Origin of the sequence: Leisingera sp. ANG-Vp, assembly GCF_000813725.1 — a bacterium.
Taxonomy (GTDB): domain Bacteria; phylum Pseudomonadota; class Alphaproteobacteria; order Rhodobacterales; family Rhodobacteraceae; genus Leisingera.
This window is the reverse complement of record NZ_JWLD01000052.1, coordinates 1-53,535: the sequence shown is the minus strand read 5'-3', so window position 1 is coordinate 53,535 and position 53,535 is coordinate 1. Positions and strand designations below refer to the sequence as shown.

The window sequence follows — 53,535 nt, the reverse complement described above, 5'->3', positions numbered from 1 at the left end:
CCAGACCGCAGAGAACGTGGCCAACCAGTGGCAGATCTCCCGCGACATGCAGGACGAATTCGCCGTGGCATCGCAAAACAAGGCGGAAGCGGCGCAGAAAGCGGGCAAATTCGCTGATGAGATCACCCCGTTTGTGGTCAAGCACCGCAAGGGCGACATCACCGTGGACGCGGACGAATACATCCGTCACGGCGCCACCATGGAAGCGATGCAGAAGCTGCGCCCGGCCTTCACCAAGGACGGTTCGGTCACTGCGGCAAACGCCTCCGGCCTGAACGACGGCGCCGCCGCCACCCTGCTGATGAGCGCCGATGAAGCCGAGCGCCGCGGCATCGAGCCGCTGGCCCGCATCGCGTCTTACGCCACTGCCGGCCTCGACCCGTCGATCATGGGCGTGGGCCCGGTCTATGCGTCGCGCAAGGCGCTGGAGAAAGCCGGCTGGTCCGTGGGCGACCTGGATCTGGTCGAAGCCAACGAAGCCTTTGCCGCCCAGGCCTGCGCGGTGAACAAGGACATGGGCTGGGATCCGTCGATTGTGAACGTGAACGGCGGCGCCATTGCCATCGGCCACCCGATCGGCGCCTCCGGCTGCCGGGTTCTGAACACCCTGCTGTTTGAAATGAAGCGCAGCGGCGCCAAGAAAGGCCTCGCCACCCTGTGCATCGGCGGCGGCATGGGCGTCGCCATGTGTGTCGAGCGCCCATAAAACCAGCAACACACCGTTAAATGAGAAGGACGCCCCCCGGGCGTCCTTTTTCTTTTACATGGGCAGCCTATACTGCAGGTGCGACAATTTTTTCGCGGCAACGCAGAAATTTGCTGCGCAATATTGTTGCGCTCACTAATTGGAATCTGTAGCAAGATTACCAAGAGACTATGACTGGAGGATTCTTGAATGGCACGTACTGCACTCGTCACCGGCGGCTCCCGCGGCATCGGCGCAGCAATTTCCCAGGCGCTGCAGGCGCAAGGCTGCACTGTGGCAGCGACCTATGCCGGCAATGACGAAGCCGCGGCAAAGTTTACCGAGGAAACCGGTATCAAGACCTATAAGTGGAATGTGGGCAGCTACGAGGAAAGCGCTGCAGGCATCGCCAAGGTCGAAGAGGAACTGGGCCCGATCGACATCGTGGTGGCCAATGCCGGCATCACCCGCGACGCGCCGTTCCACAAGATGACGCCCGAGCAGTGGCAGCAGGTGATCGACACCAACCTGACCGGCGTGTTCAACACCGTGCACCCGATCTGGCCCGGCATGCGCGAGCGCAAGTTCGGCCGCGTCATCGTGATCTCCTCGATCAACGGCCAGAAAGGCCAGTTCGCCCAGGTGAACTATGCCGCCACCAAAGCCGGCGATCTGGGCATCGTGAAATCTCTGGCCCAGGAAGGCGCCCGCGCAGGCATCACCGCCAACGCCGTCTGCCCCGGCTATATCGCCACCGAGATGGTGATGGCGGTTCCGGAAAAGGTGCGCGAATCGATCATCGGCCAGATCCCGGCCGGCCGTCTGGGCGAGCCGGAAGAGATCGCCCGCTGCGTGGCCTTCCTGGCCTCCGACGACTCGGGCTTCATCAACGGCTCGACCATCTCCGCCAACGGCGCGCAGTTCTTCGTCTGATTTTTCGTATCAGCAGAAACGGCAAGGGCCGGTCCAGATGGACCGGCCCTTTTCCTATCCCGTAAGGACGTTTGCGCGCTCAGGCCCAGCGGGAAACCTTGGGGCGGAGGGCGGGCACATGCCGCTTGCCGAACAGCCAGGTCCACGCCTGTTTCAGCACCTGCCCGCGTTCGGCATGGGCGCGGGCCATGGCAGTCTTGGTGGCGGCGTCAGCAGTGTATTCCAGCATTTCAGGCCTCCTTCCCGGATCAGTATCCTTTATCTGCACCCAATATGAGGACGTTCCGTCAAACGGACAAACGAGTCTTTTCCAGACTTCAGTTAAGGTATACTTATGTGAAGATGACTGACCGCCTGCCACCCCTCACCGCTTTGCGCGCCTTTGACGCTGCCGCCCGCCACATGTCCTTTGCCAAAGCGGCGGAGGAGCTGAACGTGACCCCGGCCGCGCTGTCCTTTCAGATCAAATCGCTGGAGGAGCATTTGGGCCAGCCGCTGTTCCGCCGCCTGAACCGGGCGGTGGAGCTGACCGAGGCGGGCAAGACGCTGGCCCCGGGCGCAGCGGAAGGGTTCGAGACATTGACGGCAGCCTGGCGTGCCACCCGGCGGCTGCAGGACAACACCACGCTGACGGTGACGGCCGGACCGGGGCTGACAGCAAAATGGCTGGCGCCGCGGCTGTATGAGTTTGCCCGCGCGCATCCGGAGATCGACCTGCGGTTTTCGGCCACGCTGCGGATCATGGATTTTGTGCGGGACGAGGTCGACGTGGCGATCCGCTTTGGCTACGGACCGGATCCAGGGCTGTACGTGCTGCCGGTACCGCCGGAATGGGTGACCCCGGTGATGTCACCAGAGCTGGCGGAGCGCTACACCACGCCCGAAAGCCTGATGAAGGCGCCGCTGATCTTTGACGAGTCGATTGATTTCCTGGACCCGCCTGTCGACTGGCCAGCCTGGTTCCGCACCCAAGGCATTGATTTCACCCCGACGCATGGCTCGCATTTCTCACAAGCGGATCACGCGATTGACGCCGCCGTCGCAGGCGCCGGGGTGGCGCTGGGGCGGCGCGGCATGGCGATCACCGATCTGCACGCAGGCCGCCTGGTGGCGCCTTTCAAGACCGCGATCGAGACCAAGGCGCATTTCCGGTTCCTCTGTGCACCCGGGACCGAAACCCGGCCGCAGATCGCTGCGTTCCGCGACTGGTTCATTGCCGAGATCGACAAAACCGCCTACGTCTCGGATGAATTTGAGATCATACCCGTCGAGGACATCCCCCCGCCATGACCAAGACCCGCGCGACCGCTATTGGCTTTATCGCTGTCCTGCTGTGGTCGCTCCTGGCCTTGCTGACCGTTGGATCCGAACCAGCGCCGCCGCTGCTGCTGAACGCGCTGTGTTTCAGCATTGGCGGCACGCTGGGGATCATCTGGACCGCAGCCTCGGGCAAGCTGGGGCAGCTGAAGAACGTGCCTTTCAAGGTCTACGCCTTTGGCACCCTCGGCCTGTTTGGCTATCACGCGCTGTACTTCTCGGCGCTGCGGCTGGCGCCGGCGGCAGAGGCCGGGCTGATCGCCTATCTGTGGCCGCTGCTGATCGTGCTGTTCTCCGGCCTGCTGCCCGGCGAGAAGCTGAAGGCGGGGCATCTGATTGGCGCCGGCCTGGGCTTTGCCGGGGCGGCGACGATCATTTCGGGCGGCGGCGGCGGGTTTGAAGCGCAGTACTTGCCGGGGTACGGGCTGGCGCTCCTGTGCGCGCTCACATGGTCGGGTTATTCGGTTCTGTCCCGGCTGGTGGGCAAGGCGCCGACCAGTTCGGTTGCTGTCTTCTGCCTGGCCACAGCTGCAGCGTCCTGGGGTCTGCATTTTGCACTGGAGGAAACGGTCTGGCCTGCAGGCTCTCTGGGCTGGATCTCAACCCTGCTGCTGGGCCTCGGCCCCGTCGGACTGGCCTTCTATGTCTGGGACATCGGTGTCAAACAGGGCGACATTCAGATGCTCGGCACCAGCTCCTATGCCGCGCCCCTGCTGTCGACGCTGATCCTTGTGCTGGCGGGGATCGCCGCGGCCTCATGGGGGCTGGCTCTGGCGGCGGCCTTGATCACCGGCGGCGCGCTGATTGCGGCACGGGCCAGCGCCGCGAAGTGATCCGGAAATGAAAAGAGGGCCGCCGTACCGGGCAGGCCCTCCAAAACTTGTGCCGGGCTCGCCCGGCGGAACTCTTCAGACTGCGTCTGCTGTCAGCCGCGAAATCTCTTCCTTCAGCTTCAGCTTCTGCTTTTTCATTGCCGCAATTTGCAGATCATCGGTACCGGGTGATCGTTGGGCCTGTTCCACTTCCATGCTCAGATGCTCGTGCTTCTTCTTAAGTTCGGTCAGATGCGAGCTGAGGCTCATGGCAACCCTCCTTCTTTGAGCTAGATGTGTTTGACAGAAAGAGTGGACCACAAGTTTCCGCGTCTGTCACGCTGCAGCCGCACTATTTTTGTCATGAAATTTTCATATCGGCTATGCGCCGCGCAATTTGCCGCAGGCAAGCGCTCCTTATGGCAGAGTTTTGCTGCTGAAATTTCTCTATGGTTGAAACTTTTGGAAACCGGCCTTACGGTTGCGCCGGAACGCGTCAGGCAGGTTTCGGCCAAGGCAAGGCTGCCCCGTCCCGCAGAACAGCGCGGATTTCCGGCCGGTAGCTGTCCCCGTCCTGCTCGTGCCGGTTGCCTTCATGCAGAATCAGCGGTGCATGCAGACGAAAGTCCGCCCTGCCCCCCTTGCGTGCGCGCAGGATGACCAATTCCGCCGCGCGCCCTTCCCGCGGCGCAAGCGGCAGCACCTCGATGGAACCCAGCGCGCCGCAGGCCGCCAGCATGTCCGGCAGCCGGTCGGCCCGCTGGATCATGTGCAGATACCCTTTGGGCGCCAAGCGGCGGGCTGCGGTACTGATCCAATCTGCGAGCGGTGTCTCCTCCCCCAAAGCCACCCGGCGGCCTGCGTCCTGCGACGGACTATGGGCACCCGCCTTGTAATAAGGCGGATTGGCGATGACGTGGTGGAACTGCCGCTGTTTCAGCGCATCGGGCAGCGCCGAGAGGTCGGCTTCGAAAACTTCGATCTGCCGGCCGTTTTCAGCCCCGTTGCGCCGCGCCAGAGCGGCATAAGGCGGCTGCAGTTCGACGCCCGCGAGCACCAGCCCCGGCACCCGCGCCGCGGCGCAGAGCAGCGCCTGGCCGGCCCCGCAGCCGAGTTCCAGCAGCGTCTCGCCCGGTTTGGCCGGCACCGCGGCTGCCAGCAGCACCGGGTCCACCCCCGCCCGGTAGCCGCGGACGGGCTGCCGCAGCTGCACCCTACCGCCCAGAAAGCCGTTGCAGGTCAGGTCGCTGTCCTGAAAGCCGCTCATCTTCCCAATGGGATTTCATTGTCGCGCATCACGATCAGCGCCTCATCGTAATCATCCTCATGCACCATCAGGCGGCGCGGGAAAATTCCGATCCCGCCTTCCAGGATGCTCATATTTACGTCCATTTGAAAGCAGTCTATATCCTCTCCCTCAAGGAGGGCGGAGGCAAAGGCCATGATCGTCGGATCGGTGCTGCGCAAAAGCTCTTTCATGAGAACGGATCTAAGGGCAAGGCGCGGGTCTTGTCGAGCCTCGCAGGCAGGAATGTGATGGACCAAGTGATGACCAGGAAGCCGCACGAAATGCTGGCCGCAACGCTGCAGGAAGAGCTGGAGGCGGTAAACACGCTGATCCGCACGCGGATGGCGTCCGAGCACGCACCGCGCATTCCGGAAGTGACCGCGCATCTGGTTGAGGCCGGCGGCAAGCGGCTGCGGCCGATGCTGACGCTGGCGGCGGCGCGGATGTGCGGCTACGAGGGCGACCATCACCTGAAACTGGCGGCGACGGTGGAGTTCATCCACACCGCCACCCTGCTGCATGACGATGTGGTGGATGAGAGCGCCCAGCGGCGCGGCCGGCCGACGGCGAACCTTCTGTGGGACAACAAAAGCTCGGTTCTGGTGGGCGATTACCTCTTTGCCCGCAGCTTCCAGCTGATGGTGGAGACCGGCTCGCTGCGGGTGCTGGACATTCTCGCCAATGCCTCGGCCACCATTGCCGAAGGCGAAGTGCTGCAGATGACCGCGGCGTCGAACCTGAAGACCGATGAGGACATCTATCTGCAGGTGGTGCGCGGCAAGACCGCGGCGCTGTTCTCGGCGGCGACTGAAGTGGGAGGGGTGATTGCCGGCGCTCCGGAAGAGCAGGTGAAGGCGCTGTTTGCCTATGGCGATGCGCTGGGGATTGCCTTCCAGATTGCCGATGACCTGCTGGACTATCAGGGCGACAGCAAAGCCACTGGCAAGAACGTCGGCGATGATTTCCGCGAGCGCAAGCTGACCCTGCCGGTGATCAAGGCAGTGGCGCAGGCGACGGACGAAGAACGCGCCTTCTGGATGCGCACCATCGAGAAGGGCAAGCAGGAAGAGGGCGACCTGGATCAGGCGCTGGCGCTGATGGCGAAGTACAAGACGCTGGAGGCCACCCGCGAGGACGCCTATGGCTGGGCTGCCAAGGCACGGGACGCGCTGGAGGTGCTGCCTGATCATGAGATCCGCACAATGCTGAGTGACCTGGCCGACTATGTGGTGTCGCGGCTGAACTGAGCCGGTTCGTTAAGCAGAGGAAGGGGGCGCTGCCCCCTCGGGGTATTTCTGACCAGAAAGAAGCAGCAGGGCGGCGGCGCGCCGTGCGCCAGCGCGGCGCTATGCCCAACGGCGGGCAAGCATCTTTGATGCGCGGTGCCGCGGGCGGGAGTGTTCCGTTCCAGGCGCGGCGCTTCAGGACAGGGTGACGGCGCGGCACCACCAGTCCGGATGCGCAGCTTCGATCTCATAGGCCGCAAAATGCGCCGCCTTCAATGTCGGGTAAAGCGCAAAGCAAGTGGATCCCGAGCCCGACATCCGGGCCAGCAAAGCACGTGATGTCACTCTCAGCTCATCGAGGACAAATTCAATTTCCCGCGCAACCCCCATAGCGGGAATTTCCAGATCATTGCGCTGCGCCGCCAGCCAGGCCGCACAGTCCGCCGGGCCATCGAATTCAGGAAACTCTTCCGGCATGGCAGGGTTGTTGCGCATCGCCAGCGCGCTGAACACCGCACCTGTCGGCACCGGCACACCGGGGTTGACCAGCAGCGCGGGCAGTTGCGGCAATGCAACTGGCGTGATGCATTCGCCGATTCCCGACATGCGTGCGGCTCTTGCCGTCAGGCAAACCGGCACGTCGGCCCCCAAGGACAGCGGCAGAGCTTCCGGCGTCCTGATGCCCTGTCCTGATAGAGCCCGGAGCGCAGCCGCCGCATCGGAGGATCCGCCGCCGATACCGGCGCCATGAGGCAATTGCTTGTCGAGGCGGATCCTGCCGCGCCAGCCGGCCCCCTCTGCGGCCTTCCAGACCAGATTGCGCTGATCCGCAGGCACGCCTTCGGCAAAAGGACCGGTGACATCCAGGATCATCTCCGGTCCCGGCTCCAGCTGCAGCCGGTCTCCGGCATCCGCAAAGACCACCAGCGAATCCAGCAGGTGGTAGCCGTCCTCGCGGCGGCCGGTCACATGCAGGGTCAGGTTGATCTTGGCGGGCGCAAAAGCCTCAACCGCCATTGGCGACTTCCAGCGGCTCGGCGCCTTCCTCGGCCAGCACCGCATCCAGGCCAATGTCCAGCTTGCGGCGGATGCGTTCGGGGTCGGCCTCGCCATCGGTGTCTTCCGGATCGATGAAGGAGAGCGCCCGCTTCCACTGGAACTCAGCCTCGCGCGCCCGGCCCACGGCCCAGTAAACGTCACCGAGGTGGTCGTTGACCACCGGGTCCACCGGCATCAGCTCCACCGCGCGCTCCATATGCGCGACCGCCTCGTCAAAGCGGCCCAGGCGGTAGAGCACCCAGCCAAGAGAGTCGACGATATAGCCGGAGTCGGGGCGCGCAGCGACGGCGCGCTCGATCATGTCCAGCGCCTCATCCAGCTTGCTGCGCTTTTCCACCAGCGAATAACCCAGGTAGTTCAGCACCTGCGGCCGGTTCGGATCCAGTTCGAGCGACGCGCGGAAGTCAGCCTCAGCCTGCACCCACTCGCCCAAGCGCTCATGGCAGATGCCGCGGGCGTAGAGCAGGAACCAGCGGCTGCCGCTGTCTTCCGGCGTTCTCTCCAGCGCCTTGTCATAGGCGCCTGCGGCACCGGCATAGTCCTCCTGCTGGCGCAGCAGATCACCCAGGCTCACATAGACGCTGGGCTGCTCCGGGAAATCGCGCGCCAGCTTTTCCAGCACCTCGATTGCCGCATCCGGCTTGGCGGCGCGGCGCAGGGCCTCTGCGCGGCCCATTTCCGCCGCGTGGTAGTCAGGGTGGCTGGCCGGCACCTGCTTGTAGGTGGCGACCGACAGCTCGTAGCGGCCAAGCTGGTCCAGAAGGCCGGCGCTCAGCAGGATTGCGTCCACATGATCCGGACGCAAGGAGGCCGCCATGCGAACATACATCAGAACATAGTCATTGGCGGTGTCGCCATTCAGGGCCGCGCCAAGCGTATAGAAAACCTCGGCGATCCCTTCCCGCGGGCTGGGCGCGATAGTGAAAACCAGGGTTTCACCAGCGGCAAGCTGCGCATCCAGCGCTTCCAGGCCCGGGTCCAGGCGGCTGCCAAAGGCCGCCTTCAGAGCCTTACGGGCGTCGTCATTGCGGCCCAGCTGCGACAGGATCTGCACCCGCGCGATTGCGGCGCGGCGGCTGAGGCTGGCGAGGCGCCCGTCTTCGGCGGCAAACAGCTCTTCAGCACCGCCGTAGTCCCCGGCAGAGGCCAGCGCCAGCGCCCGGTGATAGAGCACGAAGGGCCGCAGGCTGCCGTCCTTGGCAAGCCGGTCAAACGTCTTGAGCGCGCTGGACACCGAGCCTGCTCCGATATGCGCCCAGCCTTCCAGGAGGCCGTCCACCAGCGGATGGATCGCCTGCAGCTCAGGATCGCGGTCCAGGATCGCCTGATAGTTTTCTGCCGCCGCATGGCCGCCCGCGATGACGACATTGGCCACCTGGCTGCGCGCGCCGGTCTGCAACAGCCGTTCCGCCACCGGCACCGCTAGTTCCGCCTTGCCCATGGCGAGCTGTGCAAAGACCACATTCTCCATCAGCAGCGGGTTCTGCGGGTCGCGGGCCAGTGCCTGGGTGTAATAGAGCGCCGCTGCCGCGAAATCGCTGTCATAGGTCGCTGCCCGTCCGGCCAGATACGATCCCGCCAGCCCGTCCGCCTGGACAGCTGGTGCGGATGCGGATGCGGCCATCAGGGCCGCACATGTCAGGGTGCGGAGAATAGATACGGGCACGCGGGGACCCCCTTACGGATTACTGCTCTTGCTCTTCTAAGAAAGCGTAGTGCGCCGCCCGTCAACACGCAATGGGGCGGCCCGAAGACCGCCCCATAAAATCCGGCAAAAGCCCGCCGGAATGCTAACGTTCCCGTTACATGTTCGGGTAGTTCGGGCCGTCGCCGCCCTGGGGCGTGGTCCAGGTGATGTTCTGGGATGGATCCTTGATGTCGCAGGTCTTGCAGTGGACGCAGTTCTGGAAGTTGACCACGAACTCCGGCTTGCCATCGTTTTCAACCACTTCGTAGACGCCGGCCGGGCAGTAGCGCTGCGCAGGCTCCGCGAACTTGGGCAGGTTGACCTGGATCGGGGTGTCCTGGTTGCCCAGCTGCAGGTGGCAGGGCTGGCTTTCCTCGTGGTTGGTCATTGCGAAGCTGACGTTGGTCAGGCGGTCGAACGACAGCACGCCATCGGGCTTCGGATAATCGATCGGCTTGTGCTTGGAGGCTTCCTCGGTCGATTCGGCGTCGTTCTTGCCGTGGCTCAGGGTGCCGAAGAAGGAGAAGCCCAGCAGGTTGTTGGTCCACATGTCCAAGCCGCCCAGCGCCAGCGAGGCGGTGAGGCCCCATTTGGACCACATCGGCTTGACGTTGCGAACCATCTTCAGGTCCTTGCCGATGGCGCCGTCGCGCACTTCGGTTTCATAAGCAGTCAGCTCGTCGCCGGAACGCTCTGCCTTGATTGCTTCATAGGCGGCCTCAGCCGCGGCCTTGCCCGAGAGCATCGCGTTGTGGTTGCCCTTGATGCGCGGCACGTTGACCATGCCCGCGGAGCAGCCCAGCAGAGCCACGCCGGGTGCGACCAGTTTCGGCATCGACTGATAGCCGCCTTCGGTGATGGCACGGGCGCCATAGGCCACGCGCTTGCCGCCTTTCAGCAGCTCGGCAACCACCGGATGGTGCTTGAAGCGCTGGAATTCCATGTAGGGGAACAGGTGCGGGTTCTTGTAGTTCAGGTGCACCACGAAGCCCACGTAAACCTGGTTGTTGTCCAGGTGGTAGATGAACGACCCGCCGCCCGCATTGGAGCCCAGCGGCCAGCCCATGGTGTGGGTGACGGTGCCTTCCTTGTGCTTGGCCGGGTCGATCTCCCAGATCTCTTTCATGCCGACGCCGTATTTCTGCACGTCCTTGCCGGCCTGCAGGTCATACTTGTTGATGACTTCCTTGGCCAGCGAGCCGCGCACGCCCTCGGAGATAAAGACATATTTGCCGTGCAGCTCCATGCCGGGTTCATAGGCCGGGCCAGGGGTGCCGTCGGCGTTCTTGCCGAATTCGCCAGCAACCACGCCTTTGACTTCGCCGTTGTCGCCGTAGACCAGTTCCGAACACGCCATGCCCGGGAAGATCTCGATGCCCAGTTCCTCGGCCTGCTCTGCCATCCAGCGGCAGACATTGCCCATGGAGACGATGTAGTTGCCGTGGTTGTTCATCAGCGGCGGCATCGGGAAGTTGGGGATGCGGACATGGCCGGCTTCGCCCAGCATCAGGAAGTTGTCTTCCTTCACTTCGACGCTCAGCGGCGCGCCTTTTTCTTTCCAGTCGGGGATCAGAGCGTTCAGGCCGCAGGGGTCCAGCACCGCGCCGGACAGGATGTGCGCGCCCACTTCCGAGCCCTTTTCCAGCACCACGACCTCAAGGTCGCTGTCCAGCTGCTTCAGGCGGATGGCCGCAGACAGACCAGCAGGGCCGGCCCCGACGATCACCACGTCGTATTCCATCGCTTCGCGTTCAATCTCGGCCATTTGCGGCGCTCCTTGGCTTTCTTTTCGCTACAGGCCCCACCGGGCGCAATTTTGTGTCGCGGCTGCTTAGCGTTTGCCAGCCCCGCAGGTCAATCCAAACTCGACGTTAGCCCCCTGTAAAACAGGGTTCTGAGACAAAAAGTGCGTCGGTTTTCGTCACTCAATGTCCATTTTCCGCCTCAGGCCGGTCTCCCATCAGGTATCTGGGCCCCTGCCCCTTCTGTGCCGCGCGGTCTTCGGGGTTGTAAAGTTTGCAATTCGGAAGCGAAAGACAGCCGCAGCCTATGCAGCCGTCCAGATTGTCGCGCAGCTTCACCAGAGTTTCGATTCGCTGATCCAGGTGGGTGCGGAATCCTTCGGAGATTCGCGCCCAGTCCTCTTTGGTTGGTGTCCGTCCTCCGGGCAGGTCCTTAAGGAAGCCGCGGATCTCGGGCAGCGAGAAGCCGAACTGCTGGGCAATCATGATGAAGCTCATACGGCGGATGTCGGCGCGGTGGAACCGCCGCTGGCCGCCTGCGTTGCGCCAGGGCTCCACCAAGCCTTGCGCCTCGTAATAGCGGATGGCCGACACAGCGAGGCCGGTGCGCTCGGCCAGATAGCCGATGGAAATTCCAGCGGATGAGGGCATGCAAATCTCCTGCAAAAAAACTCTTGAGCTCAAGTTAGGTTTAGAAATTACGGTGAGTCGTATCAACAGGTTTATCCGAGCAAAGGAGTATCCGAATGAGCGCGGTTTTAGAGCATGCAAACGTCACCGTGGCAGATCCGAACGCCACAGCGAAATGGATGGAAGAGGTATTCGGCTGGCATGTGCGCTGGGAAGGCGAGGCCAAAAACGGCGGCTACACCGTGCATGTGGGCGGAGAGACCAGCTATCTGGCGCTCTACACGCCCCGCACCCCGGCCGGAAAAGCCCCGGAAAGCTACGGCATCGTCGGCGGTCTGAACCACCTTGCAGTGATCGTCGAGGATCTGGACGCAACCGAAGCTGCGGTGAAGGCGGCTGGTTACACACCGATGAACCACGGCGACTATGAACCGGGGCGCCGGTTCTACTTCCACGATGAAAACGGCATCGAATACGAGGCAGTGCAATATGATTGATATCCTCTGGCAGGCGGCTCTGCCCGCCCTCCCCGCCCGCGGCATCTTTCCGCGCAAACCTGTGGAAAACCCGACCAAATCGCCGCCTTGAGCGGATTTCACGGCGCCCGGGGTTCACGGCCACTTGAAATCGGGCGCCGGATTGGGTCAGGTATTTGTCAACCGGACCGGAGGCCCCGCGGCAGATGCTGCGGGGCTCCGGCTTTCCACATGACAAGAACAATAAGCGACCTGGACCAATCACATGGAAAAGATCCCGATGACCCCGGCCGGCCACGCCGCGCTGGAAGCTGAACTGAAGAACCTGAAATCCGTCGAGCGCCCGACCATCATCCAGGCGATCGCCGAAGCACGTGAGCTGGGCGACCTGTCGGAAAACGCCGAGTACCATTCGGCGCGCGAAAAGCAGTCCTTCATCGAGGGCCGCATCAAGGAGCTGGAAGGCATCCTGTCGCTGGCCGACGTGATCGATCCGGCGAAACTGTCCGGCTCGATCAAATTCGGCGCCAAGGTGACCGTGGTGGACGAGGACACCGACGAGGAGAAGTCCTGGCAGATCGTCGGCGAGCATGAGGCCAACATCGAGGCCGGTCTTCTGAACATCAAATCCCCGATTGCCCGCGCCTTGATCGGCAAGGAAGAAGGCGACAGTGTGGAAGTGCGCACCCCCGGCGGCGAGCGCGGCTACGAGATCCTCAAGATCGTCTATTCCTGATCAGCAAGAAGATACCAGCAAGGCAACGGGCATTTATGACAGGCTCCAATACAGGCTCCAGCAGCACCCCGGGTTCCAAGGCAACGGGCAGCCGCCCGCTGCCCCGCCTTGACGGCCCTGGCGGTAATGGCCTGGGCGGGGCTGAGCTGGTGGCCATCGGCCTAGGGGCCCTGTGGCTGCTGGCAGCGGCGGGGCTGTATCTCTTTGGCCCGGATGACGGCGGCCTGGCGCAATGGGCAGATCTGATCACCGGCGTGCTGGCCCTGGTGCTGCCGTTGGCGATGCTGTGGGTGGCGGCCTCCGCCGCGCGCTCGGCCCGGGTGATGCGGGAGGAAAGCGAGCAACTGCAAGCTGCCATCGACGGGCTGCGCCAGACCTATCTGACCCAGGCGCAGCAGCATGCAGCGGTGGCGGAGCCATCCGTGACCAAGCGGCTGGAGGAAATCGCCGAGGCCACCCGCAAGACCGAAACCGCGCTGGCCACTTTCCACACCAGCCGCCGCGACACGCCCGCGCGCCCGGCAATTCCGGCGGCCGCAGCCGAGATGACCGCCGCCGAGCAGGGTTCGCTGGCGCTTGGCACCCAGGCAGAGGACACAGCTCCGCCGCTGGCAGCAGAGCAGTTTATCCGCGCTTTGAACTTCCCGGAAACCGCCGAGGACCACGAAGGTTTTGCCGCTCTGCGCGCCGCTTTGCAGGACCGCAAGGCCGCGCAGGTGATCCAGGCGGCCCAGGACGTTCTGACGCTCCTCAGCCAGGACGGCATCTATATGGACGATCTGCGCCCCGATATGGCCCGGCCGGAGATCTGGCGCCAGTTCGGCCAGGGCGCCCGCGGCCGCGCGGTGGCGGCACTGGGCGGCGTACGCGACCGCACCTCGCTGGCGCTGACCGCGGCGCGGATGAAGCAGGACCCGATCTTCCGGGACGCTGCGCACCACTTCCTGCGCCGTTTCGATCAGATGTTTGCGGACTTCGAGGCTGAGGCCACGGACAGCGAAATCTCCGCCCTCAGCGACACCCGCACCGCCCGCGCCTTCATGCTCCTGGGCCGGGTTGCAGGAACCTTCGACTGAGGGTGCGGCCCGTTGGGCCGCTGCCTGCGGCGCGGGTATTTCGGACCAGAAAGAAGCAGCAAGCGGAACCGCGCCGGGCGCCAGCACGGCGCTGCGCCCAACGGCGGGCAAGCATCTTTGATGCGCCAGGCCGCGGGCGGGAGCTCTTTGTTTACATGGCGAAACTGCCGTAAGGTATGAAACGCACCGGATCGCCTGGTTTGATATGGGCAGCGCCGTCGCCAAGCTCCACAAGGCCTTCCGCCCAGCTCAGCCCGCTGATGCGGCCGGAGCCTTCGGATTTGAAGACCTCTGCCCTGCCGTCCCGCACCCGCGCGCGCAGGTATTCGCGGCGCCCCGGTTTCTTGCGCTTTTCAAAAGCTGCAGGCACCTCGAAACCTTGCGGCTCCTGCCAGCCTGCGCCCGCCATCAGCCCCATGGCAGGGCGGGCAAAGATCAGCGTGCAGACCAGCGTCGCCACCGGGTTGCCCGGCAGGCCGAAAACCGGGGTGCCCTGCCACATGCCCAGCGCCAGCGGGCGGCCGGGCTTCAGCGCTATGCGCCATTCCTGCATCGCGCCCGCCTCACCCAAAAGCGCCGACATGTGGTCTTCATCCCCTGCCGAGGCGCCGCCAGAGGTCAGGATCACGTCTGTATCTGCAGCCGCCGCATCCAGCCGTGCCCGCAGGGATTCGCGGTCGTCCGCGGCCTTGCCCAGATCCACCGGCACAAAGCCCAACTGGCGGATCAGCGCCAGTAGCATCGGCCGGTTGGCGTCATATATCTGCCCCTTGCCTGCGGGTTCCCCAGCCTCCACCAGTTCGTCGCCGGTCGAGAGCACGCCCACGCGCAGCGGAAGCCGCACAGAAAGTTCTGCCAGCCCCACCGCCGAGGCCAGCGCAAGATCCGCGGGGGTAATGACCCGGCCAGCCGTCAGGATGACCCCGCCAGCAGCCACATCCTCCCCGGCCTCGCGGGTGTTTGCGCCCTGTTTCAGCGGGCCGTTGAAAGCGATCTGGACGCCATCGGTGTTCACATCCTCTTCCAGGATCACCGTGTGCACCCCTTCCGGCAAAGCCGCCCCGGTCAGAACCCGGATGGCGCTGCCTGCGGGCACGCTGCCGGCAAAGGGCACCCCGGCCGCGGCCCGCCCCTCAACCAGCGGCAGCACATGCGCCCCTTCCGCCTTGCCGCCCGCAAACCCGTAGCCGTCCACCGCGGTGTTCGGCAGCGGTGGATTGGAGCGTTTGGCGACCGCATCCTGCGCCAGCACCCGGCCCAGCGCCTCTGCCAGCGGCACGGTCTCCGAGCCCATCACAGGCCCCAGCCGGTCCCGCAGCAGCGCCAGCGCGTCATCCACCGGTGTCCAATCCACGCCCGCAGGCAAAGCAAAGCAGTCATTGCTGAGGGGCGGAGGCGTCAGCCCGCCTTGCGCCAATGCATTCAAGCGGTCTTCAAATCCGGTGCCCAATATCCAAGCCTCCTCTTGCGCTTCGTCAGGAGCTGCAGCCAGCATGTCCGCAAGTTCCTCTGGCTGCAAACGGCTGAGCGCTTGCGACAGCAGCCGCATTTGCACGCGGTCGCGTATTTCATCCGGACCTGCCGCAGCCATGGCGGACTTCACTGCCGGTTCAATCAATCCTGGCCAGACTTCCGCAAACACTATTTGCGCAGCCGCAACCTTTTCGAAAGGCCAGACAGCGGCCTGATGCCGCAGCCGCAGACGCTGCAAAACCGGCAGCCCCATCAGGATCTGGCTGCCAACCGTCGGATTGAAGAACAGCTGAAAACAGGAGGAAGCCGCCTTGGCCGCCAGATCCGCGCGGCGCCGTTCTGTCACGTCTTCATAGCGTATACCGGATTTGCGGTAGGGGATCCCGGGCCAGGCTTTCTCATCCGGCTTACCCCAGAACGGGCCAGGGCCGGCAAACAGGCGGTTCATGGCTGAAGCCACTTCAAACCGGTTGTTGCTGCCGTCCTCAGTGTCTTCAATGCGCTCTTCCAGCCATTGCCAGAGCGCAAAGGGATCGTCCGAGCCAGTCACCCGGCGGGCAAACCCGCGCGGGTAGCCGAAAGGGAAATCAAATACCGCCAGCACCCGGCGCCCCGCCGCCTGCTCGGCTGCCAGGAAACTGCTGATCCAGGCCTCTGCCTCCTGGCGGCTGCGGCAATAGGTTTGCTGTTCGGCACATCCATTCCGCGCCACGCCCAGCCAGATTGCATCCTTGCTGGGCCTTTCAGGCTTGCGCTTGGCAGCGGACCAGTCAGCAGCCAGCACGGTGTCAAAGCGGGTCACAGGCTCAATTCCGCCTCAATGAAATCCGCAATCGCGCTTGTGTCATTGAGGTCAAATACCGGACGGTCCAGATGCAAAGGCACATCGCTGGCGACGGCGCGGATGGAGGGATCCTCCGGCGCGATCAGCGGCTGGCCTGCGGCGGTGCGGTAGGCCTCGATCTTGGGGTGGGGTTCGCGTTTAAATCCTTCGACCAGCACCAGATCGACCGGACGCAGGCGAGAGAGCAGCTCGGTGAAGGAGGGCTCCCCCGCCCCGCGCAGCTCCTGCATGATGGCAACACGGTTCGGAGAAGCCAGAACCACTTCTGAAGCGCCCGCCTGCCGGTGGCGGTAGCTGTCGGTGCCAGGCTGGTCGACATCGGTTGTGTGATGCGCGTGCTTCAGGGTCGAGACGGTCAGCCCGCGGGCGCAGAACTCCGCCACCAGCCGCTCCATCAGCCCGGTCTTGCCGTTGTTCTTCCAGCCGGTGACACCGTAGATTTTCATTTCAGCAGCGCCTCTGCGCGGGCCAGATCATCCGGCGTATTGATGTTGAAGAAGGGGTCAAAGGGATCGGCCTCGAACATCGCTTCGCGCCCGCCGTGCTGATCGGTCCACAAGACCACCTTGCGCAAGCCGTCCTGAAGCGCCGCGCGCAGGTCACCGCGCAGGGCAACAGGCCAGAGGCCAAAGGCCGGGTGCCGGTTGATGCGCTTGCCGCCGCCGGACTTCAGCGCCTCATCGCCGGTGCGCGGCGTGGTGGCCAGCACCAGCGGATGCTCCATGCCTTCCGCGGCGGCGGTCAGCCGGGCGACCAGATCCTGCGGGAAGAAGGGCGTGTCGGCAGCGGCGGTGACGATGGTCTCCGCGCCCTGCTCTGCCGCCCAGTCGAGACCGGCCAGAACGCCGGCCAGCGGACCTGCGAAGCCTTCGATCGAGTCTGCAATCACTGGCAGGCCCAGGTCGGCGAACCGCTCCGGGTCGCCATTGGCATTGAGCGCAAGCCCCGCGACCTGCGGCGACAGCCGGTCCACGACGCGGGACAGCAGGCTTTGGCCGCCGACCTCCAGCCGCCCCTTGTCGCCGCCGCCCATCCGGGTGGCGAGGCCGCCTGCGAGGATTACGCCGAGGGGCTGGGTCATTTGTGAACTCCTTCAAAGACATAGGGGCGGGAAAGAACGGCTGAAAGAGCGAAACACCCCAATAGGAACAGAAAGCCACCCATTCCGAGGAGAAACAAAATGCAGCCGAAAAAACCCGCATAGACTCCAGCGAACACCCATCTGCATTTCTGCACTTTTCTTTGCAGTGCATCGGGAGCACCAGTCATCCCTCTCAAGATCACTCTCCGTGATACCGATCTGTCCACTACAGACACCCCGAGCTCTGCCGCGACCGGTCCCCAAAACCAGAACATGGCCCAAAACGCCAGAATACTCAGAATGAAAAACGGCCCAAGGACCAGAAGTGCCAGGCCCAACAGACTGGGTGCATGTTCGCTCATTCAATGCCCCTGCGCCCGGCGGTACGCCGGGCAGCGCCCGTCCGCCCCCATGGGCGGGCGCTTCGCTTCCGCGCGCGGACCGGCTCTGCCCTTAGGTTCAATGATCCAGTCACGTTCCCGCACTCTTCCTACGGTGTTTCTTTTCCTCCATCGGCGCGTCTTTCGGGTCCATGTCGCGCACCAGCCGCTCCTCGCCGGACAGGCAAATGAACCGCTGGCCGCGCATGCGGCCGATGAGGGTGAGGCCAACCTCGCGGGCGATCTCGACGCCCCAGGCGGTGAAGCCTGAGCGGGACGCCAGCACCGGGATGCCCATCATCGCGGTCTTGATCACCATTTCCGAGGTCAGCCGGCCGGTGGTGTAGAGGATCTTGTCCGCGGCCTCTGCCTGCTCCGACAGCATCCAGCCGGCGATCTTGTCCACCGCGTTGTGGCGGCCGACGTCCTCCATATAGACCAGCGGGCGGTCCTGCTGGCACAGCACGGTACCGTGGATGGCGCCGGCCTCAAGATAGAGCGAGGGCGTGCGGTTGATCTTGTGGGCCAGCGCATAAAGCCAGGAGGTTTTTACTTCCACCTCGGGCAGGCGCACATCCTCCAGCCCCTCCATCATGTCGCCAAAGACGGTGCCGACGGCACAGCCAGAGGTGCGGGTCTTTTTCTTCAGCTTCTCTTCGTGGCTGGTTTCCACCGCGGTGCGCACCACCACGGTTTCCAGGTCCTCGTCATAGTCGACGCGGGTCACTTCATCCTCGTCCCGCAGCATGCCCTGGTTGCGCAGGAAGCCAAGCGCCAGATATTTCGGGTAGTCGCCGATGGTCATCGCGGTGACAATTTCCTGGCTGTTCAGGAAGATGGTCAGGGGGCGCTCCTCGACCACCGCGATCTCGCTGGCCTCACCGTTCTGGTCAACGCCAGTGACGGCGCGGGTGAGGCGCGGGTCGGAAACGCCTGGGGCGATCAGATATTCCGCCCCGTCACTTTTGCTGACATCCGTTCGGGCCAATTGCAAACCTCCAGTTTCAGGCGTAGGCCGGTTCAAACGCAATCTAGGGTGCCCGCATGGCAATCACCACCACCAAATCGGCCTTTTGGAAGGGCTTCCGCGACAGCGCGCCGTTCATTTTCATGGCCTCGCCCTTCGGCTTCCTGTTCGGGGTGCTGGCGGCCGAAGCCGGGCTGATCGTGCCCGAAGCCTTTGCCTTCTCGCTGGCGGTCTTTGCCGGCGCCGCGCAATTCACCGCGCTGCAGCTGATGCAGGAGAATGCACCGCTGATCATCATCCTGATCTCGGCGCTGGCGGTGAACCTGCGGATGGCGATGTATTCCGCCTCTCTGACACCTTACCTGGGTGATGCGCCGATGTGGCAGCGGGCGATTGCCGCCTATTTCATGGTCGACCAGTCTTATGCGCTGTCGATTGTGCAGTTCGAGAATGAGCCCAGGATGCCGGTGGCGCACCGGATGGCCTATTTCTTTGGCACCAATGGCATCGTGGCGCCAGCCTGGGTGATTGCCACCGCGCTTGGCGCGCTGGTCGGCACCCGCATCCCCGATAGCTGGGGGGTGGATTTTGTGCTGCCCTTGGCGTTTCTGGCAATGATTGGCCCGATGCTGCGCACGCCTGCCCATATCGCGGCCTGCTTTGTCGCGGTGGCGACGTCGCTGCCCGCGTCGATGCTGCCCTATAACCTCGGGCTGATCGTGGCAGGCATTGCCGGCATGATGGCCGGCGCCCAGGCCGAGCTGTGGCTGGAACGGCAAAGGGCCAAAACGGAGGCAGCAAAATGAGCAGCATCCCAACTCCGATCCTCTGGACCGTGATTCTGGGCCTTGCCCTTGGCAGCTATGCCCTGCGCTTTGCCTTCATCGGCTTCATGGGCGGCAAGCCCATCGCGCCTTGGCTGATGCGGCATCTGCGCTATACGGCTGTGGCAATCATCCCGGCGCTGGTGGCGCCGCTGGTTGTCTGGCCTGCGCCCACCGAAGGAAGCCCCAGCCTGATCCACTTTGCCGCCGCCGCGGCAACCTTTGCTGTCGGCTATCTCACCAGGAACGTGCTCTACGGCCTCTCCGCGGGCGGTGTTTCACTGCTGCTTTTGTACCTCGCGGCCTGAGCGCTCGCGGCCGGGTCAAGGGACGCGCAGCGTCCGCGCTGCAAGCGCGGCTTGCCCTTGAGGCGGCAGGGAGTGCGGTACAATCGGCAACGGCCTTGAGGGCAGACCTGCCCCTCAAGGCCTTCTCAGCAAATCACTTGGCCATGCGCAGCATGGCCGGCGCCGGGCAGCCCCCTGCCCGGCGCCACCGGTCTGTTTCAAACAGGAATTACTCTTCGGCAGCGCTCAGGGCCGCATCGCTGCGGACCAGCCCGTCCTGCAGGTCGGCGCTGTCGTTCTCGTAGTATTTGTCGGTTACTACGCCCGGCAGCCGGCCGAACTGCTCTGCCAGCTTTTCCGGGTAGAAAGTGCGGTCGAGGCTCTCAAACCCCGGGACCTGCTGCAGGATGCCGATGGTGGCCTGGGCGCAGAAAGCACCGGGCACCCGGCCGTTGGCCACTGCCAGCTGATAGGCTTTCTGAGCCTGTTCCGGCGTCACCTCAACCGTTTGCACCACGACATGGAAGGTGCTGCGGGCATGGGCGCCGCGATAAGCTTTTTCGACTGCCGGGGTAATGCCGTGCAGCACGTCATCCCGCTCCGGCACCACCTTGGCGTAAAACGAGCCTGCCGGGTCAAAGATCACCCGCTCCGAGGCGTTGATCATCAGCGACGCATGGCCGCCCCGCCCGGTGCGGTTGTTGATCATGGTGTAAAGGGTGAGCGTCGCCGGGCCGGGATAGCGGTAGGCCACGCGTTCCAGCGTTTCAGCATCCGCATTGGGCTGCTGAGGCGCTGCGCAACCCGCCAGGGCAAGCATCACCGCACCAAGGCACAGCAGGTTGCGCATCATTCTCTATCCCGGAAAATCAGGCAGCGGATCAGGTTGCGAAAACAGCCAGAAAGATCGCAAACAGGAACAGAGCAATGCAGGACCGGGTGATGAAGGTCAGAAAACCTGCATAGACCTTTTCCTGAACGGCGGTGTCCATGGTTCCGTGCTGATGTTCAGCCATGTGCGTGTTCCCTCGAATTCACGTGCATTTTTCCGGTGATTACCGGATTTGCCCTGCACTGTCACCACGTCAATAAAGCGCATAAGGGTAAAAATTGCCTGCTGGCCCGGCCTTTCCCGGCCGGAGAAGCAAGTTTCGCGGCCCGGGCGCCGAATCGCCCCGGCGTCACTCCTGCTCCAGGTCCGAAGCCAGGCGGAAGCCGATGCGGCTGGCCGGCTCTTCCTGCCGTGCTTTGGGAACGGCCCGCAGCATCACGCTCAGCTGGCTGACATGCTGCACCAGCTGGGTCTTGGAGCCGTTGCCCTCGCTGCCATAGAAGGTGAGAATATCGGGGTCATAATACCCCATGCCCTCGATCCGCAGCACCCCGGCGTCGCCGCCGGTGAAGCCCATCGCCACTTCGTGCTCGCCATCGAGCTGCTGCTCGAAGTTCTGGATATAGAGGATCAGCCGCTCATAGGCCCAGCGCGCCGGGCTTTTGGCAGAGTCCTGCTGCTGCAGCTTTTCCGGTACTTTGGTGAGGCCGGCGCAGGCCTCAGGGTCGGCGTGGACCTCGTGCACGCAAGGCAGAATTGCCGCTTCTGCCGCCTCGGCGCTGGTTGAAATCTCGTTGTCCATGCTTCCCCCCAATCTTGTCTTCCGGCCGGGGTGCATTACCCCTTGCGCTGATAAAGCCAGGCACCGTCTTCGCGCTTCCAGCGGTCGACCTGGCCAGTATGGTACAGATGATTTACATGGGCCACCGCTTCGACCAGTGCAAGCCCGTACTCCCCTTCCCCGATTGTGCGCTTGAAAAGAGGCGCAAAGCAATCCGCCGCGGTTTTCGGCACGGAAAGGTGATCCATCAGCCGTTCCAGAGCGCCATGATGGTTGCCGATCAGCTGCTGCATCCGCAGCGGCAAGCGGGAGAACGGCAGCTTGTGCCCGCCCAGGGCCAGATGATCAGGGCGCGCCAGTCTCGACAGGCGCTCGCAGGCCTCCAGCCATTCACCCAAGGGATCGGCCATCGGCTCGGTCGCATAGACGCCAATGTTGGGACTGATGGTCGACAGGATCTGATCGCCGGTGATCACCAGGTTGTCGTCCCGGCTCCAGAAGGTCGCGTGCTCCGGCGCGTGGCCATTGCCGATGTGCACGTCCCAATCGCGCCCGCCCATACGGATCACGCCGCCCTGCTTGATCCGGGTAAAACCAAGCGGCATCGGATAGACGGTATCGGCAAAGTTGAAGGGCCGGTCCGCGGCGCGCTTTTCATAGAACGCCTTGTCCATGCCGGCGCTGCGGTAATAAGCCAGCGTTTCCCCGGGCCAGGTTTCCTGCACATCCAGCGTCAGCATCCGGGCAAACAGCCAGGCGGTGCGGGTGGTGACCAGCTCGGCGCCATGTTCGGACTGGAACCAGCCCGCCAGACCGATGTGATCCGGGTGATGGTGGGTTCCGACAACCCGGGTGACGGGCTTGCCCTTCAAAGGCCCTGCCATCAGGCTTTCCCAGATCGCCCGGCTCTTGCGGGTGTTGAAGCCGGTGTCGATCACCGTCCAGCCGTCGCCGTCATCCAGTGCGTAGATGTTCACATGATCGAGCTTCATCGGCAGCGGCTGGCGCATCCAGAGGACGCCCTCGGCCACTTCGATTGCCTCGCCCTGCGCAGGCGGCTCTTCCCAAGGGGTGCGCAAGGATACGTCAGGAACGCTGGTCATGGTTCAGCCCGCCAGTTCGTCGAGGCTCAGGGCAAAGGTGCCAGCGGCGCCCGCCTGGGCGTGGGCCAGCAGCGCTGCATGCTCCGGCAGCATCCGGGTGATGTAGAAGCGCGCAAGCTTTTCGCGCGGACCGCCCAAATCGGCCATGGCTGCGGCCAGATGATAGTGGCCGCCCAGCACCCGGGCAAAGGCGCGCAAGTAAGGCACCGAGCCGGCAAAACGGTCCTGCAGGTCCTCCTGCGCCACCAGCCATTCGGTCGCCTCGCGCAGGGATTCGCAGGCCTGCCAGACGGATTCGGCCATATTGGGATGGGTGGCACGGGCGCGCTCGGCCTGCTCCTCGATCTCGTCGATCAGAGCAAAGGCCATGTCGCCGCCGTCCATCATCTTGCGGGCCACCAGATCCATCGACTGGATGCCGTTGGTGCCCTCGTAGATGGCGGTGACGCGCACGTCGCGACAGTACTGCGCGGCGCCGGATTCCTCGATGAACCCCATGCCGCCATGCACCTGCACCCCGGTTTCCGAGACCCGGATACCGGTGTCGGTGCCAAAGGCCTTGGCAATCGGCGTCAGGAAAGCCGCGCGGGCCGCCCACTCGGCCTCCCCCGTGGCGGTCTGCATGTCGATGGCCCGGGCGCAGGACAAGAGGATCGCACGGGAGGCAAAAATATCCGCCTTCATCTCCATCAGCATCCGGCGCACGTCTGCGTGGTCGGCGATGAAGCCGCTGGCGGTGCGGCCTTGCTTGCGCTCCAGCGCATAGGCCAGCGCGTGCTGATAAGCGCCCTCGGCAACACCGACGCCCTCGCCGCCGACGCCGAGGCGGGCGTTGTTCATCATGGTGAACATCGCCGCCATGCCGCCGTGCTCCGGTCCGACCAGCCAGCCGGTGGCGCCGTCAAACTGCATCACGCATGTGGGAGAGCCGTGCAGGCCCATTTTGTGCTCCAGGCTCACGACCTTCAGATCATTCGTTTTGCCCGGGTTTCCGTCCGCATCCGGTAGGTATTTCGGCACCAGGAACAGCGAGATCCCCTTGGTGCCCGGCACCCCGTCCGGCAGCCGCGCCAGCACCAGGTGGCAGACATTGCCGCAGAAATCATTGTCGCCCCAGGAGATGAAGATCTTCTGCCCCGAAACCGCATAGGTGCCATCGCCATTGGGCACCGCCTTGGAGCTCAGCGCACCCACATCCGAGCCTGCCTGCGGCTCGGTCAGGTTCATGGTTCCGGACCACTCGCCCGAAATCAGTTTCGGCAGGTAAAGCGCCTTGAGTGCATCCGAGGCATGATGCTCCAGCGCTTCGATCTGGCCCTGGCTCAGCAGCGGCGCCAATTGCAGCGACAGGCAGGCGCCGGCCATCATCTCGTAGACTGCGGTGGCAACAGTCTGCGGCAGACCCATGCCGCCATGTTCTTCCGACGCGCTGATGCCAACCCAGCCGCCTTCGGAAATGGCCTGGTAGCCCTCGGCAAATCCGGGTGAGGTCCGCAGCACACCGTTCTCCAGATGCGCCGGATGCAGGTCGCCATTGCGCTGCAGCGGGGCCATCACCTCATCGCACAGCTTGCCCGCCTCATTGAGGATCGCGCTGACCATGTCGGTTGAGGCCTCGGCAAACCGCTCCGTCTCCGGGATGGCATCATAGCCAACCACATGGTTCAGCAGAAATTCATACTCGGAAACGGGGGCACGGAAGGTCATGGGCGTCCTCTGGCGGTCTTTAAGGGGCGTCCTGGCGCGGGCAGTCTTGGCTTCCCGGCACGGGCCTATTATGGTCAGTGGCTTGACCGATTACCTAATCGGACGCCTATTGCAATCAACCAAAACGCCGCGTCACCCGGAATGCCCCAGCAGAGCACTGAAATTCTTGCCGCAACGGAAGCGGGGATTGCCCGTGCCGCCCGGCTTTTGCAGGAGGGCAAGCTGGTCTCCTTCCCGACCGAGACGGTCTATGGCCTGGGTGCCGATGCCCGCCAGGGCGAGGCGGTTGCTGCGATCTATGAGGCCAAGGGGCGGCCTTCTTTCAACCCGCTGATTGCGCATGTGCATTCGGCGGAAGCAGCACAGCGCTACGTTCAATGGAACGAAACGGCAGAGCTTCTGGCGCAAGCTTTCTGGCCCGGCCCGATGACCCTGGTGCTGCCGCTGCGCGACGGCCACGGGATATCACCGCTGGTGACAGCTGGCCTGCAGACGCTGGGCGTCCGGGTGCCTGCGCATCCGGCCGGTCAAGCTCTGCTGCAGGCGTTGGACGGGCCGGTTGCCGCACCTTCCGCCAACCCTTCCGGCAAGATCAGCCCCACCACGGCAGCGCATGTGCAGGCAGGCCTTGATGGCCGCATCGCGGCCATTCTTGACGATGGAGGCTGCGGTGTCGGCCTGGAGTCGACCATCATCGGCCTGGCAGGGCCCGAGCCGATGATGCTGCGCCCGGGCGGGCTGGCGGCAGAAGAGGTGGAAGCCGTTCTTGGCCGCAAGCTCGCCGTGCGCGATGTGCACGACCCGCTGACTGCGCCCGGCCAATTGCTGTCGCATTATGCGCCGGGCGCGCCGGTGCGGCTGAATGCGGTGTCTGCAGCGGCCGGTGAACTGTACCTCGGCTTCGGCCCCGGCAGCTGCGACCTGAACCTCTCGGAAGACGGCGACCTGACCGAGGCCGCGGCCAATCTGTTCGGCCACCTGCACCGTCTGGATGCAACCGGCCGCCCCATTGCCGTGGCCCCGGTTCCAGAGCACGGGCTGGGCGAAGCCATCAACGACCGCCTCCGCCGCGCCGCCGCACCGCGGGATTAAGCCGCCTGCATCTGCAACCGCAGCCCTCCCGCCCCTTTTTTTTTCAACCATCGAAGATGGCTTTCAAAGCGTTGGGCGTGGCGCCGCGCAAGCGCGGCGCGGGCCCGCAACCACTGGATTGTTTAAGAAATCCCGCCGCCGGCCGCAAACGCGCTGGCTTCTTTCTGGTTGCAAATACTCCCGCCGGAGGCGCGCCGCGCTTGCGCGGCGCCACGCCCAACCTTTTTCCGGTCATCTTTGATGATGGGAACAAAGGGCGGGAGCCCCAGCCCCGGCGCTGCTTCAAATGGACAAACCGCTCACGCGTGGCCCGCGCTGGCCGAGAGGGTCAGCGGATCAACCCCCAGCGTGTTCAGCGCCGCGCCCCATTTACTGTCATCGGCCAAGCCGAACACCAGATCAGGGCTGGCATCCGCCGTCAGCCAGCCATTCATCGCAATCTCAGATTCCAGCTGCCCCGGCCCCCAGCCGGCATAGCCCAAGAGCACCAGCAGATCCTCCGGTCCCTGGCCTTGGGCGATATCCTCCAGAATGTCCAGCGTCGCGGTCATCGAGAACCCGCCCGGCACCTTCAGCGAACTCACATCCGATTCGTAATCCGGCGTGTGCAGCACAAAGCCGCGCTGGGTCTCCACAGGTCCGCCAAAGCGCACCGGCAGGGCCGCCGCCGCGCTGCCTTCGCCGCCCATGTCCAGCTGCTCCAGCAGGTCGCCCAGCACCACCCCGTCGGCAGGCTTGTTGACGATCAGCCCCATCGCGCCTTCTTCCCCGTGCGAGCACAGGAAAACCACCGAATGCTCAAACCTGGGGTCGCCAATTCCGGGCATTGCAATCAAGAGCTTGCCAGTCAGATCCATGTAATTCCGTCTTTCTGCTGCCTCCCCCCACCATGACGCCCCGCCGGGCCGCACGCAAGGGGCGCAAAAGGCGCGGGTGGTAAAGCCTTCGGCAAAATTGCCGCAAACTCAGGATGATGAGCGGCGGTTTCCCGGACAATGACCGGAACGTGACTTGGCAAACCCGGTTTTGCGGCGCATGTATCAAGGCATGAAACAGAGGCTGAATACCGCAGCGGCAGCAGCCGCAGTCTTGCTTGCTGGCGCCGCAGGCTCGCCCGCGCTTTCCGGCGCCGTGGATGGCGAGATTGCGCAGATCCAAGTGCTGGACGGCGGCATGACCAAGCGCGGCACCTACCTGGGGGCGCTGAAGGTCACGCTGCAGCCCGGCTGGAAGACCTATTGGCGCGCTCCCGGCGATGCCGGCATCCCGCCGAGCTTTTCCTGGCGCGGCGCGCGCAATGTCGGTGAACTGTCGATCACCTGGCCATCGCCGGAAGTTTTCCTGACCTCCGGCTACCGGACCATCGGCTATCACGATCAGCTGGTGCTGCCGGTGGAGATCACGCCCGAGACACCCGGCAAGCCGGTACGCCTCAAAGGCCGGATGCAGCTTGGGGTTTGCAAGGATGTTTGCGTGCCGGCTGAACTCAGCTTCGACCATCAGCTGGACAGCAGCGCGGGCCGCAATCCGGCCATTGCCGCAGCACTTGCCAGCCGCCCCTGGTCGGCCAGGGAGGCCGGCGTGCGCAAGGCGTCCTGCAGCCTGCGGCCCACCGAATACGGCATGAAAGTCACCGCCCGCATCTCTATGCCCTCAGCCGGCGGCGAGGAAGTGGCAGTGATCGAGCCCGGCACTCCCAACCTCTTTGCCGGCGAAACCGCCACCCGCCGGGAGGGCGGCCTCCTGGTGGCCGAAACCGAGTTTCTGCCTGCGGACAGCAATGCCTATGCCATTGACCGTTCGCAGCTGCGGATCACGGTGCTGGGCAAGAACCATGCCGTCGACATCCAGGGCTGCAGCGCCGGATGAGCGTGCCGGACACTCCGCTGCGCCCGATGCTGGGCACCATCGCCGTGGTCTGCCGCCATCACGGAGGCCAGGACCAGGTGATCCTGGTGCAGCGCGGCAAGGAGCCCAACGCGGGCTGGTGGGGTTTTCCCGGCGGCCATGTGGAAATGGGTGAAACCGCTCTGGAAGCTGCTGCGCGCGAGCTGCTGGAAGAAACCGGTGTCACCGCCAGGCCGCTGGAATACCTCACCAATGTAGATGTGATTTCGCGCGACGGCGCGGGTTCGGTGAAACGCCAGTACCTGCTGACAGTGGTCCTATGCGAACACATCAGCGGCGAGCCTGTGCCGGATGATGACGCCGAACAGGCCGAATGGATTCCGGTCGCAGAGATTGAGACCCGCGGCCTGCAGCTGCTGGATCAGGTTGCGGAAGTCGCGCGGCAGGCTCAGGCCCGCTGGCGGGCGCTGAACCGGTAGGCCACACCGCCGGCCAGATAGGCCAGCAGTGCGAGAACCAAAGCCCCCGCGATACAGGCCAGCAGGCCTGCCCGGACCGGCTCCATCGCCGTCAGCGCCGGCAGCATCCTCAGCAGCGGATGCAGCGCGCCGGTGGCCATCGCCCAGCCCAGCGTCAGCACCAGCCAGCCAAGCTGCGCCAGCGCAGTGCCCACCACCAGCCAGCGTAAGCGCCCGGCGCCCCGCCGCAGCGCCCGGCGCAGCGAGGTCATCGGCCGCGACAGGTCCCGCTGCATCGCCACCAGCGCAGGCACCACCAGCAGCACCAGGAACATGCCGAAGCCCAGGCCATAGACCAGGGTGATCACCGTGGGCTTGAGGAACTGCGCCTGCTGCGAGCGTTCAAACAGCAAGGGCGCCAGCCCCAGCACCGTGGTCATAGTGGTCAGCATCACTGGCCGCAGCCTGTCCGCCGCTGCATCGATGATCGAGGGGACCAGGCCGCGGTCCTTGGCATACTGGTCGATGGTCGTCACCAGCACGATGGAATCGTTGATGATAATCCCGGTCATGCCCAAGAGGCCGACCACGGTGAACATCGAAAGCGGCACCTCCCACATGTAATGGCCCCAGATGGTGCCGACCAGGCCGAAGGGAATGATCGCCATCACCACCAGCGGCCGGGTCCAGCTGGCAAAGATCCAGGACAGAACCAGGTAGATGCCGGTCAGGCAGAGGATCAGCCCGGTGCCCGCTTCCTGCAGGAAGGTCTGCTCCTGCTCGGCCAGTCCGGCCAGGCGCCATTCCACCTGCCGTTCGCTGGCGATCTTCGGAAGGATCTCGGTTTCCAACGCCTGCATGACGGCTTCGGCGCGGGCCGGATCGTCTTCGGAGACATCGCCGGTCACGCTGATCACCCGGATGCCGTTTTCGCGCCGCACCGTGGAAAAGCCGGTGCGCTGGGTCACCGAGACGATATCGCCCAGCGGCACATAGATGCCGCTGGGTGCCCGCATCAGTGTCCGTTCCAGGAAGTCCGCAGTCAGCTCTCCTTCGGGCAGCTCCACCCGGATTGTGGCGCTGCGCGGGCCGTCCGGATAGGTCGCGGCCTCAATCCCGTTCAACCGCGCCCTGAGTGCCTGGCCCAGGCTGCCGATGGTGAAGTTCAGCGCCTGCCCCTGCGGCGTGAGGTCCAGGATCACTTCTTCCTTGTCGTAGGCCAGATTGTCTTCGACTGCCGACACTTCCGGGAACCGCAGCAGCGCGGTTTTCAGATCCTCCGAGGCGCCTTTCAGCGTCAGCACTCCGGCGCCGAAGAACTGCACATCCAGCCCGCCGTTATCCGGACCGGTGTGCCAGCGGCGGAAGGAGAGCGTTTCGACCATCGGATGGCGCGCCACCCGTTCCTGCAGTTCGGCGACAAAGGCAAAGCTGGAATACGGGCGCAGGTCGGCGTCGATCAATTCGATGGAGATACCGCCCAGAAGATCCCTGTCCTTGGCGGCCACCCCGGACAATCCGCGGCCCGCGTTGCCGCCGACCTCGGCCATGACAAAGTCCAGCGGGTTGCGGCCGTACCGCTCTTCGTATTCCGCGCCCAGCGCCTCGGTGGCGCGCTGCATTTCCTTCATCATTGCCAGCGTGTCGGCGCGGGTAGCGCCTTCGGCCATGGCAAAGTTGCCGGTGACCGAGCCGCGCTCAGGCGCGTTGAAGAAACGCCATTTGACGTCGCCGCCGATGAACAGGGCGGCCTGGCTCGCCAGGATCGCCAGCGCACCGGCCAGCACCGCATAGCGGGCGGTGACAATGAGCCCCATCAAGGGGCGGAAGGCGTGGTCGCGCAGCCAGCGGAAGCCGCGGTTCACCATCCGGTTCGGCCAGTCGTACCAATGCCGCGCCTGCGCATGGGTCAGCGCATGGGCCAGGTGGTTGGGCAGGATCAGGAAACATTCGGCCAGCGAGGCCGCCAGCACCGCAATCACGGTAAAGGGAATGTCGCGGATCAAAGTGCCGAACCAGCCGCCCACCAGAGTAAGGCCGAAGAAGGCGATGATTGTTGTCAGCGTGGCCGCAAAAACCGGCATCGCCATGCGCCGGGCTGCGTTCTCAGCGGCCTGCACCGGGCTTTCCCCCAGCCGCCGGACCCGGAAGTCGGCATGCTCACCCACAACAATGGCGTCATCCACCACGATGCCCAGCGTGATGATCAGGCCAAAGAGGCTGATCATATTGATGGTGATGCCAGCGGCATACATCAGCGCCACCGCCGCAAACATCGCCGCCGGGATGCCCATCGCCACCCAGAAGGCAATCCGGGTATTGAGGAACAGGAACAGGAGGCATAGCACCAGGCCCAGCCCCATCAGCCCGTTGTCGACCAGGATATCCAGCCGGTCGGTGATGCGCTCGGCGCGGGTGCGGATCAGCTGTGCCGTCACCCCCTGCGGCAGGCTGGCCTGCATCTCATCGACCACATCCTGCACCTGCCCCTGCAGGCGGATGGCGTTGCCCAGGTCCGAACGGTCCACCCGGATCGACATGGCGGGCTTGTCGCCCACAAAATACGAGCGGTTGCGGTCAACCCCTTCGACCCGCACCGTGGCCACATCGGCGATGGTCAGCACCGAGCCGTCGGCATTGGTGCGCAGGACAATGGCTTCCAGCTCATCCGGTTTGCGCTTCTCGCTTCCGGTGCGGACACGGGCGTTGGCGCCGCTTACGTCACCGGCCGGATCTGCGTCCGCCTCGGCAGCGATGGCGTCGGCAATTTCGCGCATGGTGATGTCATGGGTGATCAGGCTGGCGGTCGGCACCTCGACGATGGTTTCCGGCGCCGCAACGCCGCGGATGGTGGTTCGGGTGACCCCCGCCTCAAACAGGCGGGTTACCAGCTCATCGGCAAACAGGCCCAGCTGCGCCGCCCCGACCGGACCGGTAATCACTACATCCGTCACCCGGTCCCGCCAGGCACCGCGGCGCACTTCCGGCTCCTCCGCCTCCTCCGGCAGTGTGGTGATGCCATCAACAGCGGCCTGCACGTCATCGGTGGCCTGGCTCATGTCGGAGCCGGGCTCAAACTCCAGGGTCAGGGTTGCCACCCCTTCGCGGGAGCTGGAGGAGGTCTCCTCCACTCCGTCCACCGCCAGCAGCGCGGGCTCCAGCACCTGCACGATGGCGCTGTCCACGTCCTCAGGGCCTGCGCCTTCCCATTCGACAGTGACGGTGACACGTTCGACAATCACGTCCGGGAAGAACTGCGCCCGCATGTTGGGCATCGCTGCCGCGCCCAGCACCAGCATGATGACCAGCAGCAGGTTCGCCGCGGTGCGGTGGCGGGTGAAGTAACTGAACAGCCCGCGGGCGGATTGCGGCAGGTCGCGGACCATGGGGATCAGCCTCCCATCCGGGATTCGATCCGGGTCACCAGCTGCGAGGGCACCTTGGCCTCAGCCAGCTGCGCCAGCATCTTTTCCTTCATTTCCGAAGGCATCCGGCTGTTGCTCTCGACAAAGGCCACCAGCTTGGCGCGGCGTTCATCGCTCAGTTCGATCAGCTCCGGCAGTGCCTGCACTTCGGCGCCCTGGCGCAGCGGGCGCACCTTGATGCCGGCCCCCAGCAGCGGGGTGCGCCCGGTGACAACCTCGCGGCCTTCCAGCCCGGCACCGCGGATCAGCACGTCATCGCCCTGGCGGCGCACCAGTTCCACTGCAAGAGCCTCCAGCCGGTCCTCTGCGCCCAGCACCAGAACCGACCCATCCGCGCCCAGCGCCGAGGCCGGAACCCGGGCCACAGCAGCCACCTCCGGCTCGGTTACCTTGACCGTGACAAAATCCCCTGGCTCAAATCCCGGCGCTGTTTCCAGCCGCGCATAGACCAGCCGGCCCGTCTGCCCGTCCCCGGCAGCGCCGCTGGCGCGGGATATCTGCCCCGCGGCGCTGAGCCCGGCACCTGCAGCATCCAGTGTTGCGCGCACCGGCGCCCGCAGCAGCCGGCCCTCAGCGTCCAGCAGCCGGGCGTATTGCGCGGTCGAAACCCGGAAAGCCACCTCCAGCAGCTTGGGGTCCACCAGATCCGCCAGCTTTTCGTTGGCCGAAACCAGCCGCCCCTGCACCAAAGTCACCGCCTGCAGGGTGCCGTTGAAACCCGCTGTGATCGTGGTGTCGTCCAGATCCCGGCGCGCTTCGTCCAAGGCAATCTGCGCGCGCGCCACCCGGGTGGCTGCCTGATCTGCACGCGCCTCGGCCTGGCTGACCGCCTGGCGGCGCGAGATCACCGTCTGGCGCCCCTGCACCGCCGCAAGCTCCGCCGTTTCAACTGCGGCTGCGGTACCGACGCCGCGGTCCAGCAGATCCACCTGCCGCTGGAACGCGCGTTCACGCAGCTGCGCCTGGTCCTGGGTGGCCTGCAATTCATCCTGCGCCAGAATCAGTGCCCGGCCGGCATCGCGCTCTTCAGCGCGGGCATCCATCATATCGGCCTCAGCCCGGTCCAGTGCCGCCTGCGCATCTGCGGGATCGATCTGCACCAGCACTTCGCCGGCCTGCACCCTGCCGCCTTCCTCAAAATCTTCCGACAGCTGCACCACCCGGCCGCCGACAGCTGTGCGCAGCTCCAAAGCGCGGCGGCTTTCGACCCGGCCAAAGGCAGTGAGTTCCGGCGCAACAGTCTGCAGATCCGCCACGACAACATTGACGGCAAAGACGCGTTCGCGCACCGGCGGCGCCTTGCGTTCCGCGTTCAGCTGCGCGTCAATAGCGTTGAAAATCATCTGCCCGGCAAACAGCAGCAGACCCGCCGTAACCGCCGCCAGGAAAAGCCCTGTCATACTCTGACGCAAAAAGCGCATGTCTCTCCCTTCCGGTGGCGGGTGCTGCCGGGACCGCCGATGGCCTGCCCAAGCGCAAATGCTCAGACGGCACAATTACTTGCCCGCTTGGAAATATACGATTTTCCGAGCGGGTTTTCGAGGTTGCACGCCGCAGACGGTTACTTCCGTCGCAGATGTTCCTCCAATCTGGGCATGATTTCCACGAAATTGCAGGGGCGGTGGCGGTAATCAAGCTGTTTTGACAGGATTTCATCCCAGCCGTCCTTGCAGGCGCCTGGGCTGCCGGGCAGCGCAAACAGGTAGGTGCCGCCCGCAACCCCGCCGGTTGCCCGCGACTGCACCGCGCTGGTGCCGATCTTCTGCATCGATACCAGTGTGAAGACGGTCCCGAAGGCCTCGATCTCCTTTTCATAGACGTCGCGGTGCGCTTCCACCGTCACGTCGCGCCCTGTCAGCCCGGTGCCGCCGGTGGAAATTACTGCGTCCACCTTGGGATCGGCGATCCAGGCCCGCAGCTGCGCCGCAATCTCTGCCCGCTCATCCGGGATGATTTTGCGGTCGGCCAGAGTGTGGCCCGCATCCCGCAGCCGGTCGACCAGCACCTGGCCAGAGCGGTCGTCCTCCATCTTGCGGGTATCCGAGACCGTCAGCACGGCAATGCGGACAGGGATGAATTCCATGCTTTCGTCGATCCGGGACATTTAGGCTCTCTCCATGACTGCCAGCCGCACGGCCAGCCCTGCAAAAATTCCGGCCGAGACCCGGCCCAGCCAGCGTGCAAACACTGGCGAGCCCGTAAGCCGCTGCCCGGCCTGGCCCGCAAAGATGCCCACCAGACCGTTAATGAAAAAACCGCCTACGGCCAGGATCAGCCCGAAGATCAGGAACTGGGCCAGCACCGGCCCGGCTTCCGGCTTCACAAACTGCGGCACGAAGGCGAGCACAAACAGGATCACCTTGGGGTTGGCAAGGTTGACCAAAAGCCCGCTGCGGAAGGCGCTGGCGCCGCGCCGTTCAGGCAGCTCATCCGAAGCCAGCCCCCCGCGCAGAGCGCCCCAGGCGAGGTAGAGCAGATAGGCCACGCCAATCCAGCGGATCACATCAAACAGCGCAGGCATGGCCGAAACCACCGCACCCAGTCCCAATCCTGCAAGCGCCACATGCACCATGCTGCCGACCGAGATCCCGGCACTGGCTGCCACTGCTGCACCGCGCCCGGAACGCAGCCCCTGGCCCAGGCAGAACATCATGTCCGCTCCCGGGGTCAGGTTCAGCGCCAGCGCCGCCGGGATGAACGCCAGCAGAGTTACCGCGTCGATCATGGGTTCACCTCAAACCAGTTCACCGCGGGGCCAAGATTGGCCACCTGCGTTTTTCCTAAGCTGCCGCGAAAGCCCCAGCAATCATGCACATGGCCGCAGAGCAGGAGCTGCGGCTGGATCCGCTCCGTCGCTGCCAGGACCGCAGTGGACCCCACCGGGATCCCGCCCGAAGTCACATCGCCGAAGCCCTTTGGCGGCGAATGGGAAATCAGGATGTCCGCATGACCGCAAGCCGCCAGCATTCCTTCAGCCTGCGCCTCGCTCAGATCGCAGGACCAGCTGCCAAAGGGGGTTTGCGGCACGCCATAGCCGAGACCGAAGAGGCGCACGCCTTCGAATTCGCACTCGTCCCCATGCAAAACAGTCGTGTTAGAAAATTCCGCAGCTCTCAGTTCCTCTGCACTTTCGCCATTGCCAGGCACCGCCACCATCGGCGCCTTCAGACCCGCCAGCATCGCCGCCGCCCGGTCCAGGCCGCGCCGCATATTGCAGAAATCACCCGCACCGATCACCAAATCAGCCTCTGCGCTGGCCGCGACGATCTCTGCCGCGTGTGCACTGGAAAGATGCAGGTCGGAAAAGGCGAGGATCTTCACGAACGCCTCCTCAGGACAAGGCGCCCAGCCGCGCTTTCAGTTCCAGGAGATCCGCCCAGGCCATCCGCTTCTGATGCGGCTGGCGCAGAAGGTAGGCCGGGTGGAACATCGGCATGACCGGTTTACCCCAGGCCTGGTCCCAGTTGCCGCGCAGCCGGGTGATCCCGCGTTTCCCAAGCACGGCCTGGCAGCTGATATTGCCCATCAGAACCAGGATATCCGGCTCTGCCAATGCCACATGCCGCTCCAGGAACGGTGTCAGCATGGCAATTTCCACCGGCAGCGGATCGCGGTTCTGCGGCGGCCGCCAGGGCAGGACGTTGGTGATATAGACGCTCTCTGCGCGGCTGAGGCCGATCGCCTCCAGCATCCTGTCCAGAAGCTGCCCGGCGCGGCCGACAAAGGGTTTTCCCTGCAGGTCTTCGTCCCGGCCCGGCGCTTCGCCGATGATCATCACCCGCGCGCCCGCCTGCCCGTCCGAGAACACCAGATTGCGCGCACCGCGCTTCAGATCGCAGTGAGTGAAACCGTCCATAGCATCGCGCAAGGCCGGCAGCGAGGCAGCACCCTTGGCAGCCTTTTTGGCGACGTCAACGGGATCAATTTCCTTGGGTTTGGGCGGCGGTGCCGGCGCAGCGCCCGGTTTCGGCTTGGGCGCTGCCTGCTCCAGCGCATAGCGGTCGACAGGCTCGTCGCACAGCGCCTCGGTGGCGCCAAGCTCAACCTGCCACTCCAACAGCGCCTTGGCGCTCCAGTAATCCAATGCCGATTCCATGCGCCCAAGCTACCCCGCCCGCCGGGCAAGCGGAACACCTCCCCTTTCATCTTGCTGCAAATACTCAAATTCCCCGGCCTGCGGCGCAGCAGGCCGTTGCCCGCCCTGCACACCCCGCCTATAAGAGCCCGCAAATCAAGCGGAGCTGCCCCATATGTCCTTCGAACACCGCCACCTGCTTGGCATCGAACCGCTGAAGCCGCATGAGATCACCGCGATCCTCGATCTGGCTGACGACTATGTGGCGCTGAACCGCCGCCCGGAGAAACACTCCGACGTGCTGGCGGGGCTTACCCAGATCAACATGTTCTTCGAGAACTCCACCCGCACCCAGGCCAGTTTCGAGCTGGCTGGCAAGCGGCTGGGCGCCGATGTGATGAACATGGCGATGCAGGCGTCGTCGATCAAAAAGGGCGAAACCCTGATCGACACTGCGATGACGCTGAATGCGATGCACCCGGACCTCTTGGTGGTGCGGCACCCGCATTCCGGCGCTGTCGACCTCTTGGCGCAGAAGGTGAACTGCGCGGTGCTGAATGCCGGCGACGGCAAGCATGAGCACCCGACCCAGGCGCTGCTGGACGCACTGACCATCCGCCGCTCCAAGGGGCGCCTGCACCGGCTGAACATCGCGATCTGCGGCGATATTGCCCATAGCCGCGTCGCACGGTCGAACCTGATCCTGCTCGGCAAGATGGAAAACCGCATCCGCCTGATCGGCCCGCCGACCCTGGTGCCCGGCCAGTTCGCCGAGTTCGGAGCCGAGATTTATGACGACATGCGCGAAGGCCTCAAGGACGTGGACGTGGTGATGATGCTGCGGCTGCAGAAGGAACGCATGGACGGCGGCTTCATCCCCTCGGAGCGCGAATACTACCACCGTTACGGGCTGGACGCCGACAAGCTGGCGCAGGCCAAGCCCGATGCCATTGTCATGCATCCCGGCCCGATGAACCGCGGGGTTGAGATTGACGGGACGCTGGCGGACGACATCAACCGCTCGGTCATTCAGGAGCAGGTCGAGATGGGCGTTGCCGTGCGGATGGCCGCGATGGACCTCCTGGCCCGCAACCTGCGCGCCGAGCGCCAGGCCAAAGCAGGCTGAGCCGGTTGGAAGGTGTCATCCATATCCCGGCAGGCGAACGCGGCGTAATCCGGCTGTTTGCGCTTGAAATGCGGCCGGAGCAGGCGGCGTTCCTGAAAGAGCCCGGCGCGCTGGCGCAGGTATTGGGCATTGAAACGCTGGACATGGATCAGGCGGAGGTCTTCCCGGTCTCCGATCTGGAGGACATCGGCCTGACCGGCTACCTGACGGAAGGCTGCGGCGTGCCGCGGGTGCAGGTCGAGGAAGACCGCGAGATGCTGCGAGGGCTCGAGGGCCACGTGCTGCTGATCCGTTCCCGCGCCTTTGATGGCAAGGAGGTGCGGCTAACCCCGGCGGAGCAGATCGTGCTCAAAGGCACCTATGGCGAGCGCCGGACCAATTGGAGCGCCGCGCCTGCAAGCGCCGAAAGCGCCAAACCCTATTCTGCGCCGAAGCTCTCCCCGCGCCAGGCCCGCGCGCAGGCCCGCCGCATCGGGGCCACGTTGTTTACTGTGGTCATGACCCTGATTGCGCTTTTGATCTGGGCGCTGGTGTTCTGATGGAGGAAACCTCTTTCACGCCGGACCGCCGCGCCTATGTCCGGGCGCATGCCTGGATGGCGGCGGTTGGCATGGGCGGTGCGATGGCCCTGCTGTGGGCTATCGGCAGCCCGCATATCTGGACCGGCGCTGTTGGCGGGCTGGCCGCAATCGGCCTGCGCGGCTGGTACATGGCCAGCGAAGAGCTGGCCGTGGTCTGGACCCTGACCAAGGAAACCCTGACAGGCCCTGCCGGGCGCTCAGTTCAGGTCAGCCAGATTGAAGCTGTCAAGACCATGGGCAGCTACGTGCAGGTCATCACCAAAAGCGGCGACAAGCACCTGATCAAATACCAGGCCGACCCGGCCGCGACCCTCAACGCAATTGAAAGAGCCAAGGCATGACCACTCTGTTCACCAATGCCCGCCTGATCGACCCGGAAGCAGGCACCGAAACGCCCGGCGCTGTTCTGGTCCGGAACGGGCGGATCGCGGCGGTTGAGAAAAATGCTGCCAGCCCTGAACAGCTGCTGGCCGCGCATGGCGTCAAGCCGGAAGAGGCCGCCATTCAGGACTGCGGCGGCAAGTGCCTGGCGCCGGGGATTGTCGACATCGGCGTCAAGGTCTGCGAGCCCGGCGAACGGCACAAGGAAAGCTATAAGTCCGCGGGCCTTGCGGCGGCGGCGGGCGGTGTCACCACCATCGTTACCCGCCCCGATACCGCGCCTGCAATCGACAGCCCGGAAACGCTGGAGTTTGTCACCCGCCGCGCCCAGGCCGACACACCAGTGAACGTGCTGCCGATGGCGGCGCTGACCAAGGGCCGCGAGGGCCGTGAGATGACCGAGATCGGCTTCCTGATGGATGCCGGCGCAGTGGCCTTTTCCGACTGCGACCACGTGGTGGCCAATACCAAAGTGTTTCAGCGTGCGCTGACTTATGCCCGTTCCTGCGGTGCTTTGGTTATCGCGCATCCGCAGGAGCCGGTTCTGAGCAAGGGCGCCGCCGCCACCAGCGGCAAATTCGCAGCCCTCTATGGCCTGCCTGCGGTGTCGCCGATGGCGGAGCGGATGGGGCTGGACCGCGACATTGCACTGCTGGAGATGACCGGCGCCAGGTACCATGCCGACCAGATCACCACAGCGCGCGCCCTGCCCGCGCTGGAACGCGCCAAGGCCAACGGGCTGGATATCACCGCGGGCACCTCGATCCATCACCTGACGCTGAATGAACTGGACGTGGCCGGCTACCGCAGCTTCTTCAAGGTGAAGCCGCCGCTGCGCTCCGAAGACGACCGGCTGGCGGTGGTTGAGGCGGTTCGCTCGGGGCTGATCGACATCATCTCCTCGATGCACACGCCGCAGGACGAGGAAAGCAAGCGGCTGCCGTTTGAAGAAGCCGCCGCCGGCGCGGTGGCGCTGGAGACGCTGCTGCCGGCGGCGCTGCGCCTGTACCATGCGGAGCTCTTGGATCTGCCCGCCCTGTTCCGCGCCATGTCACTGAACCCGGCAAAGCGCCTGGGGCTGGAAGGCGGCCGTCTTGAGGCAGGCGCGCCCGCGGATCTGGTCCTGTTCGACGCAGACGTGCCTTTTGTGCTGGACCGTTTCAAGCTGCGTTCGAAATCGCAGAACACCCCCTATGACGGCCAGCGGATGCAGGGCCGGGTCGAGGCGACATTTGTGGCGGGCGAACCCGTTTACCGGAGGGACTAATGCCAGTACTCGAAAGCTCTGCCGCGGTTCTGATCCTGTGGGCGGTGATCGGCTATGGCCTGGGGTCCGTGCCCTTTGGCATGGTGGTCACCAAGGCGTTCGGGCTGGGCAATCTGCGCGAAATCGGCTCGGGCAATATCGGCACCACCAACGTTCTGCGCACCGGCAGCAAGGCCGCCGCGGCACTGACACTGCTTTTGGATGGCGGCAAGGGCGCGGCGGCGGTGCTGCTGGCCCGCTTTCTGGCCGGCGAGGATGCAGCGCAGATGGCCGGCCTGATGTCCTTCCTCGGCCATTGCTTCCCGGTCTGGCTGGGGTTCAAGGGCGGCAAGGGCGTGGCGACCTTCCTGGGCCTGATGCTGGCGCTGGCCTGGCCGGTGGGCATCGCCTGCTGCCTGACCTGGCTGGCAGCAGCGGCGATCAGCCGGATCTCCTCGATGGGCGCGCTGGTCTCAGCCGCCTCGGGCGCGGTCTGGGCTTTTGTGCTGGGCTATCAGCAAGCCGCCCTGCTGGCGATGCTTCTGGCAGCGGTGGTCTATATCCGCCACTCAGCCAATATTGCCCGCCTGCGGGCAGGCACCGAGCCGCGGATCGGCCAGAAATGAGCCCTGAAGGCGGGCTGGATGCGTTTCTGGCCGCCTTTGACGCACTGCCGCTGGGCGGTTTCACCGGAGCTGCTAACGGGCGCAAGTACACCGTCACCCGCGAAAACCTGGCAGGCGGCAAAGCCCAGAAGCTGGTGGCCCGCGAGCTGGGCGGCACGGATTACATCAGCCTCAACCTCTACCGGCTGGACTCCGGCGCGCTGCTGAAACCCTGCGAGATGCCGGAGGAGAAAGTGATCCGCTTCGTGCTGGGGCTGGAGGTTACGGGATAAGCCGCTCCAGGGCGCGGCCGTTGGCCCAGGTGCCGTGCAGCTCGCCGCTGGGCATCCGCACATAAACCACCGGATGCGTCTGCCCCCAATCGACCCAAACCACATCGCCGTTGCGCGAGCCATTGCCCGAGTAGCTTTGGCCGGCGATGCTCCATTGCATCTGCACGCTGCCGCCGCTGTCCTGGATCTGCACGGTGCCGGTATAGCTGCTGCCGTCAGGATTGCGGCCTTCGGCCCGGTAAACGCCGCTGACGCTTTGCGCAAAGGCCGGGAGCGCGGCCGCGGTGAAAACGGCTGCAATCCCAGCCAGGAAACCGCGGCTGGCGGAAAGTGATCCTGTCATCCTCAACTCCATGTTACCTACTGCCATACTGGCTGGAGAAAAACCGCCTGTCACCCGTTCTGCGCAGGAATGCACAGGCTGCCATGGCCTGGCGCACATTCAAATTGAGTTGTTTTGAACGTGATCAACCGGCTCTCCACATGGGTTCCGTGACCCGCAGCATACCGCGGCACACATGGTGAAACGCCGGCCGGGCAAGCAATTCGGAACACCCTGGCCGGGATTTGAAAGGACGGGACCCATGAACAAAGTAAAGGCACTGATCAGCGGTGTGGCTCTGTCGGTTGCGATGGCAACCTCGGCACTGGCGGCAGGCGTTGAGATCAACGCATCCTCCACCGGCCTGGCAATGCAGGGCTATGACCCGGTCGCATATTTCACAGACGGTGCCCCCACCAAGGGCAGCTATAAAATCACAACTGTTTTCAATGACGCAACCTACCGCTTTGCTTCGGAAGAGCACAAAGCGGCCTTTGAGAAGAATCCCGAAGCCTACCTGCCGGCCTACGGCGGCTACTGCGCCTTTGGCACCGCAATGGGCTTCAAGTTCGACGGCGACCCGAACCACTGGAAGATCGTCGACAACACCCTGTACCTGAACCTGTCGGCTGACATCCAGGAACGCTGGGAAGGCGACATCCCGGGCTTTGTGCAGAACGCCAACGTCAACTGGGAAGACATCGCCGACAAGACCCCGGCGGAGCTGCAGGCGCAGTAAGGCATTAGCCGCCACTCAAATGCGAACAGCCGGCGGCGGGGCAACCTGCCGCCGGTTTTTCTTTGTCTTGACACGACTCGGATTTTCCAATTTTCTGTCATTACAGAAATTTCAGGATACCGTGATGAAACTGACCCCCGCGATGCAGAACTTTATCCTTCACTGGGGCGAGATGGGCACCCGCTGGGGGGTGAACCGTTCCGTCGCGCAGATCCATGCGCTGCTGCATATCGCCTCTGATCCGATGACCGCGGATGAGATCTGCGAGGTGCTGGGGCTGGCACGGTCCAACGTCTCCAACGGGCTGAAAGAGCTGCAGGCGCAAGGGCTGGTCAAGGTGAGCCGCCAGCTGGGCGACCGGCGCGATCACTTCACCTCGATCCGCGACATGTTCGATCTGGTGGACGCGGTGATTGCGGCGCGGCGCGAGCGCGAGTTTGCCCCCACTCTGCGGGCCCTGGACGCGGTGATGCAAGAGGCGGAGGGCGACAGCACCCCCAAGGCGGTCAAGGAGCGCATGGGTGAGACACTGCGGGTGATGCGGATGTTTGACGACTGGTATGCAGACTTCTCCCGCCTGCCCCGTTCGGTGCACCTGGCGGTGCTGAAGCTGGGCGCCAAGGTGGCGCGGTTCCTGCCTGGCGGCAAACAGACGGAATGAGTGCGGGCCTGCAGCGGCCCTGGTGGAAAAAATTTTGCGAGGAAATTTCTCTCATGACAGAAATAACTGCAATAACTGGATGCCCGCTGTTTCCCAGAGCTCATGCCAAACGGCATCTGATCGACCCGGTTGCCTTTGGGATCGCCATGGCCGGAGGCCCCCTGCTGACTGGAACTCTGGGCTTCCCGCTGATCCTTCCGGTGATAGCCGCGGCACTGGGAGGCCCTGTTTACCTGGCCGTCGGGGTGCCGGTGATGCTGATCGTGATGCCGCTGCACAGATATTCGGCAAGCGGCTGGGCAGGTTTGGCACTGATCGTGCACGCAGCTGTTTTTCTAACAATCCTAACTCTGTCTGAAGCCATGGGCGCCTCTACCGAGTTGCCTGCCATCTTCTTTATTTTCGGACTGGTTTTCGCCCCTCTGTGGGGCGCGGTGAGCGGCCTGCTCTATCGCTGGCTCGAACGCGATTTCTACAAACAGACCATTTGACCTGGAAAGGAACACATCATGCTGATTGAAATCGGAATCTACCTGGGGTTTGGCGTGCTGATGCTGCTGGCGATGGTGCTGATGATCCTGCGGATCGGGAGCTTGCTGGGCGACTGCCCGCAGTCCGGGCGCGCCGCCAGGGCGGGTGCTGTCACCATCGCCACAGGCTATGCCATGGTTGGTCTTGGCGGCGTCATCCTGATCGGTGCCGCGATCCCGCTTCTGGACATGGATACCCTTGGCTTGCTGCCTGCGCTTGGTCTCGCGGCAATCTGCCTTGGCCTCGGGTTCTCCCACGCGGTTGCCACCCTGCGGGCAGTGGTCCGGGAAGCCTTGCAAGGCGGCCAGCGCCCGCAATCCTCCAAGCCTGAACCGCAAGACGCGGCTGAACAGCCTGCCTGAACCTCCCGCCGCAAAGGAGACCGCCATGTGCCCGCCTGTTTCCCGTGAATCGGCGCCCCGCAATGTGGACTGGCAGGATCTGCTGCCAGTCACCCGCCGCCAGCGCTGGGGGGAGCTGACCTTGCCGCTGCCCTGGCTGATCCTGTCCTGGGTCCTCTATGCCTCCCCGCTCTGGCCGCTGGGGGCGGCGGGCAGCTTCATGTTCTTCCTCTGCGCGCTGCGGCTGAATCACGAGGCGATCCACGGCAACCTGGGCCTGCCGCGCCAGGGCGATATCGCCGTGCTGCATATCCTCAGCGCCCTGATGTGCGGCTGCAACTGCTCGGTTGCTTGGAGCCACATGCAGCATCACCGCCATTCCATGGGACCCGGTGACATCGAGGGGCATTGCGGCCATATGACAGCATGGGAAGTGCTGCGCTACGGGCCGCGGTTTCCGGTCGATCTGATCCGGAACTGCTGGCAGCAGGGCGGCGCGAAATGGCGCCGGCGGATGCTGCGCGACGGGCTGTGCGTGGCGCTTGCCGCCGGGCTAATCCTGTGGAGCGGCCAGCGCTTGCTGCTGCTGCACCTGGCGGCGATGGCTGCGGCGCAATGCATGACCGCCTTTTTCGCGGTCTAGATCACCCATCAGGGCACCGGCTCCTCGGGCCTGGCCGCGCGCAGCCAGCGCGGGGTTCTGGCCAAGGCGGCCTATCTGATGTTCTACCACCGCGAGCACCACCTGTTCCCCAAAGTGCCGGTGAGCCGCCTGCCGGAACTGGCCGGGCGGCTGGACGCCCAGGTGCCCGGCTATGCCGCCAGCCGCCTTCCCGTGGTGTCTTGGCTGGACCGGCGCTGATATCCTGTTTCCGCCTTCGGCGCGCCACAATCAGGCCCGGTTTTCAGCGCAACTCAAGGGAGATTTTTTTGACAGCAGGTTTCCGATGATTGCCCGCATTCTTGCCCCTTTTGAAAGCTTTGCATTCAAGTTCCTCGACTTTGACGGCCGCGCCACCCGATTTGAGTACTGGTGCGTTATCCCTATAATTTGGCTCCTCATTTTTCTGATGCTGCCAGGTGACGCACAGGAGATTTGGGCGCATCTGTCCCGCCGTGAAGTGCCGCCGCTGAACCCGTTCCACTATGGCTCCCCTGGGTTGTTTCTGTTCACCTTCATCCCGCGGCTGTCGCTGACCGTGCGCCGCCTGCACGATGCCGGGCGCAGCGGCAAATGGGCCAAGCTACCCTTCAGCGCGGTGTCGCTGGGGCTGATCATGAGTTTTGGCTTCCTGACCACAGCAGGGACAAGCGACCCCGGCAGCATAAGCGGCGGGCTGCTGATTGACGGCGCGGTGCTTGCTTCGGTATCCGGCGGCTTCTGGGAGGCGCTGTTCAACCTGGCAGCTGCCGCCAATGCGATGAACTGGGACGCTGTGCTAAGCGAGCTGCTCGGCGTTGCCTCACAGGCGGACCCGGGCGCCGCGCTGAAGCAAACCCGGGACCTGACGGCACATGATCCGATGCTCGGGTTTCAATTCCTGTTTTTTTCCGTGTTCTTCGGGCTGGGACCCTTTATTGCGCTGCTGCTGCATCTCTATTTCATGCTGCTGCCGTCGGAGCGGGGCGAAAACGCCTATGGCTCCGCTCAGAACCAGCCTGCGCTGCAAGGAGCAGGAAACGGCAGGGGCAGCGCCTTCGCGGGCTATACTTATCTGCAAAAGCGCTCAGCCGAAGAGGAACTGCAGTTGCAGGCCGCCCGCAAGGCTCAGGTTAAGGAACTCTACAAGACCCGGGTGCTGGGCGGCGCGGGGCGTTAGCCTGTGAAGGCCGGCTGCACCTGGTTGCGGCCGCCGTTCTTGGCTGCATAGAGCGCCTCATCCGCATCGCGCAGCACTGCTTCGACCGGGCGGCTGCCGTCGTGATACCCAAGGCCGATGGAAACTGTGCACAGCAATCCTTCGGCGCCGACTGAAAGCGGCCGGGCCCCAATGGTGCGACGGATCGCTTCCGCTGTTTCCGCGGCCGCAGTCAGGGGCACGTCCGGCAGACAGGCAACAAATTCCTCGCCGCCAAACCGCGCTGCAATACCGCCAGGCTGAACGCCATCCTTCAGAACACTGGCGACAAAGCGGATCACCTCGTCCCCGGCCTGGTGGCCATGGGTGTCATTGATCGACTTGAACCTGTCGATATCCGCAAGCAGGAAACTGCCCTGAAACTCGCTGCCCAGCCCGGCAATCAAGCGGAAGAAATGGTCACGGCTGTAGAGCGAGGTCATCTGGTCATGCGCTGCGAGATGCAGCAGTTTTTCGTTCAGGATATGAATTTCCAGAAGCCTGCAGGCCGCCCAATAGGACGCCAGCGGTGCAATCAGAAGCGGCGCCAGCGTCGAAGGCACCAATGACGCTCGGGTGAGACCTTCAGGGGCAGTCAGCGAAGTCACCAGCCAGGAAACCGCCAGCGAAATCATGGTTACAGATGCAACGAAATACCATTTCTGGCTCTTGCTTCGAATTGCCAGCATAAAAGCCCCGTAAAAGTCCCCCGGGACCACTGTGCCGTAAGAAATTCAGGTAAGACAATACGTCTTTCGTATAGGCCCTGCACTTTCGGAAGGGCGGCCGCCCATGTCAGCCTGGCCGGCCGGCACGGAACTTCGCCTCGGATGAGACTAAGGTCTTGGCCTGCCCCACTGGAGTACTGTTGTGGCTCAGCCAAGAAGTGCTTAGCGATGCGGTACCGGGTACAGGGTGCTGGTCAGGACGCCGGTTCCGGCCAATCCGGGAAATGCGGATCCGGCTCAGTACCAGCCATCCGGTTGAAACTGTTGGTGAAATGGCAATGAGCAATCTCGGCCACGATGGCCACCAGCTGTCCGTCGTCAAACCCGTCGGCATGGGCCTGGGCCAATTCCGCATCGCTGAGCCGGCCGCCGGTCTCAACCAGCCGCCGGGTCAGGTGCTGCAGCCGGGCCGGACGGCTGCCCCCTTCCAGCAAGTCGCCCCGGGCAATCCGGCGGATCATATCCATATCGATGCCACGGGCCTCGGCCATGCCCAGATGGGCCGGCACGCAGTAATGGCAGCCGTTCTGCACCGCCATGTCCATGCAGATGACCTCGCGGTCCTCAGCCGACAGCCCGCAGTTGTCCAGCGCCGCCCAGAACGACAGAAACCCCTCCAGCACTGCCGGGTTATGGGCCATCGCATCCGAGATGTTCAGCCTGCGTCCCCACATTTTGGCGACCCGGGCCTGGGCCGCCGCCTGGTCCGGGGTCTCCGCGTCCTTGGCGACTGCCGGGATCCTCTGCATCAGTAGGCGAACTCGCCGTAGATACGGCTGAGGTCTTCGCCCCAGGCACCATTGTAGCGCTCCAGCAGTTCGTCAGCCGGAACCTTGCCGCTGTCGAGGCTGTCTTTCAGCGCATTGAGGAAATGGGTCTCATCCGGGACCAGCCCGCCGGCGCCCGGCTTGTGCCGCGCCTTCAGCCCGCTTTCCGAGATTGCCACGACTTCGCGGGCCAGCTCGTGCATGCTGATACCGTTCACCTTGGCCTGCAGCCCCTGCTCGGAGGCCGCAACACGCAGGGCGTCGCGGGTCTCCGCGTCCCAGCCCTTGACCAGATCCCAGGCGGCGTCCAGCGCGCTCTGGTCATAGGTCAGGCCGACCCAGAAGGCCGGCAGCGCGCAAAGGCGGCGCCACGGGCCGCCGTCGGCACCGCGCATTTCGATGAACTTCTTGATGCGGGCCTCGGGGAAGATAGTGGTCAGGTGGTCGGCCCAGTCTGACAATGTCGGGGTCTCGCCCGGCAGAGCCGGCAGCTCGCCCTTCAGGAAGTCGCGGAAGGACATGCCCAGCGCGTTGATGTACTCGCCGTTGCGGTAGACGAAATACATCGGCACATCGAGGGCATATTCGACCCAGGCTTCAAACCCGAAGCCCTCTTCGAACACAAACGGCAGCATGCCGGTGCGGTCGGCGTCCAGATCGCGCCAGACGCGGGCGCGCCAGGACTTATGGCCGTTGGGCCTGCCGTCCAGGAACGGCGAATTGGCAAACAGCGCGGTTGCCACCGGCTGCAGCGCCAGCGCCACCCGCAGTTTCTGCACCATGTCGGCTTCAGACGAGAAGTCGAGGTTCACCTGCACGGTGCAGGTGCGGCGCATCATGGTGGTGCCCATGGTGCCGACCTGCTGCATGTAGCCGTCCATCAGCTTGTAGCGGCCCTTGGGCATCAGCGGCATGTCTTCATGCTTCCAGATGGGCGCAGCGCCCAGACCGATGAAGCCGACGCCGATCTTATCGGCGATGTCCTTGACGTCGCGCAGGTGGGCATTCACCTCGTCGCAGGTCTCGTGAATGGTTTCCAGCGGCGCGCCGGACAATTCCAGCTGCCCGCCCGGCTCCAGCGAGATATTGGCGCCGTCCTTGGTCAGGCCGATGAGGTTATCGCCTTCGGTCAGCGGCGCCCAGCCGTGGCCGTCGCGCAGGCCCTCAAGCACCGCCAGAATCGAGCGTTCGCCAGCATAGGGCAGCGGCTTCAGCGTGTCCTTGCAATAGCCGAACTTCTCATGCTCGGTGCCGATGCGCCAGTCTTCCTTGGGCTTGCAGCCGTCGGCAAGATATTCGGCAAGCTGTTCATGGCGTTCGATCGGCCCGCCGCCGGACTGGGGAATGGACATGCCTGGCACTCCGTCCTGTTAGGTCTGTCTTGAAGGGTCAGTGGTGGGCGGAATCACCGCCAGTGTCAATGCAGCCTGTGATGATCCGGCCGGCTCGAGGAACGCTCCCAGATCACGACCTGGTGAGGGCCGCGGCGGCGCAACTCGCTGAGCATACGCTCGGTTTTCAGCCCCGGCAGGGCGGCAAAGACATCAAACAGCGCCTCATAGCCTTCGGCATTAACGGGGATTGCCAGCGGCGGCTGGCCGGGCTGCTCCAGCAGCCAATGCGGCGGTTTGGCGGATTGATCCAGCGCCAGCCGCTCCAATTCCGAGGCAGCGACAGCCCCGCCGGTCAGAGGCCCGAAATAGGCGATCTGCCCCTCGTCCACCTGCACCACGCCCGGACCGCTGGTGCCGCGGCGGAAGCGCATCCGCTGGGCGCCGATGATGGCAGTGACCAGGCCGGTGGCCACCAGAGCCCAGCCGGTGATGGCGGTAAAACCCACGGCGGAATACGCCCACTTCAGCCCCAGCAGGAACATCATCACCGCGGCAATCACTTCACGCCAGCGCCACAGCTGGGCGCGGGCCTCGGGGCGGATGAAACTCATAGGTCTCGCCTCATTGCAAACTTCCGGCAGACAGCGGTGCCTGCCCTGCCCTCCTATGTGTGGGGCCCGCGCAGCGGATGCAATGGCAGAAGCGGCAATTGCCCCTGTTGCAGGCCGCTAGCCGCCGGCCGTTACCGGAGCACTGAACTCGACAAGGCGGTAATCGCCAATCCGTTCGAAGCCAAGTTTCTGATAGGCCCGGATCGCCGCGGTGCCGGAGGCAAACAGGATGGCTTCCTGCACGCCCTCCTCATGCGCTTCGGCAAGGTGCAGCGCCACCGCGCGGCGGGCAAAGCCGCGGCTGCGCTGGCCCGGCGGCGTGTAGACGCCGCCGATCTGCACCGTTTCCGGCAGCACGGCGTTGAAGGCGGTCATTGCGACCGGCAGCCCGCCCAGTTCCAAGATGCGGCCGCGGCCGCTGTCCACCAATGCCTCGGCCCGGGCCGTGGAGCGCTGGCGGATTTCCGGCAGGTCGGCAGAGCCAAAAATTTCCTTGTCATAGGCATGGCGCCATTCGGTGATCAGCGGCACGTCCTCAGCGTGCATCGGGCGCAGGGTGCTGCCGCCGGAAGGCATCTGCAAGTCCTTGAGTTTCAGCCGGAAATGCGGCTCTGCGTCAGAGAATCCTATCTGGCTGCGGTCCAGCTCCAGCGCCGCCAGCAGCGCCTCGGCCTTCCCGGCCTCGCCGGTGAGCGCCGAAATCTGCCGCCCGGCCAGCACCTGGCGCAGCGCAGGCCCGTCTTCAGCTGCGAACTCCGGTGCCTCGAACATGAAATAGCCCGCTTCGGTCAGGCCGAACACACCGGAGATCCCGTCATCGCGCTCGCTCAGCCACACCGTGGTGGCCTTGGGGCTGCCGGTGGCGTTCAGCCCGTAGTCGCGCAGATTGCCGGACAGGAACATGGACGTCGCCGCACGCGGCGCCAGGAATCCCTCGATGGCCTGCAAATCCCCCTGTGACGCCTTGCGAATCATCGTGCCCTCCATGAATTGATCCAGCTCCTGCATTGCCGCCGGAAAGGCAGGCCCATGCCGAGCATGTGATGGCGGCAGGGCCGTTTCAACTCCGGGTTGCGGTCAATTTAGCAGGAATTGGTTTCCAGACTCTGAGCAGGCCGGAACTGAGATCTCGAAAGCCACGGCTCAATCGTTCGGGCTACCGCTTCTGACAACACCAGCATAAGGGGCTTTAATCGCTTCAAACTGCATCGAGGAACAGTCCAGAAGAAGCTCGCGCCCAGCGGCAGTCTTGCGGAAAAGCCTGGCGCCGCTGCATTCATAGCATTCCAGCAAGCTGGAAATTTTACCGCGCTTCTCCTCGACTTCATCTCTCAATGCTGCCTGGCTTTCGTAAGAAACACCTGCGTACTTATGGTTCATACAGTGAAACCAGTTTTTCCGCATGGTATCCTGCTTTAGCCCGCAACTCAGCTCAATCACCCCAGCGTCACTCATCGTATGGCGAAATGTCAGTGTTTCCGGGTCCAGAAAATACCCGCCAGCTTCTAAATCGAGCAGCCCAGTACGGAATTCCAGAGCCGTGAAATAGGGTGCGATGCTTAAAGCCGTGAAGACATCAGGTGTACCTCTGTGCATCGCGCTGTAGATAAAGTACTTGCCGTCGGGGGACAAAGCACAGGCAGTTTCAAAGACCCTTGTCTTAACCCATTGCCCCGGTGAAAATTTATCTCCGTCTGTATCCCACGCAATCAGCCGGTACAGGCTATTTTTAGCGCGGTAGAGTACGGCCGCTGACGAATTTTCCGCCGCAAAGAACAGATGCAGTTCGCGGCGCGGTTCATCCATTACCAGTCACCGAGCACCTGCTGCCACAGCGTCATCGCCGCCACCGCTGCGGTGTCGGCACGCAAAATGCGGGGGCCGAGGCTGACCACATGGGACTGCGGCAGCGCATGCAGGCGCTTGCGCTCGTTTGCCGAAAAGCCGCCTTCGGGGCCGATCAGGATCGCCCAAGGCGCGCCAGATTTTGTTTCTGCAGCTAGTTGCAGCGCATTGCCCACCTCGGCCTCGTCGCAGAACATCAGCTGGCGCTCCTGCGGCCAATGGTCCAGCAGGCGCGAGAGCTTCTGCAGCTCGCCGACCTCCGGCACAAAAGTCCCGCCGCATTGCTCGGCCGCTTCCACCGCATGGGCCTGCAGCCGGTCCTGGCGGATGCGCTCGGAGTTGGTGAACTCGGTCTGCACCGGCAGGATGCGGGCAGCGCCCATCTCGGCCGCTTTTTCGACGATGAAATCGGTGCGGGCTTTCTTGATCGGCGCAAACATCAGCCACAGGTCCGGCGGCAGCTGCAGGGGCTTGGCCTGCTCCCGGCACAGCAGCGTTCCGCCGCGTTTGCCAGCCTCGGCGACCTCGGCCAGCCACTCGCCGTCACGGCCATTGAACAGTGCAACCGGGGCGCCAGCGGCCTGCCGCATCACCCCGAACAGATAATGCGCCTGATCACGATCCAAGGGAACCGATTGCCCTGCCCCCAATGGGTGCTCTACATACAGTCTGATTTTTGCACTCATGGGGTCCTACATATGCAAGGCCAGAAGCCAGCGCCAGAGGGTCAGGTCGCAGATGCGGTCAAGGGAAACTGGGTCGACACATATGCCCCGGAATGGACACGGCCCTATCTGCGCCTCAGCCGCGCCGACCGCCCGATCGGCACCTGGCTGCTGCTGATCCCCTGCTGGTGGGGGCTGGCGCTGGCCATCCTGGCCGGCCAGAACCCGCGCTGGGAGGACCTGTGGATTGCCATCGGCTGCGCCGCCGGAGCCTGGCTGATGCGCGGGGCGGGCTGCGCCTGGAATGACATCACCGACCGCAACTTCGACGGCCAGGTCGAGCGCACCCGCTCGCGCCCGATCCCGTCGGGGCAGGTCACGGTCAAGGGCGCGCTGGCCTGGATGGGGCTGCAGTGCCTTCTGGGACTGGCAATCCTGCTGACCTTCAACCAGGCCGCCATTGCCATGGGCGTGCTGTCTCTTTTGCCGGTGGCAGTCTACCCCTTTGCCAAGCGGTTCACCTGGTGGCCGCAGGTGTTTCTGGGCCTGGCCTTCAACTGGGGCGCCATGCTGGCCTGGGTCGCCCATACAGGCTCGCTTGGCTGGCCGCCGGTGCTGTTGTATCTGGCCGGAATCGCCTGGACCCTGTTTTACGACACGATCTATGCCCACCAGGACACCGAGGACGATGCGCTGATCGGCGTGAAATCCACCGCCCGGCTGTTTGGCACCGACACCCCGATGTGGCTGCGCCGGTTCATCGTGCTGAAAGTAAGCCTGATGGCAGTGGCGGTGATCCTGGCGATGCTGGACACGGCTTCGGTGCTGGCGCTGGTGCTCGCCCTGGCCGCCCCCTGGGCCATGGGATGGCATCTGACATGGCAGCTGCGCGTCTTTGACGCGGAAAACAACCAGAGGCTTTTGCAATTGTTCCGCCTCAACCGTGATACCGGCCTGATTCCGCTGATCTTCTTTGGGCTGGCCATGTTCGTGTGATTGAACCGCGCCTTATAGCACGGTATGAGCCGGTAACTTGAACTGGGAATGAGCCGCCATATGCGCTTGTCTTCGCTGTTGATCCCGGGCCTGGCCTTTGCCGCCGCCGCCGGGCTGAGCCTTGTTGCCGCCGGATTCGCCGTAACAGCGGTGGAGCAGGGCACAGAACGCGCCGTGCGCGGCACGCTGGATGACAATGGCTATGGCTGGGCCGAAGTGACTGCGGACGGGCTGCAGGTGCTGCTGGAAGGCACCGCGCCGGATGAGGCCACCCGGTTTTCGGTGAAATCGCTGGTCGGCACGGTGGTGGATGCCGCCCGGATCCTTGATGGCATGGAGGTGCCGCCGGCGGACGGGCTGGCACCGCCCCGGTTCTCGGCAGAGATTCTGCGCAATGACCGCGGCATTTCCATCATTGGCCTGATCCCCGCAGATGCAGGCCGCAGCACCCTGGTTGCCGACCTGGTCGAACTGGCCGGTGCCGGCAATGTCGCCGACCTGCTGGAAACGGCGAAGTACGAGACACCCGAAGGCTGGCCGGAGGCGATGGCCTTCGCCGTTGAGGCCCTGAAACTGCTGCCGCGGGCCAAAATCTCGGTTTCAGCCGGCGAGGTATCGGTCACTGCGATTTCCGACAGCAGCGGCGCCAAGGCACGGCTGGAGGAACAGCTCGGCCGCAAGGCGCCTCCCGGGCTGCGCCTGGCCCTGGACATTGCCGCGCCGCGCCCTGTGATCACCCCGTTTACGCTGCGGTTCCTGCTGGATGGGGATGGCGCCTCATTCAACGCCTGCTCTGCCGAAAGCGAGGAAAGCCGCGACCGCATCCTGGCGGCTGCCCGGGCTGCAGGCCTGCAGGGTGAGGCCGATTGCGTGATCGGCATGGGCGTGCCCTCGCCCAACTGGGCAAAGGCTGCTGAGCAGAGCATTGCAGCCCTGGCCCAGCTGGGCGGCGGTTCCGTGACCATTGCAAACGCCGACATTACCCTGGCGGCCGCCGAGGGCACAGAAGATGCCCTGTTCGACCACGTGGTCGGCGAGCTGGAAAGCGCCCTGCCCCGGGTCTTTGCCCTGCACGCCGTGCTGCCCGTGCCCGAGACGCAGGATGCCGCCGCAGCGCCGGAGTTCACCGCCACCCTCAGCCCCGAAGGCCAGGTGCAGCTGCGCGGGCGGCTGACCGACGCGGCGCTGCGCACGGTTGCAGACAGCTATGCCAAGGCCCGCTTTGGTTCCGGCAACGTGCACACGGCGGCGCGGGTGGCCCCGGGTCTGCCTGCCGATTGGCCGGTGCGGGTGCTGGCCGGGCTGGAGGCGCTCTCTTACCTGCAGCGCGGCGCGGTGCTGGTGACGCCGGACACGCTGGAACTGCGCGGCATGAGCTACAGAAAGGAGACGCCCGCGGAAATCGCCCGTTTCCTGTCAGCCAAACTGGGAGAGGCCGAGACCTACGGGCTCGACATCACCTATGAGAAACCGCCGGAACCCAAAGACAAGCCGCTGCCGCCCGAACTCTGCGAGGCGCAGCTGGCCAGCGCCCAGAGCGACGCCAAGATTGCCTTTGAACCCGGCTCGGCCACCATTGCCGCGCAAAGCGCCGGCACGATGGACCGGATTGCAGAGATTCTGGGCCGCTGCGGCCCGGTCCGGCTGGAGATCCAGGGCCACACCGACAGCCAGGGCCGCGAGGTGATGAACCAGAACCTCAGCCAGGCGCGGGCGCAATCGGTGCTGAACGAACTCAGGGCCCGCCGGGTGGTGACCTCCACATTTGCGGCAAAGGGGTATGGCGAAAGCGAACCGATTGCCGACAACGGCACCGAAGAGGGCCGTGAAGCCAACCGCCGCATCGAATTCAAGCTGATCCGCGCAGCGGCGGCAGCAGAGGCCTCGGAGGCCTCGCCGGAAGATCCCGCCGCCGGGGATGACGCCGCAGAGACAGGCACCGCACAGGAGACACCAGAGGAATGAACAGAACCGAGTTCATCATCACCACCGCGATCATCCTGTTTGCGGCCTTTGCCATGGGCTGGTTTGCCAATTGGCTGGTGCACCGCTTCACCCGGGTCAGGCAAAGCGATGTGGCCGACCTCGACCGGATGAGCCAGGAGCTGCACGAGGCGGAAGAAACCCGCGACCAGGCAATCACCTACCTGCAGCAGCGCGAGGCGGAACTGACCAACCAGCTGACCCAGACCGAAGCGGAACTGCGCGCCGCCATGGAAGGCCTGCGTGAAGCCCGCCGCGAAGCCGAAGAGCTGCGCAGCCAGATCCCGCATTAAGATCCGGCACAGGAGCACTCCCGCGCCTGCAGCACGCACTGGCTGCGCCAGCACGCGCTGAATAGCCTTGGGCATAGCGCCGCGCTTCGCGCGGCGCGGGCGGCTCCCTGACTCCGGCGGGTCAAGGAGGCCGCAGGCCCCGCGAAGCGGCTTGTCCTTGACGCGCGAATCTTCAATTACACTTGAGATGGGCCGGAAGGGGCAAACCTGCCCGTTCAGGCCTTCTCAGCGAACGGAAAACGCCGCGCGAAGCGCGGCGCCGGGCCCAACAGGCGGAAATCATCTTTGATGATTGATCAACTGGCGGGAGCCCACTGCCCTATCGGCACAGATTACCAGCGCTTCAAGGCATCTTCGTCGGCATCCTTGGCGGCCACCCAGTCCGAGCCGCCGCCGGCCAGGATTTCCTTCTTCCAGAACGGCGCTCGGGACTTCAGGTAGTCCATCAGATACTCCGCCGCCTCAAAGGCATCCTTGCGGTGCCGCGCAGCGGTGGCGACCATCATGATCCGCTCCCCAGGCGCCAGGCGCCCGTGCCGGTGGATCACCAGCGCGTCCGCCAGCGACCAGCGTCTCACCGCTTCCTCCGCAATCGCAGTCAGGGCCTTTTCGGTCATGCCCGGGTAATGCTCGATCTCCATCGCCTCGAGCCCGCCCTGATCCGCATCGCGCACCACACCAGTGAAGGTGACGACAGCACCCGCGCCCGCCACTCCGGCCGCAAAGGCATCGCTTTCCGCCCCCAGCTCGAACGGCGCCTCCTGGACAGAAATCCGCATCGCATCAGCCCCCGGTCATCGGCGGG

63 protein-coding genes (1 of these 63 only partly in view) are annotated in these 53,535 nt (G+C 64.4%); 29 read left to right on the top strand and 34 right to left on the bottom strand.

Annotated elements, in window-relative coordinates; all coding sequences use genetic code 11:
• Both RA20_RS17275 and phbB read left to right on the top strand, forming a co-directional pair.
• Window positions 1-706 carry the 3' portion of an acetyl-CoA C-acetyltransferase gene (locus RA20_RS17275; RefSeq protein ID WP_039131528.1) on the top strand. The gene continues 470 nt to the left of window position 1, outside the view, so only the last 706 of its 1,176 coding nucleotides appear in the window; its start codon lies off the left edge, out of view; the stop codon is at window positions 704-706.
• A 189-nt stretch (window positions 707-895) separates the two neighbouring features.
• Window positions 896-1,618 (top strand): acetoacetyl-CoA reductase, encoded by a 723-nt coding sequence (phbB, locus tag RA20_RS17270; RefSeq protein ID WP_039131525.1) that lies wholly within the window; start codon window positions 896-898, stop codon window positions 1,616-1,618.
• A 79-nt stretch (window positions 1,619-1,697) separates the two neighbouring features.
• Here the strand turns inward: phbB and RA20_RS25825 are convergent, their stop codons facing one another.
• Window positions 1,698-1,847, bottom strand: coding sequence for a hypothetical protein (locus RA20_RS25825; protein ID WP_193748221.1), 150 nt, complete (start codon window positions 1,845-1,847; stop codon window positions 1,698-1,700).
• Between the two features lie 113 nt (window positions 1,848-1,960).
• Here RA20_RS25825 and RA20_RS17265 point away from each other — a divergent pair, with 113 nt between their 5' ends.
• Together RA20_RS17265 and yddG are read left to right on the top strand one after the other, a co-directional pair.
• A complete protein-coding gene (locus RA20_RS17265; RefSeq protein ID WP_039131523.1) occupies window positions 1,961-2,908 on the top strand; it encodes a transcriptional regulator GcvA in 948 nt (315 codons plus the stop codon).
• Window positions 2,905-3,768, top strand: coding sequence for an aromatic amino acid exporter YddG (gene yddG, locus RA20_RS17260; protein ID WP_039131520.1), 864 nt, complete (start codon window positions 2,905-2,907; stop codon window positions 3,766-3,768). Before RA20_RS17265 ends, yddG begins: the two co-directional genes overlap by 4 nt.
• Before the next feature lie 75 nt (window positions 3,769-3,843).
• On the opposite strand, the gene RA20_RS25100 is transcribed toward yddG, so the two are convergent.
• The 3 genes from RA20_RS25100 to RA20_RS17250 all read right to left on the bottom strand — a co-directional run bounded on the left by RA20_RS25100 (window position 3,844) and on the right by RA20_RS17250 (window position 5,226).
• Window positions 3,844-4,017 carry a YdcH family protein gene (locus RA20_RS25100; RefSeq protein ID WP_082018047.1) on the bottom strand — a complete coding sequence of 58 codons (174 nt, stop codon included), beginning with the start codon at window positions 4,015-4,017 and terminating at the stop codon, window positions 3,844-3,846.
• Window positions 4,018-4,243: 226 nt separating this feature from the next.
• On the bottom strand, window positions 4,244-5,014 hold the full coding sequence (locus RA20_RS17255; protein ID WP_039131518.1) for a tRNA1(Val) (adenine(37)-N6)-methyltransferase: 771 nt from the start codon (window positions 5,012-5,014) through the stop codon (window positions 4,244-4,246).
• Entirely contained in the window at window positions 5,011-5,226 is a 216-nt protein-coding gene (locus RA20_RS17250) for a putative signal transducing protein (protein ID WP_039131515.1), read from the bottom strand. Before RA20_RS17250 ends, RA20_RS17255 begins: the two co-directional genes overlap by 4 nt.
• A 57-nt stretch (window positions 5,227-5,283) precedes the next feature.
• Between RA20_RS17250 and RA20_RS17245 the strand changes: the two genes are divergently transcribed.
• Window positions 5,284-6,282, top strand: coding sequence for a polyprenyl synthetase family protein (locus tag RA20_RS17245; protein ID WP_039131510.1), 999 nt, complete (start codon window positions 5,284-5,286; stop codon window positions 6,280-6,282).
• Between the two features lie 174 nt (window positions 6,283-6,456).
• Here the strand turns inward: RA20_RS17245 and RA20_RS17240 are convergent, their stop codons facing one another.
• The 4 genes from RA20_RS17240 to soxR form a co-directional block, all read right to left on the bottom strand.
• Window positions 6,457-7,278 carry a 4-(cytidine 5'-diphospho)-2-C-methyl-D-erythritol kinase gene (locus RA20_RS17240; protein ID WP_039131503.1) on the bottom strand — a complete coding sequence of 274 codons (822 nt, stop codon included), beginning with the start codon at window positions 7,276-7,278 and terminating at the stop codon, window positions 6,457-6,459.
• Complete coding sequence (locus RA20_RS17235) at window positions 7,268-8,986, bottom strand: tetratricopeptide repeat protein (RefSeq protein WP_039131501.1); 1,719 nt, start codon at window positions 8,984-8,986, stop codon at window positions 7,268-7,270. The genes RA20_RS17240 and RA20_RS17235 overlap by 11 nt, the downstream gene beginning before the upstream one ends.
• Window positions 8,987-9,122: 136 nt before the next feature.
• Complete coding sequence (locus RA20_RS17230; protein WP_039131499.1) at window positions 9,123-10,772, bottom strand: electron transfer flavoprotein-ubiquinone oxidoreductase; 1,650 nt, start codon at window positions 10,770-10,772, stop codon at window positions 9,123-9,125.
• 160 nt (window positions 10,773-10,932) lie between these two features.
• Window positions 10,933-11,400, bottom strand: coding sequence for a redox-sensitive transcriptional activator SoxR (gene soxR, locus RA20_RS17225; RefSeq protein ID WP_039131494.1), 468 nt, complete (start codon window positions 11,398-11,400; stop codon window positions 10,933-10,935).
• Between the two features lie 95 nt (window positions 11,401-11,495).
• On the opposite strand from soxR, the gene RA20_RS17220 reads away from it, so the two are divergent.
• The 3 genes from RA20_RS17220 to RA20_RS17210 all read left to right on the top strand — a co-directional run bounded on the left by RA20_RS17220 (window position 11,496) and on the right by RA20_RS17210 (window position 13,667).
• On the top strand, window positions 11,496-11,876 hold the full coding sequence (locus RA20_RS17220) for a VOC family protein (RefSeq protein ID WP_039131492.1): 381 nt from the start codon (window positions 11,496-11,498) through the stop codon (window positions 11,874-11,876).
• A 244-nt stretch (window positions 11,877-12,120) separates the two neighbouring features.
• Window positions 12,121-12,591, top strand: coding sequence for a transcription elongation factor GreA (gene greA, locus RA20_RS17215; protein ID WP_039131491.1), 471 nt, complete (start codon window positions 12,121-12,123; stop codon window positions 12,589-12,591).
• A gap of 35 nt (window positions 12,592-12,626) precedes the next feature.
• A complete protein-coding gene (locus tag RA20_RS17210) occupies window positions 12,627-13,667 on the top strand; it encodes a hypothetical protein (protein WP_039131489.1) in 1,041 nt (346 codons plus the stop codon).
• A gap of 151 nt (window positions 13,668-13,818) precedes the next feature.
• Here the strand turns inward: RA20_RS17210 and RA20_RS17205 are convergent, their stop codons facing one another.
• From RA20_RS17205 to fdhD, 5 genes are all read right to left on the bottom strand, one after another.
• Window positions 13,819-15,942: a molybdopterin-binding protein gene (locus tag RA20_RS17205; RefSeq protein WP_039131487.1), complete on the bottom strand. Its 2,124-nt coding sequence runs from the start codon at window positions 15,940-15,942 to the stop codon at window positions 13,819-13,821.
• A complete protein-coding gene (mobB, locus tag RA20_RS17200; protein WP_039131484.1) occupies window positions 15,939-16,430 on the bottom strand; it encodes a molybdopterin-guanine dinucleotide biosynthesis protein B in 492 nt (163 codons plus the stop codon). The genes RA20_RS17205 and mobB overlap by 4 nt, the downstream gene beginning before the upstream one ends.
• Window positions 16,427-17,065, bottom strand: coding sequence for a molybdenum cofactor guanylyltransferase MobA (gene mobA, locus RA20_RS17195; RefSeq protein WP_039131480.1), 639 nt, complete (start codon window positions 17,063-17,065; stop codon window positions 16,427-16,429). The genes mobB and mobA overlap by 4 nt, the downstream gene beginning before the upstream one ends.
• Window positions 17,062-17,427, bottom strand: a complete 366-nt coding sequence (locus RA20_RS17190) for a hypothetical protein (RefSeq protein ID WP_039131478.1) — start codon at window positions 17,425-17,427, stop codon at window positions 17,062-17,064. The genes mobA and RA20_RS17190 overlap by 4 nt, the downstream gene beginning before the upstream one ends.
• A 109-nt stretch (window positions 17,428-17,536) precedes the next feature.
• On the bottom strand, window positions 17,537-18,433 hold the full coding sequence (gene fdhD, locus RA20_RS17185; RefSeq protein ID WP_039131475.1) for a formate dehydrogenase accessory sulfurtransferase FdhD: 897 nt from the start codon (window positions 18,431-18,433) through the stop codon (window positions 17,537-17,539).
• Window positions 18,434-18,489: 56 nt separating this feature from the next.
• Between fdhD and RA20_RS17180 the strand changes: the two genes are divergently transcribed.
• Both RA20_RS17180 and RA20_RS17175 read left to right on the top strand, forming a co-directional pair.
• Entirely contained in the window at window positions 18,490-19,218 is a 729-nt protein-coding gene (locus RA20_RS17180; RefSeq protein WP_039131472.1) for an AzlC family ABC transporter permease, read from the top strand.
• Window positions 19,215-19,544 (top strand): AzlD domain-containing protein, encoded by a 330-nt coding sequence (locus RA20_RS17175; protein ID WP_039131468.1) that lies wholly within the window; start codon window positions 19,215-19,217, stop codon window positions 19,542-19,544. The genes RA20_RS17180 and RA20_RS17175 overlap by 4 nt, the downstream gene beginning before the upstream one ends.
• Window positions 19,545-19,752: 208 nt before the next feature.
• Here the strand turns inward: RA20_RS17175 and RA20_RS17170 are convergent, their stop codons facing one another.
• From RA20_RS17170 to RA20_RS17150, 5 genes are all read right to left on the bottom strand, one after another.
• A complete protein-coding gene (locus RA20_RS17170) occupies window positions 19,753-20,373 on the bottom strand; it encodes a hypothetical protein (RefSeq protein WP_039131542.1) in 621 nt (206 codons plus the stop codon).
• Between the two features lie 31 nt (window positions 20,374-20,404).
• Window positions 20,405-20,539 carry an aa3-type cytochrome c oxidase subunit IV gene (locus RA20_RS17165; RefSeq protein WP_039131465.1) on the bottom strand — a complete coding sequence of 45 codons (135 nt, stop codon included), beginning with the start codon at window positions 20,537-20,539 and terminating at the stop codon, window positions 20,405-20,407.
• A gap of 165 nt (window positions 20,540-20,704) precedes the next feature.
• A complete protein-coding gene (locus tag RA20_RS17160) occupies window positions 20,705-21,157 on the bottom strand; it encodes a DUF6173 family protein (protein ID WP_039131463.1) in 453 nt (150 codons plus the stop codon).
• A gap of 35 nt (window positions 21,158-21,192) precedes the next feature.
• Window positions 21,193-22,239 (bottom strand): MBL fold metallo-hydrolase, encoded by a 1,047-nt coding sequence (locus tag RA20_RS17155; RefSeq protein ID WP_039131461.1) that lies wholly within the window; start codon window positions 22,237-22,239, stop codon window positions 21,193-21,195.
• Window positions 22,240-22,242: 3 nt separating this feature from the next.
• On the bottom strand, window positions 22,243-23,946 hold the full coding sequence (locus RA20_RS17150) for an acyl-CoA dehydrogenase (protein WP_039131458.1): 1,704 nt from the start codon (window positions 23,944-23,946) through the stop codon (window positions 22,243-22,245).
• Window positions 23,947-24,087: 141 nt separating this feature from the next.
• Here RA20_RS17150 and RA20_RS17145 point away from each other — a divergent pair, with 141 nt between their 5' ends.
• Complete coding sequence (locus tag RA20_RS17145) at window positions 24,088-25,038, top strand: L-threonylcarbamoyladenylate synthase (RefSeq protein WP_039131456.1); 951 nt, start codon at window positions 24,088-24,090, stop codon at window positions 25,036-25,038.
• Between the two features lie 299 nt (window positions 25,039-25,337).
• Here the strand turns inward: RA20_RS17145 and RA20_RS17140 are convergent, their stop codons facing one another.
• Window positions 25,338-25,895, bottom strand: a complete 558-nt coding sequence (locus tag RA20_RS17140; protein WP_039131453.1) for a YqgE/AlgH family protein — start codon at window positions 25,893-25,895, stop codon at window positions 25,338-25,340.
• Between the two features lie 190 nt (window positions 25,896-26,085).
• On the opposite strand from RA20_RS17140, the gene RA20_RS17135 reads away from it, so the two are divergent.
• On the top strand, window positions 26,086-26,907 hold the full coding sequence (locus RA20_RS17135; RefSeq protein WP_039131540.1) for a protein-disulfide reductase DsbD domain-containing protein: 822 nt from the start codon (window positions 26,086-26,088) through the stop codon (window positions 26,905-26,907).
• Entirely contained in the window at window positions 26,904-27,365 is a 462-nt protein-coding gene (locus RA20_RS17130; protein ID WP_039131451.1) for an NUDIX hydrolase, read from the top strand. Before RA20_RS17135 ends, RA20_RS17130 begins: the two co-directional genes overlap by 4 nt.
• On the opposite strand, the gene RA20_RS17125 is transcribed toward RA20_RS17130, so the two are convergent.
• From RA20_RS17125 to RA20_RS17100, 6 genes are all read right to left on the bottom strand, one after another.
• Complete coding sequence (locus tag RA20_RS17125; RefSeq protein WP_039131449.1) at window positions 27,335-30,730, bottom strand: efflux RND transporter permease subunit; 3,396 nt, start codon at window positions 30,728-30,730, stop codon at window positions 27,335-27,337. The genes RA20_RS17130 and RA20_RS17125 overlap by 31 nt on opposite strands.
• A 5-nt stretch (window positions 30,731-30,735) precedes the next feature.
• A complete protein-coding gene (locus RA20_RS17120) occupies window positions 30,736-32,190 on the bottom strand; it encodes an efflux RND transporter periplasmic adaptor subunit (protein ID WP_039131447.1) in 1,455 nt (484 codons plus the stop codon).
• 140 nt (window positions 32,191-32,330) lie between these two features.
• Window positions 32,331-32,873 (bottom strand): molybdenum cofactor biosynthesis protein B, encoded by a 543-nt coding sequence (moaB, locus tag RA20_RS17115; RefSeq protein ID WP_039131444.1) that lies wholly within the window; start codon window positions 32,871-32,873, stop codon window positions 32,331-32,333.
• Window positions 32,874-33,494, bottom strand: coding sequence for a LysE family translocator (locus RA20_RS17110; protein ID WP_039131442.1), 621 nt, complete (start codon window positions 33,492-33,494; stop codon window positions 32,874-32,876).
• The gene (locus RA20_RS17105) at window positions 33,491-34,090 is read right to left on the bottom strand and encodes a metallophosphoesterase family protein (protein WP_039131438.1); all 600 of its coding nucleotides are present in this window, start codon (window positions 34,088-34,090) and stop codon (window positions 33,491-33,493) included. The genes RA20_RS17110 and RA20_RS17105 overlap by 4 nt, the downstream gene beginning before the upstream one ends.
• A 10-nt stretch (window positions 34,091-34,100) precedes the next feature.
• On the bottom strand, window positions 34,101-34,865 hold the full coding sequence (locus RA20_RS17100) for a uracil-DNA glycosylase (RefSeq protein ID WP_039131436.1): 765 nt from the start codon (window positions 34,863-34,865) through the stop codon (window positions 34,101-34,103).
• 154 nt (window positions 34,866-35,019) lie between these two features.
• On the opposite strand from RA20_RS17100, the gene RA20_RS17095 reads away from it, so the two are divergent.
• From RA20_RS17095 to RA20_RS17070, 6 genes are read left to right on the top strand one after another with little or no spacing between them, the layout of a single operon-like run.
• The gene (locus RA20_RS17095; protein ID WP_039131434.1) at window positions 35,020-35,970 is read left to right on the top strand and encodes an aspartate carbamoyltransferase catalytic subunit; all 951 of its coding nucleotides are present in this window, start codon (window positions 35,020-35,022) and stop codon (window positions 35,968-35,970) included.
• Between the two features lie 5 nt (window positions 35,971-35,975).
• Complete coding sequence (locus tag RA20_RS17090) at window positions 35,976-36,509, top strand: hypothetical protein (protein ID WP_039131432.1); 534 nt, start codon at window positions 35,976-35,978, stop codon at window positions 36,507-36,509.
• On the top strand, window positions 36,509-36,892 hold the full coding sequence (locus RA20_RS17085; protein ID WP_039131429.1) for a hypothetical protein: 384 nt from the start codon (window positions 36,509-36,511) through the stop codon (window positions 36,890-36,892). The genes RA20_RS17090 and RA20_RS17085 overlap by 1 nt, the downstream gene beginning before the upstream one ends.
• Complete coding sequence (pyrC, locus tag RA20_RS17080; protein ID WP_039131426.1) at window positions 36,889-38,199, top strand: dihydroorotase; 1,311 nt, start codon at window positions 36,889-36,891, stop codon at window positions 38,197-38,199. Before RA20_RS17085 ends, pyrC begins: the two co-directional genes overlap by 4 nt.
• A complete protein-coding gene (gene plsY, locus RA20_RS17075; protein WP_039131424.1) occupies window positions 38,199-38,804 on the top strand; it encodes a glycerol-3-phosphate 1-O-acyltransferase PlsY in 606 nt (201 codons plus the stop codon). The genes pyrC and plsY overlap by 1 nt, the downstream gene beginning before the upstream one ends.
• Window positions 38,801-39,076: a hypothetical protein gene (locus RA20_RS17070; protein ID WP_039131421.1), complete on the top strand. Its 276-nt coding sequence runs from the start codon at window positions 38,801-38,803 to the stop codon at window positions 39,074-39,076. Before plsY ends, RA20_RS17070 begins: the two co-directional genes overlap by 4 nt.
• Here the strand turns inward: RA20_RS17070 and lfb1 are convergent.
• Window positions 39,066-39,419, bottom strand: a complete 354-nt coding sequence (gene lfb1 / locus RA20_RS17065; RefSeq protein ID WP_039131419.1) for an LIC10280 family protein — start codon at window positions 39,417-39,419, stop codon at window positions 39,066-39,068. The two genes, RA20_RS17070 and lfb1, sit on opposite strands and share 11 nt — an antisense overlap.
• A gap of 241 nt (window positions 39,420-39,660) precedes the next feature.
• On the opposite strand from lfb1, the gene RA20_RS17060 reads away from it, so the two are divergent.
• From RA20_RS17060 to RA20_RS17035, 7 genes are all read left to right on the top strand, one after another.
• Window positions 39,661-40,137: a YHS domain-containing (seleno)protein gene (locus RA20_RS17060; protein WP_039131417.1), complete on the top strand. Its 477-nt coding sequence runs from the start codon at window positions 39,661-39,663 to the stop codon at window positions 40,135-40,137.
• A 124-nt stretch (window positions 40,138-40,261) separates the two neighbouring features.
• Window positions 40,262-40,798, top strand: coding sequence for a GbsR/MarR family transcriptional regulator (locus tag RA20_RS17055; RefSeq protein ID WP_039131414.1), 537 nt, complete (start codon window positions 40,262-40,264; stop codon window positions 40,796-40,798).
• Entirely contained in the window at window positions 40,795-41,289 is a 495-nt protein-coding gene (locus tag RA20_RS17050) for a hypothetical protein (RefSeq protein ID WP_039131412.1), read from the top strand. Before RA20_RS17055 ends, RA20_RS17050 begins: the two co-directional genes overlap by 4 nt.
• Window positions 41,290-41,307: 18 nt before the next feature.
• Entirely contained in the window at window positions 41,308-41,691 is a 384-nt protein-coding gene (locus tag RA20_RS17045) for a hypothetical protein (RefSeq protein ID WP_039131410.1), read from the top strand.
• A 25-nt stretch (window positions 41,692-41,716) separates the two neighbouring features.
• Window positions 41,717-42,313, top strand: coding sequence for a fatty acid desaturase (locus RA20_RS17040; RefSeq protein ID WP_241482277.1), 597 nt, complete (start codon window positions 41,717-41,719; stop codon window positions 42,311-42,313).
• Complete coding sequence (locus tag RA20_RS26345) at window positions 42,314-42,532, top strand: fatty acid desaturase (RefSeq protein ID WP_342586154.1); 219 nt, start codon at window positions 42,314-42,316, stop codon at window positions 42,530-42,532.
• A gap of 85 nt (window positions 42,533-42,617) precedes the next feature.
• A complete protein-coding gene (locus tag RA20_RS17035) occupies window positions 42,618-43,490 on the top strand; it encodes a DUF805 domain-containing protein (RefSeq protein ID WP_193748864.1) in 873 nt (290 codons plus the stop codon).
• On the opposite strand, the gene RA20_RS17030 is transcribed toward RA20_RS17035, so the two are convergent.
• The 7 genes from RA20_RS17030 to RA20_RS17000 all read right to left on the bottom strand — a co-directional run bounded on the left by RA20_RS17030 (window position 43,487) and on the right by RA20_RS17000 (window position 49,479).
• On the bottom strand, window positions 43,487-44,197 hold the full coding sequence (locus tag RA20_RS17030; RefSeq protein WP_082018046.1) for a GGDEF domain-containing protein: 711 nt from the start codon (window positions 44,195-44,197) through the stop codon (window positions 43,487-43,489). The genes RA20_RS17035 and RA20_RS17030 overlap by 4 nt on opposite strands.
• A gap of 233 nt (window positions 44,198-44,430) precedes the next feature.
• Complete coding sequence (locus tag RA20_RS17025; RefSeq protein WP_052249045.1) at window positions 44,431-44,985, bottom strand: carboxymuconolactone decarboxylase family protein; 555 nt, start codon at window positions 44,983-44,985, stop codon at window positions 44,431-44,433.
• Window positions 44,985-46,355: a glutamate--cysteine ligase gene (locus tag RA20_RS17020; protein ID WP_039131405.1), complete on the bottom strand. Its 1,371-nt coding sequence runs from the start codon at window positions 46,353-46,355 to the stop codon at window positions 44,985-44,987. Before RA20_RS17020 ends, RA20_RS17025 begins: the two co-directional genes overlap by 1 nt.
• A gap of 65 nt (window positions 46,356-46,420) precedes the next feature.
• Window positions 46,421-46,948, bottom strand: a complete 528-nt coding sequence (locus RA20_RS17015; protein WP_039131402.1) for a hypothetical protein — start codon at window positions 46,946-46,948, stop codon at window positions 46,421-46,423.
• Between the two features lie 117 nt (window positions 46,949-47,065).
• A complete protein-coding gene (locus RA20_RS17010; protein ID WP_152618534.1) occupies window positions 47,066-47,935 on the bottom strand; it encodes a GNAT family N-acetyltransferase in 870 nt (289 codons plus the stop codon).
• Between the two features lie 156 nt (window positions 47,936-48,091).
• Window positions 48,092-48,754 carry a hypothetical protein gene (locus RA20_RS17005; RefSeq protein ID WP_039131400.1) on the bottom strand — a complete coding sequence of 221 codons (663 nt, stop codon included), beginning with the start codon at window positions 48,752-48,754 and terminating at the stop codon, window positions 48,092-48,094.
• Window positions 48,754-49,479: a 16S rRNA (uracil(1498)-N(3))-methyltransferase gene (locus tag RA20_RS17000; protein ID WP_039131398.1), complete on the bottom strand. Its 726-nt coding sequence runs from the start codon at window positions 49,477-49,479 to the stop codon at window positions 48,754-48,756. The genes RA20_RS17005 and RA20_RS17000 overlap by 1 nt, the downstream gene beginning before the upstream one ends.
• Before the next feature lie 12 nt (window positions 49,480-49,491).
• On the opposite strand from RA20_RS17000, the gene ubiA reads away from it, so the two are divergent.
• From ubiA to RA20_RS16985, 3 genes are read left to right on the top strand one after another with little or no spacing between them, the layout of a single operon-like run.
• A complete protein-coding gene (gene ubiA, locus RA20_RS16995; RefSeq protein ID WP_039131394.1) occupies window positions 49,492-50,454 on the top strand; it encodes a 4-hydroxybenzoate octaprenyltransferase in 963 nt (320 codons plus the stop codon).
• 60 nt (window positions 50,455-50,514) lie between these two features.
• Window positions 50,515-52,419 (top strand): OmpA family protein, encoded by a 1,905-nt coding sequence (locus RA20_RS16990; RefSeq protein ID WP_039131530.1) that lies wholly within the window; start codon window positions 50,515-50,517, stop codon window positions 52,417-52,419.
• Window positions 52,416-52,730 (top strand): hypothetical protein, encoded by a 315-nt coding sequence (locus RA20_RS16985; protein WP_039131391.1) that lies wholly within the window; start codon window positions 52,416-52,418, stop codon window positions 52,728-52,730. Before RA20_RS16990 ends, RA20_RS16985 begins: the two co-directional genes overlap by 4 nt.
• 332 nt (window positions 52,731-53,062) lie before the next feature.
• On the opposite strand, the gene RA20_RS16980 is transcribed toward RA20_RS16985, so the two are convergent.
• Window positions 53,063-53,509, bottom strand: a complete 447-nt coding sequence (locus RA20_RS16980; RefSeq protein ID WP_039131386.1) for a molybdenum cofactor biosynthesis protein MoaE — start codon at window positions 53,507-53,509, stop codon at window positions 53,063-53,065.
• Window positions 53,510-53,535: the final 26 nt, after the last annotated feature.

Bases quoted from the DNA above. Each gene is read 5' to 3' on its own strand.
- phbB (WP_039131525.1), top strand. From the start codon at position 896: ATGGCACGTACTGCACTCGTCACCGGCGGCTCCCGCGGCATCGGCGCA.
- RA20_RS25825 (WP_193748221.1), bottom strand. From the start codon at position 1,847: ATGCTGGAATACACTGCTGACGCCGCCACCAAGACTGCCATGGCCCGC.
- RA20_RS17265 (WP_039131523.1), top strand. From the start codon at position 1,961: ATGACTGACCGCCTGCCACCCCTCACCGCTTTGCGCGCCTTTGACGCT.
- yddG (WP_039131520.1), top strand. From the start codon at position 2,905: ATGACCAAGACCCGCGCGACCGCTATTGGCTTTATCGCTGTCCTGCTG.
- RA20_RS25100 (WP_082018047.1), bottom strand. From the start codon at position 4,017: ATGAGCCTCAGCTCGCATCTGACCGAACTTAAGAAGAAGCACGAGCAT.
- RA20_RS17255 (WP_039131518.1), bottom strand. From the start codon at position 5,014: ATGAGCGGCTTTCAGGACAGCGACCTGACCTGCAACGGCTTTCTGGGC.
- RA20_RS17250 (WP_039131515.1), bottom strand. From the start codon at position 5,226: ATGAAAGAGCTTTTGCGCAGCACCGATCCGACGATCATGGCCTTTGCC.
- RA20_RS17245 (WP_039131510.1), top strand. From the start codon at position 5,284: ATGGACCAAGTGATGACCAGGAAGCCGCACGAAATGCTGGCCGCAACG.
- RA20_RS17240 (WP_039131503.1), bottom strand. From the start codon at position 7,278: ATGGCGGTTGAGGCTTTTGCGCCCGCCAAGATCAACCTGACCCTGCAT.
- RA20_RS17230 (WP_039131499.1), bottom strand. From the start codon at position 10,772: ATGGCCGAGATTGAACGCGAAGCGATGGAATACGACGTGGTGATCGTC.
- soxR (WP_039131494.1), bottom strand. From the start codon at position 11,400: ATGCCCTCATCCGCTGGAATTTCCATCGGCTATCTGGCCGAGCGCACC.
- RA20_RS17220 (WP_039131492.1), top strand. From the start codon at position 11,496: ATGAGCGCGGTTTTAGAGCATGCAAACGTCACCGTGGCAGATCCGAAC.
- greA (WP_039131491.1), top strand. From the start codon at position 12,121: ATGGAAAAGATCCCGATGACCCCGGCCGGCCACGCCGCGCTGGAAGCT.
- RA20_RS17210 (WP_039131489.1), top strand. From the start codon at position 12,627: ATGACAGGCTCCAATACAGGCTCCAGCAGCACCCCGGGTTCCAAGGCA.
- mobB (WP_039131484.1), bottom strand. From the start codon at position 16,430: ATGAAAATCTACGGTGTCACCGGCTGGAAGAACAACGGCAAGACCGGG.
- mobA (WP_039131480.1), bottom strand. From the start codon at position 17,065: ATGACCCAGCCCCTCGGCGTAATCCTCGCAGGCGGCCTCGCCACCCGG.
- RA20_RS17190 (WP_039131478.1), bottom strand. From the start codon at position 17,427: ATGAGCGAACATGCACCCAGTCTGTTGGGCCTGGCACTTCTGGTCCTT.
- RA20_RS17180 (WP_039131472.1), top strand. From the start codon at position 18,490: ATGGCAATCACCACCACCAAATCGGCCTTTTGGAAGGGCTTCCGCGAC.
- RA20_RS17175 (WP_039131468.1), top strand. From the start codon at position 19,215: ATGAGCAGCATCCCAACTCCGATCCTCTGGACCGTGATTCTGGGCCTT.
- RA20_RS17170 (WP_039131542.1), bottom strand. From the start codon at position 20,373: ATGCGCAACCTGCTGTGCCTTGGTGCGGTGATGCTTGCCCTGGCGGGT.
- RA20_RS17165 (WP_039131465.1), bottom strand. From the start codon at position 20,539: ATGGCTGAACATCAGCACGGAACCATGGACACCGCCGTTCAGGAAAAG.
- RA20_RS17160 (WP_039131463.1), bottom strand. From the start codon at position 21,157: ATGGACAACGAGATTTCAACCAGCGCCGAGGCGGCAGAAGCGGCAATT.
- RA20_RS17155 (WP_039131461.1), bottom strand. From the start codon at position 22,239: ATGACCAGCGTTCCTGACGTATCCTTGCGCACCCCTTGGGAAGAGCCG.
- RA20_RS17150 (WP_039131458.1), bottom strand. From the start codon at position 23,946: ATGACCTTCCGTGCCCCCGTTTCCGAGTATGAATTTCTGCTGAACCAT.
- RA20_RS17145 (WP_039131456.1), top strand. From the start codon at position 24,088: ATGCCCCAGCAGAGCACTGAAATTCTTGCCGCAACGGAAGCGGGGATT.
- RA20_RS17140 (WP_039131453.1), bottom strand. From the start codon at position 25,895: ATGGATCTGACTGGCAAGCTCTTGATTGCAATGCCCGGAATTGGCGAC.
- RA20_RS17135 (WP_039131540.1), top strand. From the start codon at position 26,086: ATGAAACAGAGGCTGAATACCGCAGCGGCAGCAGCCGCAGTCTTGCTT.
- RA20_RS17130 (WP_039131451.1), top strand. From the start codon at position 26,904: ATGAGCGTGCCGGACACTCCGCTGCGCCCGATGCTGGGCACCATCGCC.
- RA20_RS17125 (WP_039131449.1), bottom strand. From the start codon at position 30,730: ATGGTCCGCGACCTGCCGCAATCCGCCCGCGGGCTGTTCAGTTACTTC.
- RA20_RS17120 (WP_039131447.1), bottom strand. From the start codon at position 32,190: ATGCGCTTTTTGCGTCAGAGTATGACAGGGCTTTTCCTGGCGGCGGTT.
- moaB (WP_039131444.1), bottom strand. From the start codon at position 32,873: ATGTCCCGGATCGACGAAAGCATGGAATTCATCCCTGTCCGCATTGCC.
- RA20_RS17110 (WP_039131442.1), bottom strand. From the start codon at position 33,494: ATGATCGACGCGGTAACTCTGCTGGCGTTCATCCCGGCGGCGCTGGCG.
- RA20_RS17100 (WP_039131436.1), bottom strand. From the start codon at position 34,865: ATGGAATCGGCATTGGATTACTGGAGCGCCAAGGCGCTGTTGGAGTGG.
- RA20_RS17095 (WP_039131434.1), top strand. From the start codon at position 35,020: ATGTCCTTCGAACACCGCCACCTGCTTGGCATCGAACCGCTGAAGCCG.
- RA20_RS17085 (WP_039131429.1), top strand. From the start codon at position 36,509: ATGGAGGAAACCTCTTTCACGCCGGACCGCCGCGCCTATGTCCGGGCG.
- pyrC (WP_039131426.1), top strand. From the start codon at position 36,889: ATGACCACTCTGTTCACCAATGCCCGCCTGATCGACCCGGAAGCAGGC.
- plsY (WP_039131424.1), top strand. From the start codon at position 38,199: ATGCCAGTACTCGAAAGCTCTGCCGCGGTTCTGATCCTGTGGGCGGTG.
- RA20_RS17070 (WP_039131421.1), top strand. From the start codon at position 38,801: ATGAGCCCTGAAGGCGGGCTGGATGCGTTTCTGGCCGCCTTTGACGCA.
- lfb1 (WP_039131419.1), bottom strand. From the start codon at position 39,419: ATGACAGGATCACTTTCCGCCAGCCGCGGTTTCCTGGCTGGGATTGCA.
- RA20_RS17060 (WP_039131417.1), top strand. From the start codon at position 39,661: ATGAACAAAGTAAAGGCACTGATCAGCGGTGTGGCTCTGTCGGTTGCG.
- RA20_RS17055 (WP_039131414.1), top strand. From the start codon at position 40,262: ATGAAACTGACCCCCGCGATGCAGAACTTTATCCTTCACTGGGGCGAG.
- RA20_RS17050 (WP_039131412.1), top strand. From the start codon at position 40,795: ATGAGTGCGGGCCTGCAGCGGCCCTGGTGGAAAAAATTTTGCGAGGAA.
- RA20_RS17045 (WP_039131410.1), top strand. From the start codon at position 41,308: ATGCTGATTGAAATCGGAATCTACCTGGGGTTTGGCGTGCTGATGCTG.
- RA20_RS17040 (WP_241482277.1), top strand. From the start codon at position 41,717: ATGTGCCCGCCTGTTTCCCGTGAATCGGCGCCCCGCAATGTGGACTGG.
- RA20_RS17035 (WP_193748864.1), top strand. From the start codon at position 42,618: ATGATTGCCCGCATTCTTGCCCCTTTTGAAAGCTTTGCATTCAAGTTC.
- RA20_RS17030 (WP_082018046.1), bottom strand. From the start codon at position 44,197: ATGCTGGCAATTCGAAGCAAGAGCCAGAAATGGTATTTCGTTGCATCT.
- RA20_RS17025 (WP_052249045.1), bottom strand. From the start codon at position 44,985: ATGCAGAGGATCCCGGCAGTCGCCAAGGACGCGGAGACCCCGGACCAG.
- RA20_RS17020 (WP_039131405.1), bottom strand. From the start codon at position 46,355: ATGTCCATTCCCCAGTCCGGCGGCGGGCCGATCGAACGCCATGAACAG.
- RA20_RS17015 (WP_039131402.1), bottom strand. From the start codon at position 46,948: ATGAGTTTCATCCGCCCCGAGGCCCGCGCCCAGCTGTGGCGCTGGCGT.
- RA20_RS17010 (WP_152618534.1), bottom strand. From the start codon at position 47,935: ATGGAGGGCACGATGATTCGCAAGGCGTCACAGGGGGATTTGCAGGCC.
- RA20_RS17005 (WP_039131400.1), bottom strand. From the start codon at position 48,754: ATGGATGAACCGCGCCGCGAACTGCATCTGTTCTTTGCGGCGGAAAAT.
- RA20_RS17000 (WP_039131398.1), bottom strand. From the start codon at position 49,479: ATGAGTGCAAAAATCAGACTGTATGTAGAGCACCCATTGGGGGCAGGG.
- ubiA (WP_039131394.1), top strand. From the start codon at position 49,492: ATGCAAGGCCAGAAGCCAGCGCCAGAGGGTCAGGTCGCAGATGCGGTC.
- RA20_RS16990 (WP_039131530.1), top strand. From the start codon at position 50,515: ATGCGCTTGTCTTCGCTGTTGATCCCGGGCCTGGCCTTTGCCGCCGCC.
- RA20_RS16985 (WP_039131391.1), top strand. From the start codon at position 52,416: ATGAACAGAACCGAGTTCATCATCACCACCGCGATCATCCTGTTTGCG.
- RA20_RS16980 (WP_039131386.1), bottom strand. From the start codon at position 53,509: ATGCGGATTTCTGTCCAGGAGGCGCCGTTCGAGCTGGGGGCGGAAAGC.